The sequence below is a fragment of the Ruegeria sp. BC8 genome (assembly GCF_056535705.1).
Genome location: NZ_JBQFIV010000001.1, coordinates 2,988,465 through 3,046,135 on the forward strand (window position 1 = coordinate 2,988,465; position 57,671 = coordinate 3,046,135).

Sequence of the window (57,671 nt, forward strand, 5' to 3'; positions counted from 1 at the left end):
ATCGCCAAGGTTCTACGCCACGAGGACACGCGGATACTCAACCATGGCGTCAACTGGTATTTTGCGAAGAATGCCGATGTTGAACTGGTGATCGACCTGCAACTCATGCCCGGCTTCAGCGTGGATGAAGCCAAGGATCTGCTGACCGAAACCTTGGCTGGCTTGCTGGACGAGCCGATCAGCAAATACGAAATTTATCAGCTCCGTCAAAAGGAGGTGGTCTGGTCCCAGAACATGGCCCGCCGTCCTTCGGCCTTTCTGTGGTTTCTGCAGAACGTCGCCGCCGACGGATTCCCGCCCATCAGCCCGTCGGTCTTTGCCGAAACGCTGAGCAACACCACAGATCAGGAAGTTATCGATTTTGCGGAAAAAGTCTTGCAGCCCTCGGCGACATCTTTCGTTCTTGCAGAGAAAGCCGACTGACATGCGCGTTTTCAAGGGCCGGCTTCTCACAGTTCTCTTTGCGGCGCTTACCTTGCTGCCGGGTGAGCGGGCACAGGCGGAACTGATTGCGACTGCAGGCGAAACGAAACTGGTCGAGCTCTCTCCGCTTGAGAACGGCACGTCCGCGCTGACCCTGGTTTGGACGATTGACCACCCGACGCTGGACCGCACTGCCGCCATGTCCGCCGCCATTGCGAGCGTGGTGACAGGCGGGACCTCGACCCGCTCATCCTACGAAGTCAGTTCGTTCCTGAAGCTGAAAGGTGTCGAACAGAAAATCGGCAGAAGCGGCAAGAACCTGACGCTCACCGTCTCGGCGCCAAGCGACGTCTTCCCGGAAGTCCTGGTGCACCTCGAGAACGTATTGCTCGAACCCCGATACAAACCAGACTGGTACGCACGAGAGCTTGAGGCGTTTCGCCCAGTTATCTCGACCAGAACCAGACGGCCGTCGGATGTGTTGAACGAAATTACCAATTATCTGGAATTCGACCCTGCCGCCACGGACGAAGAAACCCTTGAAACCGACTTTCAGTTCGGACGACCTGCTCAGGTCATCCTCAGATCAGAGGAAGAAGAGGTAACGCGCCGCACCGTCCGATTGATCAATTCGCTGCCGGGCGCGCGGTTCCGGCTGGGGCGCGCCCTGAGCAAATGGGCCGAAGGGTGGACCGGCGCGAACGGGGCGCCCTTTGCCCTGCCCAAAGGTATCGTGCATCTCGCCGATCCCGACGCATCCGAAATGTTGATCCTGTTTACCAATGCAAAGGCGTTTTCGAACGCACAGGACCAGCTTGGCTCGAACCTTCTTGTTGACTACATCGGCGCCAATCAGGGCTCGGAGATGTTTCGGGTCATCCGCCAGTCCATGCGTGCATCCTACGATCCACGTTCGGACTTTGTGGTCGTGGGCAAGAACAAGGCCGTGATCGCGCTGAGCGCGACCGTCGAAGCCAGCGCATGGTCCGAGGTCCACGGCAAGATCATGGAAATCTATCAGGGCGTCCGCGACGGAGGCGTTGTCCCGGAAAGTCTGGAAATCCAGAAAGATCGGTTGGACCGCACCTACTATCACAGATTCTTCACAGACCCTGACTGGGGCGCGCGCCAGTTTCTGGACGAACATCCTGACGGCGTAGAAGGCGAAATCACCCTTCCACTGTTTGAGGCATTCCGGGCAGTCTCGACCGAAGAGACGATTGAGAACGCCGATACGCTGTTGCCCCCGGTTGAGGAGTTCCTGGTGATCTTGATTGGAGGAGGTGTATCCCCGTCGGCCGACATGCGGTCGGACGGGTACTGTGCCCTGCCCAAAGGCGCACCGATCAGCCGTTGCCTTAACAAGCTGTCAAACGCGGAATACTGACTGTCCGCGGGCCAATGCTGCGGTGCTTCAAAGAGCAGATGATCCCCGCGATACATCGTCTCGAAGGTACCGTGGGATTGACCCTTTGGGATTGTCTGTCGGTCACGTAAGCTTGGACTTGCCTGTCGCGCAGCAAGGAGAACGCTATGCGTGTTCTTGAGATACTATCTTTGGTTGGTCTGTGTTTGGTGTTGGTATCGCCACTTCCCGGAAGTGCGGCCCCAACGGCAGCAGAGTGCGATAGTGCGGGAGGAAAAACCGTCAAGATCAAGGGAAAGACCGCTTGCGCGTTCGCGGGCGGAGCATGCCCAGAGGGGTGGCGCTCATACGATTCCTACCGAAAATGGCAGCCGAAAACCTGCGGTGGAGCGCAATGCACTGGGAATACCAAATGCACGACGAGCCGAGGCTGGTCCAAAACCGCACCAGAATGCAGATTTGAGAGAGGCAGAAACTCTCAGGGCGACTGCACCAAAAGAAGTGTATGCACGGCAAACAGGATCGCCAGGACTGCATGTACGAAGTAAGCGCGCCATCGCGGTTGAGCGGTGAAACCGAACCCGAAATCCGACTCGCGCTGAGTTGCTGGCGACCCCGGCAGGAGGGAGTGCGCCATTGTTGTTAGTCAATTTAAGTAACTGAAACATATATAAAATAATCTGTGTTTAGTGGTGTCCCTAAAAGGTGGTGTAAAGGTCACCACTCTGGAAAACTGTCGGTTTACCCATAGTTGCTAACAGCCTACGACTTCGCGCAGTGTAGACAATGCCAGAACTGGCAAGTTTTCCTAAATATATGGCGCGAAATCAAAAGCGTGTGTGAGGCACCGTTCATATGTCGTTATTGGAGGTAGTCCTTGCCTCAAAATTTGCACTCCAATCATCTATCAGTAACTCGAAACTATGAAATCCGGTTCAGTTTATGCCCAAAGACAGTCTTGCCTCTAACCTTCAGACGTCAAAGAGCCTTCTCAAGTATTGGAGGGCAAGTGTCTCCGACAGCATGTTTGGAAAGGGGCGTTTCCGGGTAAATGAACTACGGCGAAATATGCGGCTCAGCATCCAGTCGCTGGAAGCTGGTCGACTGCCCCCACGGCAAACGCAAGAGCTTTTCGATGATCGAAACGAAAACGAAGGTTCGGTGCCTATCCGGCTTTGGCCACGGGTCTACGCACGAGAGCTTAGCCATGGCACAGCGCGGCAAGACGGCTTGCCAGATGTCATTGCGCCTATTGTTACCGAAGCGAACGTGACGCGAGCGGGTTATATTCTACCGGGGCGAACACTTATCCCACGCGATCTTCTCGAACCTTTGACTACTGGGGCGCTGTCAATCGGCACCGTGGAACAACAGGATACTTTTTTGGCGGATGGTGGATTTGGAGAAGAACATTCAATTGAAGCACATGCTGAAGGCTGGACCCGTTATCTGACATTTATCGAACAGCTGCTCGAAGAAGTTTCCGGTGATTGGTTTGATAAAACCGCAGAATTCACTGAGCGCAGCCCGGGATTTTTCGAAGTTGCAGATGACGCTTCAGCGATGGTTCGGGGTATCCTGTCACTTTACGATGACCTTGTAGACAACGACGAAATCCCACCTCTAATGCGAAATTATGCGCGTGTTTCTCCATGTCCATTGTCGCCTTCGCTCCCAAAACCTTATGCCTTGTCAGAGCGTTTGGGGCACTCAAACGACAGGTTCCCAACAGCACGAAACCAACGGGACGTGCTGGCTCACCTAGCCAAGGCGGAGCATGGCGAAATTACCGCAGTGAATGGTCCTCCGGGGACGGGCAAAACAACGTTGCTTCTTTCGGCTATCGCTAGTGCTTGGGTCAAGGCGGCTTTGGAGAAGAGCGAGCCACCAGTGATCATCGCTGCTTCCGCCAACAATCAAGCGGTCACAAACATTATCGACGCATTCGGAAAAGACTACGCAATTGGGACTGGCCCATTTGCTGGACGTTGGTTGCCGGAAATTCGGAGTTTCGGTCTGTTTTTGTCTTCAGCCGCTCGCGAAGAAGAAGCATCAAAGACTTACCAGACAGAGACATTTATTAAAACGCTGGAAACTCACGCGTTCGTCTCGAATGCGAAAGAGGCTTTCCTTTCAAAAGCACGCGAAGCATTCAACGAGGAAGAAATACAAGACATCGAAGATGTAAATGAGCGATTGCACGAACGCATTAAATCGCTGGCAGCCAAGGTGGCCAAGCTCGATGAAACTTATGCGCGGTGGGAGAAAGCGCGAGAAACGGTAGCAAAAGAACTAGGCGACGAACCGAAAGTGACGCTGGCGGAGTTGGAGAAACACTTAAATGGGAAGCAAGACGATTTAACAAAAGTTCAAGAGTTGCTTAATCGATGGGACAGCCACGTCGCGAATGAACCGGCTCTGCTGGCGATATTCTCGTTCTTGCCACCTGTGAGACGGAAACGCTTGGCGGCAGCAAGAGCCGTTATCCGAGGCGCGGGGTTCGAGGTTTTCGCCGATCAGCTGTCGAGCCTGCCAAACGCTGGAAGCAGCATCCAGAAAATGAAAACTGACGCTCAATCAGGTGTCAGTGACGCTTCAAACTCTCTCAAACGGGCAATATCGATCACCGAAGATGCAAAGGCTGCTTCCAAGGAATTTCAGTCAGCAGCAATGTTGCTATCCGCAGAGCTGAAAGACGCGGATATTGACGAAATTGATAGCTTTGTTGACTGTAATATCCGATTTCCTTTGTTTCTTCTCGCAACACATTATTGGGAAGGCCGTTGGCTTCTCGAAATGGAGGAAGTCCTCCCAGACATCGACAAGGAACAAAAGCGCACTGGAAAGAAAACCGTCGTTCCTCGCTGGCGACGCCGTATGATGTTGACACCATGTGCAGTGGCGACTTTCGCAACTCTGCCAAGCAAAATGACCTGTCGCGCTAGGCGAGGCAACGCGTTCGTTGACGACTACCTGTATGATTTTGTCGACTTACTGATCATCGATGAAGCAGGACAGGTGTTGCCTGAGATAGCTGCGCCGTCTCTTGCGTTGGCAAAGCAAGCATTGGTCGTCGGCGACACAAGGCAAATTGAACCAATTTCAAGTATTCCCAAAGCAATCGACCAAGGGAACCTCGCAAAATATGACGTAATTTCAGAAGACTTGGATGAAACTGCTTTGTCGGATGTTTTAGCATCTGGGTTTCTTTCCAGCTCTGGTAGTGTGATGGCGTGCGCTCAAAACGCCTCCCGTTATCAGCCCTACCCGGACTTAGATCGAGGTCTATACCTTTTCGAGCATCGACGGTGTTACGATGAAATTATCGAATTCAGTAATGCCTTGTGCTATCGCGGACACTTGCAGCCAAAGCGAGGCCCAGCCACGGAACTAGCCTTCCCTCCAATGGGCTACCTGCATATCGATGGAGCTACGTTCTTCGCGGGTGGCAGTAGGTTCAATCCCACAGAAGCGAAAACCATTGCTGCATGGCTGAATGAAAACCGCACCAAGCTCGAAAACCAATATCAAAAGCGGCTCGAAGACATTGCAGCTATCGTCACACCCTTCGGGAAACAAGCTCAAGAGTTGCGTCAGGCATGCAACACTGTTGGCATCCGCACGATAGGTGCAGGAGCCATGACAATCGGCACTGTGCATTCACTGCAAGGAGCAGAACGACCCATAGTCCTGTTTTCTCCGACATATACAAAAGGCATGGACGGTGCCTTTATCGACGCTACCACCTCGATGCTGAACGTTGCTGTGTCACGCGCTAAGGACAACTTCTTGGTCTTTGGAGATATGGACCTTTTTTCGTCTGCTCTTAGTAGTAGCCCACGCGGGTTGCTCAGCAAATTCTTGTTTGCACGACCAGAAAATGCCCTGGAGTTCGATGTTCAACCTCGTGAAGACCTGAAGATAAAAGCCACGGGCATCCGAATGCTGCGTGATGCCGATGATCATGACGTATTCCTCCGCGACGTTCTCACATCTGCGAAAAAGACGGTAGAGATTGTCAGCCCTTGGATTATCAACAGCACCATGGAAAAGAACGGGTTGTTGTCGCTAATGCGAGAAGCTTCTGAACGTGATGTAAAGATCGATGTTTATGCTGACCCGATATTAAATGAGAAAACCAACAACGACGGCGTAAGCCAATTTGATGAAGCTAAAGCCAGCCTTTCATCCATTGGCGTTACCGTCCACCCAGTCCAACAGTTGCATAGCAAGATCGTCGCCGCCGATGAGGATATTTTTTGCATCGGTTCATTCAATTGGTTGAGCGCAGATCGTATCGGAAAATATGCCAGACATGAGACATCTCTGGTATACAGTGGAGCTCAAATGGCCAGCGAGATCGAACGGTTCCGCGAGAACCTCGGATTACGTCGCGGTGGTTAACTGTGCTTGCTTTGTGTTTAAGGTGGTCAAATCGAGCATACAACTTGACCATCTAAGTGCCCATTCAAGGTGCAATTGCTGGTTCCTGTTGAGGTTCCCCGAGAGGCAGGGTGGTCAATATGACCCCCCCCAGCAGTTTCCATGACGGTGTGCAGAGAGGGGCTTGTTTGGGTGCCTTTAAAAGTCGGTGTTCGCCATCGCATCTTCGAAATCGTCAATGTATCTGATGACCTCTCTAAGCTCTTCAATTGAAAATGCACCAACAAGAGCCGTCGCGAACAAGTCGAAATTGTATCGTTGCGCCTTTCCGGCGGCCTGTCTGAATTTACGTTTCATCGCAGTAGCTCTTCTCTTGAACTCTTCTTGTGACATATCTTCAGGTTCCCAACTCTGGTTGCCGTTATCACTCATCCAGTTGCCCGAAACATCCACTGTTCCGGCTTCGTGAAGTTCCCTCCAACGTGCTCTCATGGTGCCCACTGTGGTGCGTGAAACACCCGTTGCCTCCACGGTTTCTTTTTTCGATACCTCAGGGAACAACCTGACGATCTTCCATGCAGCGTTCACACGTTCCATGGCGGTTAGGCTTCGTGTTACTTTACGGTTCGCCATAACGGCGGCCATGAAAGCGTCCTTTCGGCTTCCCTCGATGATATTGCAAAGGATGCCCTCGTTGGAGTTCGGGAAGGCTTCGCCGAAAGCAGCTAGGCGGTGCAAACCATCAACCAGAACATACTCGCAGGGCGCATCACGTGTTGCCCTGTAGACTGTGATGGGGTCCACCATGACACCATTGCGATAGAGGGTCTTAAGGGTGCGGACGTGCACTGCATCAATGCCAGTGGACCGAATGCTCAGCTCGTCACTGAAGCAGATTTCTCTTGAGAGAAGACGTGATTGGTTATGCATGATTGTTTCCTTTCTACATGCGCATGATTTTTGAGATTGTCGATTGAAGACCGAATGGCGGGGTCGCTTCATAGGCAAAGCAACTGCCTTCAAAAGAACTGATACACCCCTGCTGAATGGTGCGGCCAAACACTATCGTGGTGTTCTGTTTGGGGCGCCGCACAGGTCTTAGTTGCGGGTTAATCGCTATGGTCTCGGTGTATAAGGCTAGGGTGGGGGTTAATTGGCTCACAGCGACAAAGCGAGTGCTACGGCTATAGTGGGGCAAATACCAACGCTCCAAACGGCTCTTTGCGTCCAGTATGTGTGTGAATTGTCAGCCCCTCAGCATCACTGCAAAAGCGTCGTTTGGGGCTAAGATGTGGGTTATTTAAATTCCCAGCCGAAACAAGGGCTTGAGCCACCCCGCAAAAGGGGCTGTGATCGTAATCCGAAATGGGTCTGGTATGTGGGTTGCGGTGTCACAACCCCCACTTGGCCAGCGCCGCATCGGCCTTTGCTGGGTCTTGGGCAATCCTTATGACCGCATTACGGTTGACGCCTGTCGCTTTGGCGATTGCTGAATGCCCTTGGCCAGCATCTAGCATGGCCGTCACCTGCTCAAAACTCGTCCTGTCGAACGTCGGCTTGCGCCCTTTGAACTTCTCGGGAGAGTTCGCCTTGTGGTGCGCTATACCGGCCCTCTGAGCCTCTTTGGTGGCTTCCGCCTGTGCCTCTGCCATTGCCGCCATGAAGCCTATCAGTGCGTCTCTAATAGCCTTCTGAGTTGGGTCTTTAGTGGTCCCGTCGAAGACCATGCCATTGATCACAGTCTTGATTGTCACGCCTCTATTTATGAACTCACGAATGGTGTTGGTCACGTCCTGATAATTGCGCCCCAGACGGTCTACCCAGCGGACGACGAGAGTATCTCCTTCACGCAGCATGTCGAAGAGCCGCTTCCCGCCTTCCCTGTCGGCCAACTTAACAGTCACCCCAGAGGTGCCGTGGTCGGTCACCACTTCGTCAACCTGAAAGCCAGCCTGTTGAGTCTGTTCGAGTTGATGCGCACTGGTCTGTTCAGTGGTGGAGACGCGGGCATAAAGAATTGTTTTGGACATTGATCACCTGTTCACAAGAGTAGTGTTCATACAGATGGTATGTTCACAAATCAAAGTCAACCCTTATGAACACCTTTTGGACAACCCTTGGCGATGTTCATTGAGGTATACTCTAGTGAACTTACCGCCCGAACATGACTTGTCAGGCCGGACTAAGAGTGTCGCAGTCACTGCGTGTCAAAGCCTCGAAGTGCTTGCGAAATGGATTGTGGACAGGTGCGTTGTTAATTTGCCGCGAGCCACCCCGACGGGGGGGATACGCTCTCCGCTCTATCAATCTTGGCCTCTAAGACTTTTGCGGCGAAATAAAAACGAAGTCTTCGCTTCATCCGCTCTATTAATCCTGTTGTAGGTCTGGCACGAAAATTTGCTTAAGCGGTATCATGGCGCGATAGCGGGGCGATAAGCTGGCGTAATGCTCCATAATCAGTTCCACAAACTGTTCGCCATTTATCAATCGAAGCTTGGCCCGATTGCGCTCTAGTTCGACGGCACCTCGAGCAAAAGACCCCAAGTTTACAAACAGTCCATATTCACCGTCGCCGAGAGTGCCCAAAAGCTGGTCTACATCAGGACGTGGTGTCTGACCTGTCGTACGTTTGCATTGCACCTTCACAATAGGCGGTTGAAAGCCCAGTGGGTCCATATGTGCGATTACATCGACGCCACCATCCCCTGATTTTGGCGTAACGCGGGCCGTATACCCCATACACTCGAGAATGTGCGCCATGAACTCTTCGAATTGATGGCCAGTCAGTTCTGTCATGAGGCGCTTGATAACAAAATCGCCAGTGCTGGCTTCTGCCTGAATGGCAGCAGAAACCGTAGCAGTGTCGTCATCCGTGATTTCATCTTGCGCGTCATCTGCAGCTTCGACTTTTATGGTCCCATTTCCGGGCACCTCAAGGTTCACCTTTGCGAGGAATTCCTCAGCGTGACGTTGAACACGGAAGAGTGTGAGGAATGACCCGATTTCATTGAGCGCGGCCTGACTGAATTCATTTCTGGGGAAATGCCCTAACCATGTCACTTGCTGACGGGTTGCATAACCATCACGGTCTCCTTCGTGATAGCTCACGGCACCTATAAAACGACCAATGTTGATCATGCGGTCTGACTTTGAAGGGTATATGACCAGATCATCTGCTTTGATCACGTGAACGAATTTATACATGGTTCCAGCGTCAACAGGGACAGCGCCCGCTTTCTTGTCAGGATAGGCCGTTACCAAACGGGTTTTATAGGCTTCACGGTCTGGTGGGATTTTCGTCAGATCACCCATCTCGGGCCAACCGATAGCGACGTAGTTGCCCTCGGTCGGTCTATCAGAGACATGCGCGCCCATGTGAACGCCCCACACTGTTGGGTCATTTGGCATTAGCGCGTCCTTTCTGTTTCTTTTTGGATGTATTTTCGTTGTTGGCATTTTCTTCAGCTGCAGCACGTTCTTGGTTGAGCTTGAACAGACGGGCCAGGCTTTCATCTTCGGCCAGCTTGCCGTCGCGCCAATCATTGCCCCAGCCATAAGCCTCTGCCACCGCTTCGTCCAACGCCTTGTGGGCGTGGTCGAGCCATGCGGGGCGGGCATTGTAGAGGTTTGTCAGGGTTCGTTTCTTGAGTTCCTTGGCGGCGTCTTCATCCTTGGGAAGAATGCGGTCGGGGTAGCCGGGCACGACCTCTGGCACGCGGTCCACTAGATCGGCGGGGTTGAGCCAGTTTTCCCGCAACTCGTTCAGGCGCTGGGCAGCGGCGGCGATTTTGATGGCGCGCGGGTCATCGGCGTAGTCGGCGGCAGGGATGTCGGGGGTGAGACCTTCTGGGAAGGGGAAGGTTTCGAACGTTGTCGAGGGGGTATAGCGCGGGCGGTCTTCCAATGAGGTGCCCATGCGCAGCGCCCAGAGTTCATGAAAACTGGAATGCAGAATACCAAAAGTGGTGTCGTCTTCGCGGGCAATTGCGTAGATTGAACCAGTCGGAACGACTGTCTTCTCCAGAAAACTAAAGAACCTGTGTTTTGCGACTTCGGGCGTGGCGATGTATCTGTTCAATGGTGCAAGTTTGCTGCGCATTCCGGGTCTAGCTTCTCCATATCGCCACCAATACTTGCGATGATTTTCACGACGGACCGCGAAACTCCCATCTTCGTTCAAGCGAAGTCTGTTGGGGCGGACTGTAGCCAAAGCGCGTTGGAAAGGTGCTTCAAAAAAAGCGGCTTCCTGCTCAGTAAATTCGTTGCCAAAGTCTATGACCCAACGCTCTTCTTTCCTTCGGGTCAGGTCGATACCGGTTTCCCATCTTTTGACTACCTGTGAGTTTCTAGTGCCATTGGGATTGCTTGGCAGGACAAGCCAGTCTCTTGCAGTTTGTGCTTCAATTTCGAATGGGCCAACGAACTTCATTCCTTGAAACGCCAGAGATTGGTTAGCGTAGAGTTGCTTAGCCTCTGTGATGTCAAAGTCATCAAGGCTTGCGGTAAGGTCAGAAAATATTTTTTTGACCGGGGAGCCGTTCAACTCAGGGCTTTCGCTTGTCCCATGGATGAAGCAAATCAAAGAAACCCTGACAGCGGCCCCTTCAACAGTCCAAGCTTCATCCCCCCAAGCGGCGAATATATCACCGCCTTCGACTATAGGCTTAATCACCTCGCGGTTTGCGCCACCTCGAATTGAGTTTGTTGAGACAAGGCCAGCGCGCTTCAGTTTTCCGGTCTGCATCTGCGTCCAAGCCTTAACGAACCAATATGCAACCAGATCAATGCCGCCCGGTGAATTTTTGTATGCCTTGCGTAATGCGACTGTATAGTCCTCGCCTAGTTCTGAAATCATCTTCTTGTTCCCCAAAAACGGAGGGTTGCCCACAACGACATCCGCTTTTGGCCATTCCGCCCGCGTCCCGTCTGGGTTCAACACCGCGTCCCGGTTCTCAATCGTCTTGAGGGACCGCAAGATGGGGTTTTTTGCCGCCTCGAAGCCGTTGCGGCGCATCCACTGGATTTCCCCAATCCAGACCGATACGCGGGCCAGTTCCGCCGCATAGGCGCTTAGTTCAATGCCCAAAACCACCTCGGGACCCATCTGCGGGAACCCACGGGGCAGGCCCAATGCCTCGGCCTCAAGGTTGACCCGGTGTTCGATGTTCTTGAGCTCCAGAAGCGCGATGTAGAGGAAGTTGCCAGACCCACAGGCCGGGTCCAGCACCCGGAATGCCTTCAGCCGATCAAGAAACGCTTGGTGCAGCGCCTCGGCCTTATCCAGAGCGCGGGTCACGGCGGCCTTTTGCGCCGTGCTGAGAAGCTTGTCCTTGGTTGCTTTGGGCGCTTTGTCGATCAGGTCTTCAATCTGCGCTTTCACCTCGGCCCATTCCGCCAAGAGCGGCTCGACAATGACCGGGTTCACAATCTGCATAATCTTGTCGCGGTCGGTGTAATGCGCGCCCAACTGGCTGCGCTTGGCAGGGTCCAGACCACGTTCGAAAAGGGTGCCAAGAATGGAGGGGTCAATGTCGGACCAGTCCAGATGCGCGGCGCGAATGAGGTCGTCCAAATCTTCCCATTCGAGCGGCAACACGTCGTCATTGTCGAACAGGCCACCGTTGAACCAGTCGACCTTCTCGAACCCGACTAGCCCACCATCCTTCATCGCGGCAAACAGCGCCTTGGCGTGCGTGGCAAAGCTGGCCGGGTCAGGGCGTGCGGCCTTTATCATCCGTTCGAACATTTTGCTCGGCAAAAGCTCCACATCTTCGGCGAACATGCAGAACACAAGACGGTTGACGAAATGCGCCACCTGTTGCGGGTCGTGACCGCGTTCCCGAAGGCGCTGGGCGAGATTGGCGAAATTCTGGGCGGCTTGTTCGGTGACCAGTTGGCGGGTCTTGGTAGGTTTGAAGGTCTCAGGGTTAAGGAAGGCGTTGCGCAGCTTTTCACGGTTGGCGGCGTCCTTGAGGTCGTCCAGTGTCAGAGTGTGAACCTGCTGCACCGTATTGGTCCAGTTGGTGTGGATGCGTATCACATCCATGTCCGACACGATTAGAAGCGGCGGGTTTTCCAGCGCGATGGCGTATTGCAATAGCTGGTCAAACGCGTTGTCCAGATTGGCGCGCTTGCCTTTGTATTCCCAAGCAAAGCAGTCCTTGCGCCAGACATCAGCCCATCCCTCACCTCCGCTTGTCTTCGATGCGCCCTTTTCAAAAGTGAACCACTCACCCTTTGGGTCGGCTGCTACCGGCTCATCAATCTCCAATAACCGGCACAGGTCATTAAAATGCGATTGCGACGCTGTTCGCTCTTTAAGCTCGACATTTCGCCACTTAGTGATGAATTCTTGTGGCGTCATGCATCTTCCTTTGGTGTTAAACCTGCCTCACTACACGTTTTTGTAGGTATTCGGTCAACTGTAACGCTACCAAAGTGCCAACAATTCCTTGGAAAGTTCATTGCGCAAGCAGAACACAGAAGATGGAGTGTCGCGAATTCAAAGTGAAATGCTACGTTTCGAGGTAGCGGAAACCTTGAAAACTGATTGGGAGATTGCTTTGGTGCCGAAAGTGTTGATCTTGATTTCACACTGATTTTCAGCTGAGCGCCGAGACTGCTTTGATATAGACGAGCACAGAAAACCAAACCGCACCCTATCAAATTAACAGCTTAGTATGGTCGCTCGTTGTAGATCGTTTGCCCGGTTCGCACGCCAGAGGCAGCAAGAAATTCTTTAAGAGCCATGTATTTGGCGTGATACTGCGGCGCGCGCACGGTCATAGGGCTAAACGTGAAACCTATGTCAGGAATTTGCTCCCCGTCGTTCTCACGCCAAAACATGGGGGCTAAAATACCGAGTATGTTCCCTGCCGATGCCAGATATTGTTGCTGACTTCTCGTATGGGCGTTGATGGCAAACCTCAATGAACCGACGGCAACATCTACGAGGCCGGGTAGATGGCTTTGTCCGACTGCGGAGTAGTGAAAACCGATTATGTTTTCCAATCGCGTTGGTCCTGAACTACGTGGAAGTCCTTCAATTCCGACTGAAAATTTTTTGCGAAGGTGAGCATCAATTCTATTCCCTTCATCGTTGAAACGGTCGATCAAGACAAGCCCCGGTCCTCCAACACGGTTCAAGACGCAATGAAAATGGTAGCAAAGGGTGTTTATACCGTTTCGTCTAGCAACATCTGGACCACTGGAAACATCATGTAAAATGACGTAAACGAGCAATTTCGCACCGTGAGCAATTGCCAATTCCAGAGCCTGCTGTTTCAAGTCAATGAACTGCTGATGGGAAAACCCGTCTGGGCCGGGATTAAATTTGAGCCGGTAGTCATTCGGCACACTCAACCGCGAGCGCAAGTCTTCCATAGCTGCCGTCAGAGCGTGCGCCTGCGATGAGCTGACCATCAACCCCCCGTAGATCAAGAAGTCGCCTGCATTCTCCTCGATATTTGTTTCGTCACAGTAGATGAGATGCATAATTAAGTGTCCGGTCTTTTTTCACTCAGCCTAAGAACGCAAGGGTGAGTAATTGGTGTGTCTCAATATGTTTCGAATTTCGTAGCGTGTGGTTTGTATTTTCGGAGCTAGCTCAGAAGTATTTCAGGTATCCTTCTTTGTTCAACAACGAAGCTACCTTTTCCTGTGCCGCCGCAAGCTCCTCGTCATTCAAACCATGGTTGTAAGGTGTAGAGGACCGCTTCACGCCAGACCAACCGCCGAGATTGTGTGCGTCATCAATCGACACTCCCGCTCGATGTGACACGGTCATCCAAGTGTGCCTGAGGGAATGGAAGGCTAGACGCTCGTCGGTTTCTCTTCCGAGAACTTTCCGTCTCAAGTAGGTGAAAGCCTTGGATGCAGAACTCGCGTTGCCCTTAGAGGGACTGAGCGGAAATTCGTGGAAGAGACGGTTGTGTCCTCCCTCAACGGCGATCTTACGCAGGCGTTGAATGATTGGCTGTGCGACCACTGGAACCGGCACAACGCGTTTTGCATTTTCGGTTTTGCCGCCAGCGATCAAAAATACGGAGCCGTCCTCTTTTGCGTCATCTACTGTAACCTTTGCAATTTCCGATACTCTTGCTCCAGTAACCAACCCAACTCGAAATAGGTCACCCATACGTTCACCTTGAGGTGCCGCCTTAAGGATTTTCTGCGTTTCTGTAGGTTTGAATTGGTCCCGCTTTGGTTCAGTGAATTTGGTTTCTCTCGGAACATCATCTTCTGGTGGCTTGAACGGGTTGCCATCCAAGTGGACTTTGCGCCTAGCTATCGCCCAGCGCCAGAGACCTCGGAGCAGGGTTACGAGTTTGTCGGCGGTTCCTGCTGTGAGGCCCTTACCTGACCTTTTGGAAGTTTGTTTAGGCAAAAACTCATAGCGAAATTCAGAGGCTAACTCAGGCGTCACCTCATCAAGAAAAAGCGCTTCTGGCTTTCTGTCTAAAAAGGCACACAGGTAGTTTACGGCTGTGTGAGTTTCTTCCCCTGACGATGCACTCAGAGGTTTATTTCCATACGGATTGTCAGGTGCTCGAGCTTGCAGGTATTTTTCCACTGCTATCGACAGTGGCAGTGTCGTTGCGGTTGCCACTTTTGCAAAGGCCATTCGGTCGCCTTCCGGTGCCCGTTCAACTTCATCATTGATAAGGTCCCGAACGAATGTGCTATCCACTTCGTATATTTCCATGACCTCTTCGTCGTTGGGAATGATACCGGGTTCATGCCTTTCCGGTATTGCGGCCTTCCGTGCAGTATCTAGCGCCTCAGCCCAAAGTTCAGCTTTTTCTAAGCTAAATCTTTTTCTTGCCCGGTAATCAATTTCCAGCGCCCGAACTTCTGCCAAATAAATGTCACGCAGCTTCTTGGCGCTCGGAAGGTGGCGCTCTCCCCCCATTGATCTGATGATCCACGTTCCAAAGGGCTTGTCATCGGACCATGGGTTAGGGGTGCCTTGGAGGCTTTTCGGTGTTTTCATCCTAAAACGATAGGCTGTTCCAGCGCCTTTTGGCTGTTCGATATATGACAACTCTTAACTCCAGTGGTGTCCCAAAGTGGTGTCCTTTCCACCACGACACGGTGACGCCTACCTCTTAAACTATTTTAATTGCAAGATAAAAAAGTAATGGCGACCCCGGCAGGATTCGAACCTGCAACCTGCCCCTTAGGAGGGGGCTGCTCTATCCAGTTGAGCCACGGGGCCGCGCGGCGCCTTCTGTAGCCGGGTTTTTTCGGCTTGTCATGACCTTTGCACAACAGTTGAACAGATTGCCCTGTTCGCGCTAGCATCGGGGAAACAACAATGCAGGTATCCCCGGTGACAACAGAAACGAAACGCCCGCTTACCCTCCGTGATGTCTCAGAAGCGTCCGGTGTGTCGGAAATGACGGTCAGCCGGGTCCTGCGCAATCGGGGCGATGTGTCGGACGCGACCCGCACCCGGGTTCTGGCCGCCGCGAAAGAGCTGGGATATGTGCCCAACAAGATCGCCGGCGCACTGGCCTCGAGCCGGGTGAACCTGGTGGCGGTGATCATCCCGTCGCTGTCGAACATGGTCTTCCCAGAGGTGCTGACCGGCATCAACCAGGTGCTTGAGGATACCGAGCTGCAGCCCGTGGTCGGCGTCACCGACTATCTGCCGGAAAAAGAGGAAAAGGTCCTGTACGAGATGCTGTCGTGGCGGCCTTCCGGCGTGATCATCGCCGGGCTGGAACACACCGAGGCCGCGCGGGCCATGCTGGATTCGGCGGGCATTCCGGTGGTCGAGATCATGGATACGGACGGCAAGCCTGTGGACGCGATGGTGGGCATTTCGCACCGCCGGGCCGGGCGCGAGATGGCGCAGGCGATCCTGAAGGCCGGGTATCAGCATATCGGCTTCATGGGCACCAAGATGCCGCTGGACCACCGCGCGCGCAAACGGTTCGAGGGCTTCACCGAAGTTTTAGGCAAGCACGGGATCGAGATCGAGGACCGAGAGTTCTATTCCGGCGGTTCGGCCCTGGCCAAGGGGCGCGAGATGACCAAAGCCATGCTAGAACGCTCCCCAGAGTTGGATTTCCTGTATTATTCCAACGACATGATCGGCGCGGGCGGGCTGCTGTACCTGCTTGAGCAGGGTATCGACGTGCCCGGGCAGATCGGCCTTGCGGGATTCAACAACGTCGAACTGCTGCAGGGTCTGCCGCGCAAGCTGGCCACCATGGACGCCTGCCGGCTTGAAATCGGTCGCAAGGCGGCGGAAATCATCGCCGCCCAACTGGCCGACCCGAATACCGAGATCGAAACACGCATAACCTTGACCCCCAAGATCAGCTATGGCGACACGCTCAAGCGGCGCTGAACGGGGCAAGCTGCAACAACTCGACAACCGAACCGCCCGTGCGTTGTTCATGGATCGTCATGCGCTGGCGGAACAGCCCGCAGGTCCGGCCAAAGGGCCCGATCTGCTGCATCTGATCCACCGGCTGGGTTTCGTGCAGCTCGACAGCATCAACACCGTGGCGCGCGCCCATGACATGATCCTGTTCTCGCGCCGCCCATCCTATCGGCCGAACGACCTCAAGCGCCTGTACGAGCGCGACCGCAGCCTGTTCGAACACTGGACCCACGACGCCGCCGTGATCCCGATGGGGTTCTACCCGCATTGGCACCTGCGCTTCCAGCGCGACGCCGAGATGCTGCGGGCCCGCTGGCGCAACTGGCGACGCGACGGGTTCGAGCAGCAGTTCGAAACCGTGCTGCGACACATCCGCGACCACGGCCCGGTGTGCTCGGCCGATCTGGGACAGGATGAGAAAAAGGGCTCGGGCGGCTGGTGGGATTGGCACCCCTCGAAAACGGCGTTGGAATACCTGTGGCGCTCGGGGGCGCTGACGGTGGTGGGGCGCCGAGGGTTTCAAAAGCAATACGACCTGACCGAGCGCGTGATCGATACCCATCTGTGCCCCGGCGTGATGGAGTGTGACCACCAGGCGACGGTGGACTGGCTGTGCCACGCGGCGCTCGACCGGCTGGGCTTTGCCACCTCGGGCGAACTGGCCGCGTTTTGGGACACGGTCACCGCTGCCGAGGCGAAAGAGTGGTGCAAACAGGCTCTGACACGGGGGGATTTGCAGGAAATCGAAGTGGAATGCGCTGATGGTCGAATGCGCCGCGTGTTTGCGTGGCCCGGCTTGGCGGACCAGGCTGCCGACCCTGCCCCCGCCCCGGGGCGGATCCGTGTGCTCAGCCCGTTCGACCCGATGCTGCGCGACCGCAACCGCGCCCAGCGCCTGTTCGGCTTCCACTATCGGATCGAGGTCTTCGTGCCCGAGGCCAAGCGCACCTATGGGTACTACGTCTTTCCGCTCCTCGAAAAAGACCGTCTGATTGGACGGATCGACATGAAGGCCCATCGCGACGAAGGTATCTTGCGGGTCCGCGCCCTGTGGCCCGAGCGTGGGGTCAGATGGTCGGACGCCCGTACCCGGCGGCTCGAGGCCGAGTTGGACCGGGTGCGCCGTTTTGCCGGGCTGGATCGGGTCACCTTTAACGCAGACTGGCTGCGCGCGCCTGTTTGAGCGGCCGACAATCCCTTTTTAGGGTCTATTCCGCCGGCCCGAGGGTCAGGCGGATGGGCTCCAACCCGTCGATGCCGCCGGTCAGCACGTCTCCGGCCTCGACCGGGCCGACGCCGGCGGGCGTTCCGGTCAGGATCAGGTCGCCGGGCCGCAGGTGATAGAACCGGGACAGGTGCATGACGATCTCGTCGATCTTCCAAATCAGTTCGGACAGGGTGGCGTCCTGCCGGACCTCACCGTTCACGCTCAGATGGATGCGGATGTCATCGGTCGGCGCCCAATCGGCGGCGCGGGTCAGCGGCGCGAACACCGCGCCGTTTTCCACATCCTTGCCCAGATCCCAGGGGCGCTGCTTGTTGCGCTCGCGGATCTGCAGGTCGCGCCGGGTCATGTCCAGCGCGCAGCAATATCCGAACACGGCATCCCAAGCCTGCTGCGACGTCGCCTGAAACACCGGGCGGCCGATGGCCAGGGCCAGTTCCATTTCGTGGTGATAATTCTCGGTGCCCGGCGGGTAAGGCACGGTCTGGCCGGTCAGAATGGCATTCTGCGGGGACTTCGTGAAATAGAACGGCGCCTCGCGGTCGACCTCGTTTCCCATCTCGGCCGCATGGGCGGCATAGTTCCGTCCGACGCAAAAGATGCGCCCCACCGGATAGGTGTTGGCCTCTCCAACTACTGGTATCTGCACCACATCCGGCAGGGAAAACAGAGATTTGGCCATGTTGCATCCTTTCCTTCACGTTGCCGCGCAGACTAAAGGAGACACACCGCTGTTCAACCCGGCAAACACGCCGATTATTGCCGCCCCGTCTGTAAGTTTCGGCGCGAAGTTGCCAAGGCCGCGGACCTGGGCGCAAGCCAGTTTCATCCGCACAGACTATCCGGCTTTAATCTAGGGAAACTTGGAACCACCCTCTTTGAAAAACCGCACAGGCCGCGCATCATGAACGGAAATATCGGGCAGATATTCGAAGGCAGCGCAACAGGCCCACTGGCCGCGTCACTTTATTGCGACTTGGTTTCGCGGTCAGGTGCGCTAGGTTTTCTTTCAGGCGGTCGGCGCGCCCAGCCAATCAAGCTTTGTTCATCGGCGTGCCACCGTCACGAATACCAAGGAAAAATTACGGTTTCGGAGAACCGCCGCTCTGGCCTCATCCCCCTGGGTGCTTGGGCTGCGCTGTCGGGGTGCAATTTGGGCACCTCACATTCTCCGATTCAGGGCCGGAGCCCTTCAACACAGGGATTCTTCGGCCCCGGGCCAGGCAAATAACTTCAGACACCGTCTGGCCACCCCGCCGGAGTCGACCCCTAGTTTCTCCGGCGGGGTTCTCCGATCCGCACAGCCGGTGCGATTTTCTTTATTAGAGCCTGATTTTGGCCCGAACGGCCGCCACGGTCCCACCTCACAGCGCCATCGTCGTCCGGAATTTGATTGACCTGCCCGCCTGCATCGCCATCACTTGCCCGCGAAAGATGCGAAGGCGGAAGGCAGGGCAGATGAGATGGGATGAATTCTCGGAATGGGGCAAACGCATATCCGAGTGGACGCAGCATTATCACCAAACCGTCGGCCAGCACCCGGTGCGCGCCCGGACCGAGCCCGGCGAGGTGCTGAACGCGCTTCCCGCGACGGCGCCGGAGCAAGGCGAACCGATAGAAGGGATTTTTCAAGACTTCGAACGGATCGTGATGCCGGGCATCACCCACTGGCAGCATCCGCGCTTCTTCGCCTATTTCAACTCGAACGCCTCGGCGCCCTCGGTGCTGGCCGAGTTTCTGGCCAGCGCGATCGCGCCGCAATGCATGCTGTGGCAGACCTCGCCCGCGGCGACCGAGATGGAAACCCGGATGATGGACTGGCTGCGGCAGGCGCTGGACCTGCCCGAAGGCTTTGCCGGTGTGATCCAGGATTCAGCCTCATCGGCCACGCTGGCCGCCGTTCTGACCATGCGGGAAAAGGCGCTGAACTGGCAGGGCAACCGTCAGGGCCTGTTTGGGCAGACACCCTTGCGCGTCTATTGCTCGTCCGAGGTGCACACATCAATCGACCGCGCTATCTGGGTCGCCGGGATCGGGCAGGACAATCTGGTGCGCGTCCCGATCAAGGGTGACTGGCGCGGGATGGACCCCGCAGCGCTCGAGGCCGCGATCCAAGCCGATCTGGACGCCGGCCTTCACCCCGCGGGGGTGATCCTGTGCGTCGGCGGCACCGGGACCGGCGCGACCGATCCGGTGGATGAGTGTCTGAAAGTCGCGCAGAAATATGGGCTGTACACGCATGTGGATGCGGCCTGGGCCGGGTCGGCGATGATCTGCCCCGAATACCGCCACTATTGGCCGGGGATCGACCAGGCCGACAGCATCGTGTTCAACCCGCACAAATGGTTGGGGGTTCAGTTCGACTGCTGCGCGCATTTCCTGAAGAACCCCGACGATCTGGTGCAGACGCTGGCGATCAGCCCCGAATATCTGAAAACCCATGGTCAGGACGGGATCATCAACTACTCGGAATGGTCGGTGCCGCTGGGCCGCCGGTTCCGGGCGCTGAAACTGTGGTTCGTGATCCGCGCCTACGGGCTGGAAGGCTTGCGCGCGCGGCTGCGCAACCACGTCAACTGGTCGCGCGACCTGCATGATCGGCTGGCGGCCGAGCCGGATTTCCGGATCGCCACCCCGCCCATGTGGTCCCTGTGGACCTTCCGATATGAGCCACCCGGAGCCGCGGATCTGGACCACCTGAATCTGCGGCTGGTGAACGCCATCAACGATGACGGGCGCATCTATCTGACCCAGACCCGAGTCGATGGCGACATCGTCATCCGCTTTCAGGCTGGCCAGTTCGAAACCACCGAGGAGGACGTCCGGATGGCCTTTGACGTGATCACCGAAATCGCCCGCACCTTGCCCACACCCCCGCAGGAGGACCGCTGATGCCCGCCCCCAAAAACCCGTTCAAACAGGCTCTGACACAGGGCGAAATGCAGATCGGCTGCTGGATGAGCTTTGCCGAAGCCATCACCGCTGAAATCATGGGAACCGCCGGTTTCGACTGGCTGGTGATCGATGGCGAACATGCGCCGAATGACATCCGTTCGATCCGCGATCAGCTGATTGCGCTGGCCAACAGCCCCTCGCACCCGGTGGTGCGGCTGCCCATCGGCGAGACCTGGATGATCAAGACCGTGCTGGACGCCGGCGCCCAGACCATTCTGGTACCGATGGTCGAAAGCGCGGATCAGGCGCGCGAGCTGGTTCGGGCCTGCCAGTACCCGCCCAAAGGTGTGCGGGGTGTCGGGGCCGCCGCAACACGGGCGACAATGTACGGCACCACCCCCGATTACGTGGCCACGGCCGACCCCGAAATCTGTTTGCTGGTTCAGGTGGAAAACCTTGCGGGCATGGCCGCGCTGGACGACATCCTTCAGGTCGAGGGCGTGGATGGCGTTTTCATCGGCCCGGCCGATCTGTCCACCGACATGGGTTACAAAGGCGACAGCACGGTGCCGGAGGTGCGCACCGCCATCGCCGATGCTTTGAAGCGGATCCGGGCGGCAGGCAAGGCGCCGGGTATTCTGGGCACCAATGATGAAGCGGTTCAAGCGTATCGGGACATGGGCGCGCAGTTCCTGGCGGTCGGTATCGACGTCATGCTGCTGGCTCAGGCCGCCCGCGGGCTGGCCGCGAAATGGCGTTCCTGAGGGCGGCTCACCCCTGCATTGCGGCGGCGGCCTGCGCATAGCCGCCCGATGCACCATCGACGAAATGTACGTGATCGTCGCGCGTGGCGGCGGGCACGAAGCAGGTCATCATCGCCTCTTGCTGGGAATGGATGCCATATCTGATTTTGCCGCGTCCGCGCGCATCCTCAAGGGTCCGGGCGATGCGCGACAGGGTCTCGTCGTCGCAATCCAGCGTCATCTTCAACCCGTCATCAAATTTGCGGAAATCCGCATTTCGGCTGACCATGTTCTTGTAGTGGCCCGGCTCAAACTCGCCCAGTCGCTTGCCCGATTTGAACAGCAGCCAGATCAGCAAGTTCTGCACAAGCAACGCGGCCTTGCGCACGGCCAGATTGCGCCCAGCGCGCGAAACATGGGCATCCAGTGCAAGCCCCGGAGGTGGCCACTTGATCGGAGGGCCGCCGGCCGGCACGGGATGACCCGCGCGCTCCAGAGCCTCGGATGCGGACAGGACTGATTGCGCCAGATCAGCAAAGTCGCGTTCTGTCGCCTGCGCAGTGGGCTGGATGACAAGTGAAACGATCTGCCCATGCCGCGCAGGGCTGTTGGACCAGCGGCAGGACAGTCCCGTCAGGTCAGGCTTTGCGTCGGACCCGGCGGGCGGAACCTTGTACCGGCCAGCTTTCATCTGCGCCTCGGCCCAGGCCAGTCCGCCACCCGTGAACATAGCGTAATCCACCCCCGAGGACGGCGCATAGCGCGCCACCCGCAAGTCGAGCCCCTCCGCGCGCAGGTCGGACACAGGAACTAAAGCCGCACGCAGCGCGATGCCGAACTCGGTTTCCGCCCAACTGCGCAGCGCAGCCAAGGTGTCGCGCGCCACGTCGGCATCCTCCTTCGGGATGGCAAATCCGGCGCCGTCGCCACCAAAAACATAGGGAAAAACCCGCCCGCTCAGCGCGTTGATCATGCCTGAGATCACCGCCGCGCCCACCATGTTCACCGTCTTGTAGCGTCCACGCGCGATTTCGCCGGTCGAGTCCACGATATCGGCGACGCCCACGATCCAGTCATCCGGGACCGGGGTGAATTGTTCCGGATCCGACAGGGCAAGAAAGTCGCGTGCAATGGGTACGCGGTCATAGAATCCGATATCGGCGGTCTTCATTGTCCCTCCCGTTTGCTTGCCGCAATGATAGCGTAGTGCGGGGGCGTTTCCCGATACTGCAACATATCACACGCGCTTGTGCATGGCATCGGGACGTGCCAAGCATCCCACCAAGGCGGACGGCAGGGAGACCGACATGCAGGCAGGTTTGGTGATCTTGTGTCTGGCCTATGTCCTCAGCCAGTTCTTCCGCGCGTTCCTTGCGGTTCTGACCGCCGATCTGGCGCGAGACATCGGCGCCACGCCCGAGGATCTGGCCTGGGCCTCGGGTCTGTGGTTTCTGGTCTTTGCGGCGATGCAGATCCCGGTGGGCTGGGCGTTGGACCGGGTTGGCCCGCGGCAGACGGCGGCGGTTCTGCTGCTGATCGGCGGCGCGGGTGGGGCCGCGGTGTTCGCGCTGGCCGCGACGCCCCTGCATGTGGCGGTGGCGATGGCGTTGATCGGGGTCGGGTGTTCGCCGGTTCTGATGGCCTCGTATTTCATCTTTGCCCGCGAATACCCGCCCGCGAAGTTCGCTACCCTGGCCGCTGTTATGCTGGGCGTGGGGTCGGTCGGCAACCTCGTGGCCTCGTACCCCACGGCGCTGGCGGTCGAGCTGATGGGCTGGCGCGCGACTCTGGCTGGGCTGGCCGCGATCTCAGGCGCCGTGGCAGTGGGCATCTGGGTCACGGTCAAAGACCCCGCGCGGGTGGTGTCCGAGCAGAAAGGGTCGGTTCTGGACCTGCTGCGCGAACCTGCGCTGTGGGCGATTTTGCCGTTGATGCTGGTGGCCTATGCACCCTCGGCCGCGCTGCGTGGGTTGTGGGCCGGCCCCTATCTGCTGGACGTGTTCGGGCTGAGCGCCACCCAGATCGGGCAGGCTACGCTGGTCATGGGCGCCGCGATGATCGCGGGCACCTTTGCCTATGGCCCGCTGGACCGGCTGCTGAACACCCGCAAATGGGTGATCTTCGGCGGCAACGCGTCGGCGGTGCTGGCGCTGGGGCTGCTGGGGCTGTGGGTCGCCGATGCCGTCTGGCTGTCGGTTCTGCTGATGGCGCTGATCGGATTTCTGGGGGCCTCCTTCCCGGTGATCATGGCGCATGGGCGCGCCTTCATCCCGGCGCATCTGGTGGGGCGCGGCGTGACCCTACTGAACCTGTTCGGGATCGGCGGCGTGGGGCTGGCGCAGTTCGCCACCGGCCGCATCCATGCGGCGACGGTGGACATGGGGCCAACCGCACCCTACACAGCGATATTCGCCTTCTTTGCCGTCACGCTGACGATCGGCTGCGTGATCTACCTGTTCAGCCGTGACAGCATGGAGTGAGACCCGCAGGAGCGCGCGCCTTGAACGACCCCGTTGTTATTGCCCCAAACCTCAAACGCCGCCTGTCCGGCGTGACCGCCACGATCGCGCGGCTGGTGCCGTTGCAGGCGCAGTGGATCGACATCGCCGCCACCGGCCCGGGCCTGCCTTCGGACATCCCGCACATCCCGCTGGGCCGCCTGCCCTTTCTGTCGCGCAAGACGCTGCGGGTCTGGCACGCCCGCCGAAATACCGAGATGCTGCTGGGCCTGATCCTGCGCGACCTGTTGCGGCTGCGGCTGAAACTGCTGTTCACCAGCGCCTCGCAGCGGGCGCATACGGGCTATACCAAGTGGCTGATCGGCAAGATGGACGCGGTGGTGGCGACCTCGCGCAAGACAGCCGGATACCTCGAGCGCGACGCGCAGGTGATCATGCACGGCATCAACCTGCAAGATTTTACGCCACCCGCCGACAAGGCGGCGCTGCGGGCGCAGATGGGCCTGCCCGACGGGCTGCTGCTGGGCTGCTATGGCCGCATCCGCCACCAGAAAGGCACCGACGCCTTCGTCGATGCGATGATCGACCTGTGCGGGCAGGTCCCCGACGTACGTGGCATCGTCATGGGCCGCGCAACCGAGAAACACAGCGCTTTCCTGACCGAACTAAAGGACAAGGTGGCCCAAGCCGGCCTTTCCGACCGCATCCTGTTCAAGCCCGAGGTCACCGTGGACAAGATTGCCCAATGGTACCAGGTGCTGGATATGTTCATCGCCCCCCAACGCTGGGAGGGGTTCGGACTGACCCCCCTCGAAGCGATGGCCTGCGGTGTGCCGGTCGTGGCCACCGATGTGGGCGCATTCTCCGAGATCGTGACCGACCCGACGCTGGGTCGGGTGGTGCCTCCAGGCGACATTCCGGCGCTGGCCGCGGCCGCGGCCGAGATGCTGGCGGACCGTGATTCCCTGGCCCGCGCAGGCCGGGCCGCCCGCGCCCATGTGGAACGGAATTTCGACATCAACGGCGAGGCGCAGGCGCTTGTTGCGCTCTATCAGCAGCTGCTGAAGGCCTGAGTCGCCGCAAAACTGCGTCATTCGGTCAATTCCGCCGCGAAGACCCTTTTTTATTTTCTGCAACGCGGCTATGAACGCGCGTCCTTAATTCAGGAGACTAGACATGGGCTATCGCGTCGTTGTCGTCGGCGCCACAGGTAACGTGGGCCGCGAAATGCTGAACATCCTGGCTGAACGCCAGTTCCCCGTGGACGAAATTGCCGTTCTGGCAAGCCGTCGTTCGCTGGGCACCGAAGTCAGCTTTGGCGACAAGACACTCAAGACCCAGGATCTGGACACTTTCGATTTCACCGGCTGGGACATGGCGCTGTTCGCCGTGGGGTCCGCCGCGACCAAGGATTACGCCCCCAAAGCGGCAGCGGCCGGCTGCGTGGTGATCGACAACTCGTCGCTTTATCGCTACGACCCCGAGATCCCGCTGATCGTGCCCGAGTGCAACCCGCAGGCGATCCACGACTACAAGAACAAAAACATCATCGCCAACCCCAACTGCTCGACCGCGCAGATGGTAGTGGCGCTGAAGCCGCTGCATGACCGCGCCAAGATCAAGCGCGTCGTGGTCTCGACCTATCAGTCGGTGTCGGGCGCCGGCAAGGAAGGCATGGACGAGCTGTGGGATCAGACCAAGGCCGTCTACAACCCGATCAACGAGGTCGCCCCGAAGAAATTCCAGAAGCAGATCGCCTTCAACGTCATTCCGCATATCGACGTCTTCATGGAAGACGGCTCGACCAAGGAAGAGTGGAAGATGGTCGTCGAGACCAAGAAGATCGTCGACCCGTCGATCAAGGTCACCGCGACCTGTGTGCGGGTGCCGGTTTTTGTCGGACATTCGGAGTCGGTGAACATCGAGTTCGAGGAATTCCTGGACGAGGACGAGGCCCGCGACATCCTGCGCGAAGCTCCGGGCGTGATGGTGATCGACAAGCGCGAGGCCGGTGGCTATGTCACGCCGGTTGAATGCGTCGGCGATTTCGCCACCTTCATCAGCCGGATCCGTCAGGACTCAACCGTAGAAAACGGCCTGAACCTGTGGTGTGTCTCGGACAACCTGCGCAAAGGCGCGGCCCTGAATGCAGTGCAAATCGCCGAGCTGCTGGGCCGCGAGGTCCTGAAGAAGGGCTGATAGCCGGACCAGACTGAAATCTTAAAACCCCGCGGCATGGGCTGCGGGGTTTTCATTTTTTGGCAATGCGAGAAGGAAGGCGCGCCAGGCATCACCGCAGGTTCTGCCCAAGCAAAAGTAAATTCGCCAGGTGAATATCTATTATTCACATAATCAATTTTTCATATTTCACAGCTGCTGGTATTTTTCCGCCCATTGAAGGCGCCTTCGTTTCAATCTCAGCCGAGGGGAAACGAGCCATGATTGACCAAACAGAGCCTGACTTGTCGCAGGAACCGGGGTTCGACACCGCGCGATCCCACGTGCTCTGGAACCGCTGACTAGGCCCATGTTTTTCTGGCCTTCGGTGCTCGACGCCGCACTGCCAGACGGTTCGGGCCGGGTTGGGCAGCGTGGTTTGGATGCCCGCGTCAGAACACACCTTTTTTCGGCAAACCCAGTTTTCAGCGCCCCGTGCGGCTCATCGAATATTCAAAGGAGACCGTTATGACCAGATTGCCCATCTTTTTTCTGACCACCGCAGCCATATTTGCCGTTTTGGGCATGTTGTGGGGAATCCAGATGTCGGCCAGCCATGATCACACGCTGTCGCCAGCACATGGCCACCTGAACCTGATCGGGTTCGTTGCGCTGGCAGTGTTCGGATTCTACTACGCTCTGACCCCCGAGGCGGCGCGCAGCGGTCTGGCGAAACTCCACTATGGGCTGTCCGTGGCAACGGTTCTGGTGCTCGTTCCCGGGATCGTGCTGGCAATTACCGAAAGGGGCGAAACCCTTGCCCAGATCGGATCGCTTCTGGCGGTTCTGACCATGGTCCTGTTCGTGTTCATCCTGCTGCGTCACGGTTTCGGAGCGATAGACGCGGACAACCGCAGGCCGGTGGCCGGCAACCCCAACCCAGCCGAATGAACAAGACCGCCCCGCCTGCGCGAGGCGGGGCTTCGCTTCACGGAACGATCGTTTATCCCGGGGTGTACCAGATCGGCGATGTATAGGCCCGTTCGGTCGTGATCATCGGAACATAGTCCGGCATCTCGATCCCGAACCGTTTGGCCTCGTAGGCGGTCCAGCGGGGGGTCGGGATCTCGATCACACGGGCATAGTAGAACGCAGACAGGTTGGGATCGAAATCTGGATCCTGCCACGTGGTGATCAACTCACTTGCTCCGATGGTGTTGGTCCACGTGGCGTTCTCGACATCGACGGTGTTGCCGACTTCGGGCAGCTTGCCGTTCTCGTCCAGCTGGCGATCGCCGGCCCAGACGACGTTGTAGACTTTCTCCTGCAAGGCCCCGTCAGCATCGACCCAGCCCTTGACGATCTGAATGCGATCCAGGTTGCCGGAAATCGGGTCCTTCAATGCAAAAACAAGAAAGTTCGGAGCCCGCCCATCGGGAGACGCCTGCAGGTTGCCCCCCATCGGTACGCCTTTTTTGTAGCCGGCATCCGCAGGAACACGGCTTGCGGCATCCTCATCGTTGAAGTCATAGCCGCCGAAAAACCGAACCCCCATACGCGACCCCGTGGTCGCGTAGGTCTCCCTACGTTGCATCGCGTCAAAGATCGCCTCGCGGGTGTTTTCCGTCGCCCAGACCGCACCCAGTCCACCAGCGGCCTGTTTCCAGCCATAGATCGACAGCTCTGGATCGGGTGCTTCGATTACTAGGTGTTCCCAACGGTTCGGGCCGGGCTCGACCCCGGAGTGTTTGCCGAAAAAGTTGTCTTCCTGGGCCGTTGCCATACCGGTATGCGAATCCGTCGCGCCGACCATCCCGAACTTGAACGGGTTCACACCCAGCTCCTGTTCGATCTTGAGCCCACGCTTCAACGCCTCGCGCGCGTATTCACCGGCCAGCATCTCGGGTTGCTTCAACTCGGTTCCGTTCAGATTGGCCGCGTCCCATGTGTCGAAATCTGCGAACTCGTCATCGGGGCTGAGGAACGGATGCGCCTCACCGTCGCCCTTGATCTGCGTCGGTTCGTACAGCGGCTCGAACCGGGCGCGCAGGCTTGCGATCTCCTGGGTCAGTGCGGATCCATCATAGGCGTTCAGAGAGAACATCCGCCCGTTCGACAGGTTGCCGTTATGCGCGATGGCCAGGACCTCGCCGCCTGTCCTTTCCTCGTATTCGGCCAGAAAGGCCCACAGGTCCTCGGGGTTCTTGCTGTCATATTGCGAGAACGGGCGGGTCTGGTTAGCCCGGTCGCGCCCATCGCGGAACAGCACGTTCCGGTGCAGGTTGTTGGCGCCCTCGGTGGTGTATTCATAGCCGATGATGGCTGAAAAGACTCCCGGCTCGTTGAAGCTGTCGGCGAGGGCCGTGTACGCCTCCCACGCATGCTTGATGGCCTTCGGGTTGTCGATGGGCGGGACGTCATCCGACAACGAGGCGACGATCTCCATTGCCGTGTCAAACGCAAGCTGGCTGTCACCCGCCGTCAGCGCCTCGTACCAGGCCTTGCCCTGGGGTGTCGCCAGAACCTCGGCGTCTCCGGCCAGCAGTTGCGGCATCAGCCCGTACATCTCGGCATGGTCCGAGACGACCAGCCAATCGAGCGGACGGGACAGCTTGGCCCGAAGGCCGTGGGTTGTCGTGACCTCTTCGCCGCGGGCAAAGCGAAACGCCTGTTCCTGGGTCAGCCGGGTCATCGTGCCGGCATCAACCGAAACCGAAGTATGCAGATGCGAGTCTCCCCACAGCGGCCGTTGGGGAAAGTTCCGCCCCGCATAGGGAGAGAAATCATCAGGCGCCAACACGACGTCCGTGCTGTCCTGCTCGGTCTGGAACTCCTGCGCGGACACGGATGTGGCGGTCAGCGCGGCCAGACAGGCCAACGTCCACAAAGGACGTTGTGAAACGATTGCGAAAGACTTGGTCATGAAATCCCTCCCAGGTGTGTCATTTCCATTCGGTTGGTTCCGGAAATGACGGCAGCCTATCACGGATTTGGATATTCGAATAAAATTTACTATCGACACAACCCGGACCTCGCACTGCAGTAGTTCAGCGCGCAGGCGGCAGACCAATGCAGGGCTGAGGAATCACTCTCCGGTCGGGGCGCTCTGGGCCAGGTCGGCGTTCTGTTGAAACTGGCTGCAGGTACGGTCATTAGCAGGACCCACAGCACCAGTGTCGGCTGGCCCATTAGGTTCGTCCCCGAACAGGAACCATCCACCGGTGCGGCACCCAAGTTCGCGCGAACCTTCTTTCGAGAGATGGCGACCATCCCGATAGTATGCCGTCGAGCCGTAGCTGGCGCGGCACATGCCGTCAGCATCGCACAGTATCCGATCCAGCCAGACGACTTTGTGGCGGCCCTCGAGCTGGTGCAGCATCTCAGCAACCTCAAGAAGCTCCGGCTGTATGTCCGCGAACGAATAGTCGCACAGATCCGGGTCAGAAACGCTCGGCCCGCAGAACCTGGCAATCAGTGACGCTTACAACCCCGATATGGCGATCAAGTACGGGAAGGATCGCGCTCAGCAGCCCGTCCAAGCGATCGGGGCGAATGATGCAGATGACCTGGACCATCCCGCTGGCGCGGCTGACCTGGCCAGAACGGCTCCATTCACCCGATCGTCCCGATCCGCCGAGCACCGGCAGGATCGTGAACCCGGTCACACCTTGATCGACCAGAGCATCCGTCAGACGGGACTTCACGATGGCTTCGATGGTGATCTCGACCCGTTTGGCATCATGTGTCTGCATCGCTTTATCCTCCGGTAACGGCCCGGGCGACCGAGACGTAGATCGGCAGGCCCAGCGCCAGGTTGAATGGGAACGTGACGCCCAAAGACAGGGTCAGATAGATGGACGGGTTCGCCTCGGGCACGGCCACGCGCATCGCCGCCGGAACCGCGATGTACGAGGCGGAGGCGCCCAACACCATCAGCAACACCGCTCCGCCGGTGGACAGACCCAACAGGAGCGCGGCCACCAACCCGGCACCGGCCCCGATCAGGGGCATCAGCACGCCGAAGCCAAGCAGACCCATCGTGATCAGCCCGCGCCCGGCACGCAATCCGCGCCCGGCGACTATACCCATGTCCAGCAGGAACAGGCACAGAACCCCCTTGAACGGTGCGACCACGAAGCTGCTGATCTCGGCCAGACCGTCCTCGCCCGTGATCCAGCCGATTGCAAACGACCCGACCAGCAGAACGATCGAACCATTGAGGGCAATCTCGCGCCATAGATCCGAGTCCATCCGGCGGGCTCCGCCGCCGCGGGAGATCAGCCACAGAGCGGACAGGATCGCCGGCGCTTCCATCGCCGCCGCAACAGCCACCATGTAGCCCTCGTACACCAGGCCCTGACTTTCCAGAACCGACGTACCGGCCACGAATGTGACGATCGAGATTGAGCCGTAATGCGCTGCAACCGCGCCTGCGTTGACATGGTCAAGGTTGGTCAGCACGCGCAACAGGCCGAACGCCACCAGGGGCAGCAATGCGGACAGAATGACACCTGCAATGAGGGACAAGCCAAGCGTGGCGTCGATCCCGTGTGCGGCAACACTGACACCACCCTTGAAGCCGATCGCAAACAGCAGATAGATCGACATCGCCTTGGCGATGGCCTCGGGAATAGTCAGGTCAGATCGGGCCAATGCGGCTGACAGACCAAGCACAAAACTGAGAATGATCGGCGAGACCAGATTGTCGGCCGCCAAAGACAACAGGTTTTCCATACAGTCAACGCACCCTAATTGAACTATCGTTCAATTAGGGTGCGTTTCTCCGATTTAAAGACTAAACCGGCAGGAATTTTTTTCCTGACGGATCATAATACTCCAGACCGCCTTCGCCGATGTCGGTCCACAAGCCGTGCAGCGATATCGAGCCGTTCTGTACGGCCTCGGCCACGAACGGGAAGGTCATCAGGTTTTCGAGCGACGCGACAACCGCCTGACGCTCGAACTGGCGCGCTTGTTCGGCGGGGTCCTCGACATCGGAGACCAGATCGAATTTCGGCTTGAGGATGTCCATCCAGCGTCCGACAAAACTCTCTTTGGCTTCCAGTTGCGGCGCTTCGCCTTTGCACATGTCGATACAGCCCTGCACCCCGCCGCATTGCGAATGTCCCAGCACGATCAGATGCGCCACTTTCAATGCCGTCACCGCATATTCGATGGTTGCACTGGTGCCGTGGCGCTCGCCGTCCGGTTCGTAGGGCGGCACCAGGTTGGCAATATTGCGGTGGATAAAAAACTCGCCCTGGTCGGCCCCGAAAATCGAGGTGACATGGACCCGGCTGTCACAGCAGGAAATCACCATCGCACGCGGACGCTGACCCTCGGTCGCCAGCCGGCGATACCAGGCCTGGTTCTCGGAATAGGACGTGGCTTTCCAACCGTGGTACCGTTTGACCAGATAGCTCGGCAGAGGTTTGGCGTGGTGCATCGCGTTTTCCCAAATTTGCGGTTCGACCGCCGATCTAACGCAAGTTCGAACAAAATTCGAGACATTATCCCGATTGGCCGAAAGGAATTGCAAAGGTCTTTTGTGACAGGTTCGCAGATGCCGTGGGGGCAGAAAGATTGGGGTGAATGAGGTGGACAAGATCGTCTCGCTTGAACAGAAGGAGTCCGTGAGCCTGGATCCGGACCGGTTGAACGGGCTGTATCGGCAATTGGGTGACACGAACGCGGTCGACGTTCTGTGCCGAACGGTCGAGGAGCTGGCAGTACGCCTGTCGAATTGTGAACGGCTCTGGCGTCAACGTGACTGGGCGGGGCTTCGCAAATGCGCCAAGTCTCTGGTCGCAATATCCGAACAGGTCGGCATGACGGCGCTGGCCCGGGTCGCCGGCGACGTGGCCCGGACGGTAGATGCCGGCGATGCGGTGGCGACCGGAGCCACGCTCAGCCGACTGATCCGGGTGGGCGAGCGGTCGCTGACCGCCGTTTGGGATCAACAGGATCTTTCGATATGACGGGTTGCGGGCGAACAACAGGCGGCTAGTGTAGGCGGCACCAGAACAGTCCGAGGCGCCCATGTCCCTGTCTTTTGCACCTTCCGATGCCCCTGCCATTGATCTGCATGTTCTTGCGCAGGACGGGCTCGAGCCTTGGCTGAAGTCTCAGCCCGATGAGACACAGGCCTGGGTAGCCGCGAGCGGATTCAGCGGCGCAATCGGGCAGGTTCTGCTGGTTCCCGGACCGACGGGTGCGCCGCAATTCGCGCTGGCAGGCTATGGAACAGACACCCGGCGCGCTCGGGTACGCTTTCCGCTTGCCGCCGCCGCCGAGGTTCTGCCCGAAGGCACTTACCGGATTGCGTCCGGTTTGTCGGCAGACAGAGCCGAAATCGAAGCCTTGGGCTGGTTGCTGACCGGGTACAGTTTCGACCGATATGCCGAACAGTCCGGCGCAAAGGCCCGATTGGTCGCGCCGGACGGTGTGAATGCTCCACGGGTTGAGATCATGGCCAATGCCGAAGCTCTCACCCGTGACCTGGTCAACACTCCGACGGCCGACATGGGACCTCAGGCCCTGCAAAACGCCGTTGAAACGCTGGCGCAGGAGTACGGGGCTCGTTGTGCCGTCACCATTGGCGACAGCTTGCTGGAACAGAACTTTCCCATGATCCACGCGGTGGGTCGGGCCGCCGAACAGGCTCCGCGCCTGATCGAGATGACCTGGGGCACAAGCGGCCCGAAGCTGACCTTGGTCGGCAAGGGCGTCTGCTTTGACACCGGCGGACTGAACCTGAAGCCCGGTGCCTCGATGGGGTTGATGAAAAAGGACATGGGCGGCGCGGCGAACGTGCTGGGACTGGCGCGCATGATCATGGCGCTGGATCTGCCGCTGCAGTTGCGCGTGCTGATCCCGGCGGTGGAAAACGCGGTGGCGGGCAACGCGTTCCGGCCGGGCGACATCCTGACCTCACGCAAGGGCCTGACGGTCGAGATCAACAACACCGATGCCGAGGGGCGGCTGGTTCTGGCCGACGCGCTGGCGCTGGCGGATGAGGGTGCGCCGGATCTGGTGGTCTCGATGGCGACGCTGACCGGCGCGGCGCGGGTGGCGGTGGGGGCGGATCTGGCCCCGTTCTACACCGATGACGATGCCGCCGCGCAGGCCCTGACGCAGGCCGCCGTTCAGGCGGCTGACCCGGTCTGGCGGATGCCGTTCCACACGCCCTATGAGACGTTGATCGAGCCGGGCATCGCCGATCTCGACAACGCGCCGGCGGGCGGGTTCGCGGGGTCGATCACTGCGGCGCTGTTCCTGCGGCGGTTCGTGGAAAACAGCCGGTACATGCATTTCGACATCTACTCCTGGCAAAAGGCCAAGGAGCCCGGCCGCAGCAAAGGCGGGCTGGGACAAGGGCCGCGCGCCCTGCTGACCGCCCTGCCCGGGATGTTGGGCCTGTGAACCGCGCTCGCGTCATCCGCCCCGTCGTGGACCTGCTGCGCAACCCCAAGGGCCCGCGCGACCGGCAGCTGCTGTGTGGCGACGGCCTTGACGTCACCGAACAGTCCGGCGGCTGGTGCCGGGTGACTTCCGACAAGGATGGGTATCAAGGCTGGCTCCGCGCCGACCAGCTGGGCCCTGACGCCCCGGCCACGCATTGGATCTGGGCCCCGGCGACCCATGCCTATTCGGAACCCGACATAAAAAGCCCGGACCGGGTCAGCCTGAGCTTTGGCAGCCGGATCGTGGTGCTGTCGCAGCAGGACCGCTTCGTCGAGACCGAGCTTGGGTTCATCCCCGCAGTGCATGTCAAACCGGTCGGAACCCTGCTGAACGACCCGGTCGCGGTGGCCGAACTGTTTCTGGGCACCCCCTACCTGTGGGGCGGCAACAGCCGGTGGGGGCTCGATTGTTCAGGCCTGATTCAGGCCGGGCTGCTGGCCTGCGGCGTTGCCTGCCCCGGCGACAGCGGCGACCAGGAGCGGGAGCTTGGCACCCCACTGCCCGAAGGCACCCTGGCGCAGCGCGGCGATCTGTTGTTCTGGAAAGGCCATGTGGCTTGGGTGTCCGGCGACAACATGCTGCTGCATGCCAATGCCCATCACATGGCGGTGGTATTTGAACCGATGGATCAGGCCATTTCCCGGATCGAAGCCCAAGGCGACGGGCCGGTCACGGCGCACAAGCGGCTCTAATCCGGGTCGACCGAGCGGATCAGCTTGCGCTCCAGCACCCGCAGAACGGCGCGCAGGTCGTGCCCGCGTTTCAGGATGCGCCCGTCCATACCCATCACCGAATACATCCCCTGCTTTGAACGCAGCCGGGGGTGTTTTTCAACACGATAGATCGGGTGCTCGGCGGTACGCCGGAAGATCGAGAATATGGCAACGTCGCGCAGATTTGATATTCCGTAGTCACGCCATTCTCCGGCGGCGACCATCCGTCCATAGACGGAGAGAATCTGTGACATCTCTTGCCGGTTGAAGGCCACCGGCATCTGGACCGGACTTGCAGGGTTCCGGCTGGGAGGCTGCATGTTCATGTCTTCAGCCTTGCCGGAAAATGCGATCAGATCAAGCCTGTCACGACATGGTGTGGTATTTTTGAACCGCCCGTCAGGGCCGGCGCCCGACCTGTCGGCAGATCAGGATCACCGGCAGCAGCCCCACGGCCAGGATCACCAGAGACGGAACGGCCGCGCCCTCCAACCGTTCGTCCGAGGCCAGCCGATAGGCCTGAACCGCGAGCGTGTCAAAGTTGAAGGGCCGCATGATCAGCGTGGCCGGCAGTTCCTTCATCACGTCCACGAACACGATCAGCAGCGCCGTCAGCAGCGAGGGCGTGAGGATCGGCAGATGCACCCGCCGCAACGTGCCCAATGGCGTCTGCCCCAGCGAGCGGGCAGCGGCATCCATGTTGGCATGCACCGTGCTCTGCCCACTTTCATAGGCACTCAGCGCGGCGGCCAAAAAACGCACCATGTAGGCCGCCACCAACAGCCAGATCGAGCCCGTGACCAGCAACCCGGTCGACACGCCGAAGGTCTGCCGCATCCAGGCATCCAGCGCGTTGTCGAACCCGGCAAAGGGCACGATCAACCCCACCGCGATCACGCCGCCCGGCACGGCATAGCCCAACCGCGCCACATAAGCCGCCATGGCCGAACCGCGCCCGGGTCTCAGCCGTTGGAAGAAACCGACGCAGACCGCGGCGCAGACGGTGATCACCGCCGCCGTTCCAGCCAGCGTCAGAGAGTTCCGAATGAACCCGAGATAGCGGACCGAAAGCAGGTTCTGCTCGGACTCCAATCCCATCTGAGTCAGCACGATCACCGGCAGCAGAAAGCCGAACAAAACCGGAATGGCGCACAAAATCCATGCCGCCACAGCCTGCCAACCGCTCAGCTGTGCAGCGGGCAATGCCGCGTGGCGTTTGCCGGGTTGGTAGTATTTGGCCTTGCCACGCTGGGTGCGCTCGGTCACGGCCATGACCAGCGCAAAGGCCAGAAGGCACAGCGCCAGCTGCGCCGCCGCCGCGCGGTCGGCCATCGAAAACCAGCTTGTGTAGATGCCGGTGGCAAAGGTCTGAACCCCGAAATAGGCGACGGTGCCGAAATCAGCGATGGTCTCCATCACTGCCAGCAGCACGCCACCGGCAATCGCGGGCCGCGCCATCGGCAGCGAGACCCGCCAAAAGGCCGACCACGGGCTGCTGCCCAGCGCCCGCGCCGCCAGAAAGGCGGTGGCACTTTGCTGCAGAAAGGCGGCGCGCGCCAACAGATAGACATAGGGGTACAACACCAGGATCAGCATCACTGCCGCGCCCTCGGTCGAGCGGATCTCGGGGAACCAATAGTCGCGCGGACCCCAGCCGGTCACCTGGCGCAGCGTGGTCTGAACGATGCCGGGATGATCGAGGATGAAGGTATAGGCATAGGCCAGCACATAGGCTGGAAAGGCCAGCGGCAGCACCAATGCCACCTCGAACAGGCGTACGCCGGGAAAACGGGTCATGGTGACCAGCCACGCGGCTCCGACCCCGATGGCGAATGTTCCCACCGAAACCAATGAGACCAGGATCAGCGTGGTGGCCGCATAGCCGGGCAGGACCGTGTCCAGCAGATGCCGGATCGTGTCAGTGCCGCCGGTGACGGCCGCCAGCACCACGGCGACCATCGGTAACAGGCAGGCCGCCGCCACCAGATAGGCCAAGGCCCCGACGAACCGGGTACCCAAAGCCCCGCGGTTGCGCGATCCATGTTCTGAGAATTCGATCTGGGCCATGGCCTCGGGTCGGCAAAGGTTGCGGTTCCCCTTTAATCGACCAAAAAACTCGGAAACGCCAGTGGGCAGGCACAGGTTTCTGCGGCGCATTTGGCCGCAGAACCCCGGGCCGGATCAGTCGTAGACGCGCTGATCCTCGATCACCAGCCCGTCCTTGGGCAGCGAACCGGGCGGCACCACCTGAACCGTGCCCTTCAGCTTGAGCACCTCGACCACCGACTTGGCATAGGTGCCATCATCGCCGCCGGGGCTTTCGATCTGCACGGTCATCGTGTCCATCTCGCCCTGCCGGGCGGCGATGACGCGGGCCTTGACGATCTCGTCATGCTTGGCGACCAGCGCGGCCACCTGTTCGGGGCGCACGAACATGCCTTTGATCTTGGTGGTCTGGTCGGCACGCCCCATCCAGCCCTTGATGCGCAGGTTGGTACGGCCGCAGGGCGACTGCCCGGGCAGCACCGCCGACAGATCACCGGTGGCAAAGCGGATCAGCGGGTAGTCGGGGTTGAGGGAGGTCACCACGACCTCGCCGACCTCGCCTTCCGCCACCGGTGTTCCGGTGCCGGGGGTCACGATTTCCACGATGACATGCTCGTCGATGATCATGCCCTCCATTGCGGCGCTTTCATAGGCGATGTTGCCCAGATCGGCCGTGGCATAGCATTGCAGGCAGGAAATGCCCCGATCGGCATAGGCCTGGCGCAGGCTGGGGAACAATGCCCCGCCGCCCACGACCGCCTTCGAGAAGTTCAAAGCGACGCCCATCTCGTCGGCCTTGTCCAGGATCACCTTCAGGTAATCGGGCGTGCCGGCATAGGCGGTGCAACCCACGTCGCGCGCGGCAGTCACCTGAAGTTCGGTCTGGCCGGTGCCCGCGGGCAGCACGGCGGCGCCCACGGCACGCGCGCCGTTTTCAAAGATCATGCCCGCCGGTGTCAGGTGATAGCCAAAGCAGTTCTGCACGATATCGCCCCGGCCCACGCCCGCCGCATGCAGGAACCGGCCCATGCGCCACCAGTCGTGATCGACCCCGCCGGGTTCATAGATCGGCCCCGGCGACTGGAACACATGGGCAAAGCCATGCGCAGGTTTGACGGTAAAGCCACCAAAGGGCGGGTGCTGACCCTGAGCCTTGGTCAGGTCGGACTTGCGCAGAACCGGCAGCTTGGGCAGATCCGCGATGGTCTGGACCGCATCCAGATCGACATCGGCGAAATGGGCCGCGAAACCGGGCGCGGATTTCGCCCGCGCCAGCTGTTCGCGCAGACTAGCCGATTGCTCGGCGGCGCGCTGATCGGCCGAACGGGTTTCCAGAGCGTCGTAGAATGTCATCGCCAGATCCTCCATCCGCTCACAGCCACCTCTTGCGGCGACGATAGGACCGCACGTCGCGGAAGCTCTTGCGGCCTTCGTCGGACATGCCGAGGTAGAATTCCTTGACGTCCGGGTTCTCGCGTAGTTCGGCGGCAGGGCCGTCCATCACCACGCGCCCCGATTCCAGGATATATCCGTAATGGGCAAAGCGCAGCGCCACGTTGGTGTTCTGCTCGGCCAGCAGGAAGGACACGCCTTCCTGTTCGTTCAGGTCCTTCACGATGGTGAAGATCTCCTCGACCAGCTGCGGCGCAAGGCCCATCGAGGGCTCATCCAGCAGGATCGTCTCGGGGCGGCTCATCAGCGCGCGGCCCATGGCGACCATCTGCTGTTCCCCGCCCGAGGTATAGCCTGCCTGTGACCGACGCCGCTCTTTCAAGCGGGGGAAGTAGTTGTAGACCAGTTCGAGGTCCTGCTGGATGGCGGCCTTGCCGTCCTTGCGGGTATAGGCCCCGGTCAGCAGGTTTTCCTCGACGGTCAGATGTTCGAAACAGTGGCGGCCTTCCATCACCTGGATGACGCCCTTCTGCACCAGATCGGCCGGATCGCTCTCGTGCACGTTCTGGCCGCGATACTTGATCGAGCCCTTGGTGACCTCGCCGCGTTCGGAATGCAGCAGGTTCGACACCGCCTTGAGCGTCGTCGTCTTGCCGGCCCCGTTGCCGCCCAGCAGCGCGGTGATCCCGCCCTTGGGCACGGTCAGGCTGACGCCTTTCAGCACGAGGATCACATGGTTGTAGATCACCTCGATATTGTTGACCTCAAGCAGGGTTTCCGCCTGCACGTCAGTGGTTTGTGCCGCATCCAGCATCAGCGCGTGTCCTCATGCCTGCCCCGTTCGGGGCTTGTCCGGTTCGGGACGGCGGTCAGCCGCCGCCCCGGTGTTCGTGCCGCTTAGTTGCAGCCCGGTTCGATGTTGTTCTCAGCCGCGTATGCGCTCGAGTCTTCCTCGATCAGCGGGCCGATCACGTCCGTATCGGTAGCCTTGAACTCCGAAATCAGAGTCCAGGTCTTGCTGTCTGCATCCCACTGGGTCACGCCCACAAGGGCATCCCCGCCGTGGTTTTCACAGCTGACCGAGAAGGTCGGACCAAAGTTCGGCAGGCCCAGTTCGGCCATCTTCGCTTCGGTCATCTCAAGTGCTTCCATACCGTCGCGCATGTCGCCCGAGGTGATGTCAGCCTTGCCCGAGATTTCCTGTGCCTTCTTGGCGGCTTCGGCGGCCAGCATCGCAGCATAGAGACCACGGTTGTACAGGACCGTACCGACCTGATCGCCGGCGCCGGCGGCCTTGCCCGCGTCGATGACGTATTTCTGCAGGTCGTCATACAGCGGATAGTCCGAGCCGACGTTGTGGAAGGTCAGCGCCTTGTAGCCATTCGCGGCCGCACCGGCGGGCATCACGTCATGTTCAGCGCCCGACCACCAGATACCGATGAAGTTCTCCATCGGGAACCGGATGTTCGCGGCTTCCTGGATGGCCACCTGGTTCATCACGCCCCAGCCCCACATCAGGACATAATCGGGACGATCGCGGCGGATCTGCAGCCACTGCGATTTCTGCTCCTGGCCAGGGTGATCAACCGGCAGGGCCACCAGCTCGAAGCCATGCTTCTTGGACAGCTCTTCCAGCGTGCGGATCGGCTCCTTGCCATAGGCCGAGTTGTGATAGACCAGCGCGATCTTCTTGCCGCTCAGATCACCGCCGTTTTCCTCGAGCAGATAGTTGATCGCACCCGAGGCACCGTCCCAGTAGTTGGCCGGGTAGTTGAACGTGTGGCTGAACACCTTGCCGTTCTTGGCCGAGGTGCGGCCATATCCCATGGTGTGCATCGGGATGTCGTCAGCGGTGGTTTTCGGGATCAGCTGATAGGTGATGCCGGTCGACAGCGGCTGATACACAAGCGCACCTTCGCCTTTGGTCGATTCATAGCATTCCACACCCTTCTCGGTGTTGTAGCCGGTTTCGCACTCGATGACTTTGGCCGGAACACCACCGATGCCGCCGTCCCGCTCGTTGAGCAGAGTGAAATAGTCCGCGTAGCCATCCGCGAAGGGGATGCCGCCCGCGGCGTAAGGCCCGGTGCGGTAGCTGAGCGACGGGAACACGAGGTCGGCCATTGCCGGACCTGCGGCCATCAGCGCACCCAGCGCCATTGTTGCCAGTTTCTTGTTCATCGGGTGTCTCCTCCCTTGGTTTGTCCGATGTTGGTTCGGGCTTTGCGCCCCTTTCTTGATTGGGCCGGTCCCTAGTGCGGGAAAGGCCAGAGTCTCAGTTTCTCCTTGGCGACGCGCCACAGCTGCGCCAGACCGTGCGGTTCGAGGATCAGGAACAGGATGATCAGCCCGCCCACGATCACCAGCTGCAGATGCGCGACGATGTCGGTAGGCCAGCCCAGCATGTCCGCGCCCACGACCTTGAGCACCACCGGCAGCAGGACCAGGAAGGCCGCGCCGGCAAAGGATCCGAAGATCGAGCCCAGCCCGCCGATGATGACCATGAACAGCACCAGGAAGGATTTCTGGATGCCGAAGGCCTCGCCCACCTCGACCGCGCCCAGGTAGATGGCGAAGAAGAGCGCGCCCGACACGCCCACGAAGAACGAGCTGACGGCAAAGGCGCTGAGCTTGGCGCGCAGCGGGTTCACACCGATGATTTCGGCGGCGATGTCCATGTCGCGGATCGCCATCCAGGTGCGCCCGGTGGTGCCGCGGGTCAGGTTGCGGGCGATGATCGCGCAGGCGGTCAGGAAGATCAGGCAGAACAGATAGGTCGCCCAGGCCGGCGCGTTGGGGCCGGTGATGATGATGCCGAACACGTCACGCTCGGGCGCGTTGATCTGCCCCGAGGCCGAATAGTTGTAGAACCACGGCACCCGGTTGAACAGCCACACCAGGAAGAACTGCGCCGCCAGCGTCGCCACCGCCAGGTAGAACCCCTTGATCCGCAGGCTGGGCAGGCCGAACAGCACGCCCACGATGGCGGTGATGCCGCCGGCAAGGATCACATGGATGAACATCGACACGTCGGGAAAGGCGGTCATCAGCTTGTAGCAGGCATAGGCGCCCACGGCCATGAATCCCCCGGTACCCAGCGAAACCTGCCCGCAATACCCCACCAGGATGTTCAGCCCGATCGCCGCGATCGCATAGATCAGGAAGGGCAGTAGCAGCGCGTTGGCCCAATAGTCGTTGATGATGAACGGGATGATCCCGAACGCCACCGCCAGCACCACATAGTACCGATACCGGTCGAACTTGATCGGGAAAGTCTGGTTGTCGTCCCTGTAGGAGGTCTTGAAGTCTCCGGCCTCACGATAGAACATGTCTTACTTTCCCCATTGTTCCTGCGCCCGGTTGCGGGCTTCGGCGTCCAGTTGGCTGGACCGTTTGGCATATCCGCTCGCCTCCGAGGCGCGCACCAGTTTCATGTAGGCCAGAACGCCCATCACCAGCCCGGCAAAGGCCAAAAGCGCGGCCACGGTCAGCTGATTGGCGGTCAGATCGTTCGAGGTCAGGGCGATGTACCCAAAGGCCCAGAACCCCGCCCACGCAATCACGTTGATGATGGCGATCAGCTTGGTCATGGCCTACACCCTCTCGATGATCTTCTCGCCGAACAGGCCCTGCGGCCGGAACACAAGGAAGATCAGCGCCAGCACATAGGCAAACCAGTTCTCGGTCGCGCCGCCCACCAGCGGACCCACAGCGAACTCGAACAGCTTTTCGCCCACACCGATGATCAGCCCGCCGACGATGGCGCCGGGGATCGAGGTGAACCCGCCCAGCATCAGAACCGGCAACGCCTTGAGCGCGATCAGCGACAGCGAGAACTGCACGCCCGACTTGGTGCCCCACATGATGCCCGCGACCAGCGCCACGAACCCGGCCACCGACCAGACCATGATCCAGATGAAGTTCAGCGAGATCCCCACCGACAGCGCGGCCTGGTGGTCGTCGGCCACGGCCCGCATGGCGCGGCCCTGCTTGGTGTACTGGCTGAACGCGACCAATGCCGCCACAAGAAGCGCCGCGATGACCGTCGCCACGATGTCCAGGTTGTCGATGAAGAAGCCGTAGCCGAAGATGTTGTAGGTGGTCTCGTCGATCCACAGGTTGATGCCCTGCGGCAGACCCACGTCCAGTGTCTTGATCTCGGATCCCCACATCAGGTCAGCCACGCCTTCCAGGAAATAGGCCAGGCCGATCGTGGCCATGAACAGGATGATCGGCTCCTGCCCCACAAGGTGGCGCATGACAAAGCGCTGCACCGCCCAGGCCAGCAGGACCATAACGCCCATCGTCAGCAGAATGGCCAGCAGCGCCGGCACGTTCCAGCCGAAGTAATGAATATGCGTGCCGAAGATCGCGTTGATCAGATGCGAGAACGGAACTTGCCCGTTCATGATCCCCACCAGGGTCATCGCCGCAAACAGGGCCATAACCCCCTGAGCATAATTGAAGATCCCCGACGCCTTGTAGATCAGCACAAAGCCCAGCGCGACCAACGCATACAGCACCCCGGCCATGAGGCCGTTCAGAAAGACCTCCATCGCGAAAATCAACTGATCAGGCATCTGCGCCTCCCCTCAATTCTGTGCGGTGCTCAGTCATGGCTGACCCCCAGATAGGCGTCGATGACTTCCTGGTTGTTGCGCACCTCGTCGGGCGTGCCGTCCCCGATCTTCTTGCCGTAATCCATCACGACCACGCGGTCGCTCAGGTCCATCACCACGCCCATGTCATGCTCGATCAGGGCGATGGTCGTGCCGAATTCGTCGTTCACATCCAGGATAAAGCGGCTCATGTCCTCTTTTTCTTCGACGTTCATGCCGGCCATCGGCTCGTCCAGCAGCAGCAGCTTGGGTTCGGCGGCCAGCGCGCGGGCCAGTTCGACGCGTTTCTTCAGGCCATAGGGCAGCCGCGCCACCGGCGTCTTGCGGATGTGCTGGATTTCCAGAAAGTCGATGATCTTCTCGACCGCCTCGCGGTTTTCCACCTCTTCCGCCTCGGCCTTGCCGCGCCAGATCGCCTGCTGCAGAATGTTTGTCCTCATGAAGTTCAGGCGGCCGGTCATCACGTTGTCCAGAACGCTCATGCCTTCGAACAGGGCGATGTTCTGAAAGGTCCGCGCGATGCCCTGTCGGGCCACCTCATAGGGTTTCATCTGCGGGCGTTTCGCCCCGTGGAACCAGACCTCGCCCTCCTGCGGAATGTAGAAGCCGGAAATCACATTCAGCATCGAGGACTTGCCCGCGCCGTTGGGCCCGATGATCGCGCGGATCTCGCCCTGGCGGATGTCGAACGAGATGTCCTTGATCGCCACCACGCCGCCGAACCGCAGGGTGATGTTCTTCATCTCCATCACCACGCCGCCGATCTTGCGGCCATCCTCGGTGACATATCCGTCGTCGGATGCATCCAGCATCGTCTACTCCTCAAACTGCGGGTGAACGGGACGGCGGGCGGGGCGATGGCCGCAGGCCGAGCGGCGCACGACCGGCCTCATTCCGCGGCCACCTTCTGATGCGACACCGGCACGACCGGCACGTCGACGATCTGCAGCGTGGCGCTGATCGACCCCTTGCGTCCGTCCTCATAGGTCACCTCGGTCGTGGTCGAGACCGTCTCGGACCCGTCATAGAGCGCGGCGATGATGTCGGCGTATTTGTCCTCGACGAACTTGCGGCGCACCTTTCGGGTGCGGGTGATCTCGCCATCGTCGGGGTCCAGCTCCTTGTGCAGCACCACGAACCGGTGCACTTGGCAGCCCGAAAGCATCTCGTCGGCGGCAACCGATTTGTTGACCTCTTCCACATGGCTGCGGATCGTCTCCAGCACCCGCGGATGGCCCGCGAGTTCCTGGTACGAAGCATAGGCGATGTTGTTGCGCTCAGCCCAGTTGCCCACCGCCGTCAGGTCGATGTTGATGAAGGCCACGCAGCGGTCGCGTCCATTGCCGAACAGCACCGCCTCCAGGATGTCGGGATAAAACTTCAGCTTGTTCTCGACATATTTCGGCGCGAACATCGAACCGTCGGCCATCTTGCCCACGTCCTTGGCGCGGTCGATGATCCGCAGATGGCCGCTGCTTTCCTCGATGAATCCCGCGTCGCCCGTGGCCACCCAGCCCTCGGGGTCTTTGGTCGAGGCGGTGGATTCGGGGTTCTTGAAGTATTCAACGAACACGCCGGGCGAGCGATAGAAGATCTCGCCATTCTCAGCGATCTTCAGCTCGACGTCGGGGGCGGGCACGCCCACCGTGTCGGCGCGCACCTCGCCGTCGGGCTGGACGGTGATGAACACCGTCGCCTCGGTCTGACCATAAAGCTGCTTCAGGTTGATCCCCAGCGAACGGTAGAAATCGAAAATTTCGGGCCCGATCGCCTCGCCCGCGGTGTATCCGACACGGAAACGGCCATAGCCCAGCGTGTCTTTGAGCGGTCCGTAAACCAGCACATTTCCGATCGCGTATTTCAGGCGATCCATTAGTCCGACCGGGTGGCCGTCCAGGATGCGCCCGCCGACCTTTTTGGCGTGATCCATGAAATAGCGGAACATCCGCTGCTTCATCGGGCTGGCATCCTCCATGCGGATCATCACGTTGGTCAGCTGGGTCTCGAACACGCGCGGCGGCGCGAAGAAGTAGGTCGGGCCGATCTCGCGCAGGTCGGTCATCATCGTGTCGGCGCTTTCGGGGCAGTTCACGCAGAATCCGCACCAATAGGCCTGACCGACCGAAAAGATGAAATCGCCCACCCAGGCCATCGGCAGATAGGACAGGATATCCTCGTTCCGGGTCAGGTGGTCGAACTCGGCCGAGTTCTTTGCGCTCTCGATCACGTTGCGGTTCGACAGAACCACGCCCTTGGGCTTGCCCGTGGTGCCCGAGGTGTAGAGCATCACGCAGGTGTCGTCATAGGTGATCTCGGCGATGCGGCGGTCCAGTTCGGCATCGAACCGGTGATGCCCGGCGCGCCCCTCGGCCATGATGTCGCTCAGCGCGTTCATCTGGCTGTGGTCGTATTTCCGCATGCCGCGCTTGTCGGTGTACAGAATGTGCTTGACCTGGTGCAGGTCCTGCTGGATCTCGATGACCTTGTCGACCTGCTCCTGGTCGCCGCAGACCACGTATTTCGCGCCGCAGTGTTCCAGCACATAGGCCATCTCTTCTGCGACCGAGTCCTGATACAGCGGCACCGGCACCGCGCCCACCATCTGGGCCGCGACCATCGACCAGTAATGCGCCGGGCGGTTGCGCCCGATCACGGCGATATGGTCGCCCTTTTCAACGCCAAGCTCCAGGAACCCCAGCGCCAGCGCGCGGATCTCGGCGGCCGTTTCCGCCCAGGTCCAGCACTGCCAGATCCCGAATTCCTTTTCGCGGTAGGCCGGGGCATCCCCGAACTGCGTCGTATTGCGGTGTAGCAGCGCCGGAAGGGAGTGCATCCCCTCGGCGCCCGACTGCGTCTGAGCCAATTCTATCTCTCCTCCCCATCCGGCCCCGGTTTGGGCCGGAACGGCGTTACCGGGTCAGACCCGCGCGCCGCTGCCCCGATTAAGGACAAGGAGGACGATCAGCGTCAACTTTTTCGTGATGTTTTCTCAATTCTTACGAATTGTAACAGGGATGCCGGGGTGATGTTCCGATTTGTACGTCTTGTACAAATCGGAACATCACGCTTCAAAAAAGAGCGGCGTGGGTTTGCATTCTGCTTCTACGCCGAAACGCTAAAGAGAATATGATAACGGTCGTATATGCAGAGCGTGATAAATGGCAGCTTCGAGCTCGAAGCTGACGTTTGTCCTCGGCGACCCAAAGTAGCAGTGTTTGCGATCGTACGTTTCCAATATAAAGTTGCTGGATGCTCATTCAAAAGTGGGTGTTGAGCGGCGAAAAAGTGATCGAAAGGTACGGACCTTGGCCTTTTCTAATGATCTGATACCCGTATTCTTGCTGTGTGTCGCATGCTTCACCCTCGTCACAACTTTGCTGTACCGCCTGATGTACGCCGTGATACACAACCGAATTGCCGACGAACACATCAAGATTCTTGATTGGGGCGCATTCAGAATATCAGTGATACACTCGCTGTTGCTGACACTTGGCTTTAGCGTAACTCGAGACGACTTCACCGAATTGAGATCTGTTGCCAACCAGCAGGCCATAGAAATAGAGCGAATTTATAAAGGCTTGGGTTGGTCGAGCGACCCGGAAGCTGCGATCATAAGAGCCAAAGTGGCGGAACTGGCAAACGTCTTAGTCAATGAGGAATGGCCCCTTCTCAGGAAAGGCGAGCTTTCGTTGGCAGCAGACGCGCTAATGCGTGAGATCGGTACTGGCTTGATACATCTGCGGTCAAACGCAAACGAACCGATTGCAGAAGACCTTCTTACCAGTCATCTGGTTGTGCAAGAGACCCGTGCCACTCTCAGTTTGAATGTCCTGTCTGGCCCAACCCGGCTATTCTGGACGATCGCTTCAGTCGGTTTTGTTTTTACTGCGATTTGTTTGCTAGCATACCCCTTGAGTAGTGCTTCTGCGGCGGTGATGGCGATGTTTGCGGCATTGAACGGAGCAGTGCTTTTTGGAATCGTCGTTATGGGGAATCCATTCGAGCGGATTGTTAAAGTCACACCAGTTTCACTTGAAAAGGTGATCGAAAGATCATTTTGAGGGTTAGCCTGAACACACAGCTTAGATAACCGCGTAGGGCGGTTTCGTTTGTTGTTTTTGGGCGGCTCAAGCCGCTTGCCGCGAATGTCGAGTTCGTCCCGCATACAAGACATCCAGACCTATCAACTCGAACGTCCTTGGCTTTGCGCCCTACAACCAATCCCGCAAAATCGGGATCAGTGGAACATCTGCCGCCGGCATCGGATAGTTGCGCAGATCGTTCGCGCGCACCCATTTCAGCGCCTGACCTTCTTTCGACTGCGGAATGCCCTGCCATTTGCGACAGGCAAACAGCGGCATCAGCAGATGGAAATCGTCATAGCTGTGGCTGGCAAAGGTCAGCGGCGCCAGGCACGAGGCCCAGGTGTCGATGCCAAGTTCCTCGTGCAATTCGCGGATCAGGGCGGCCTCGGGGGTTTCGCCCGGCTCGATCTTGCCGCCGGGAAATTCCCACAAGCCAGCCATGGCCTTGCCCTCCGGGCGCTGCGCCAGCAGCACCCGCCCATCCACGTCGATCAAGGCGACGGCAGAGACGAGAACCGTTTTCATGGTCGCAATCCCGGACGCAAAATCGGGCTCCACTTCTGCTCGAATAGCTCTGATGTCACGACCGGTAATCCGCGTTGATCTCGATGTATCGGTGGGTCAGATCGCAGGTCCAGACAGTGGCCTTGCCCTCGCCCAGCCCCAGATCGACCGCGATCACCAGTTCCTGGCCCTTCATGTAGGCGGCGGCGTCTTCCTCGCGATAGGTCGGGCTGACCCAGCCTTTTTCGGCCACGAGGATATCGCCGAAGGAAATGCTGAGCGTGTCGCGATCGGCCGCCGCGCCGGATTTGCCGATAGCCATGACGACCCGGCCCCAGTTCGGATCCTCGCCCGCGATGGCGGTCTTGACCAGCGGTGAATTGGCGATGGCTATGCCGTGGACCTTGGCATCCGCATCCGAGGCGGTGCCGGTCACGCGGATCTCGACGAATTTGGTGGCGCCTTCGCCGTCCTTCACCACCTGATGCGCCAGATCCAGCATCACCGATTCCAGCGCCCGCGCGAAATCGGCATTGCCGGTGGCATCCGCGCCCGACGCGCCGGTCGCGCACAGCAGCAGGCTGTCCGAGGTCGAGGTGTCGCTGTCCACGGTGATGCAGTTGAAGGTCCGGTCGGTCTGCTCGGACAGCATCCGTTGCAGCGCTGATTGGTCAACCTTCGCATCGGTGAAGATATAGACCAGCATCGTCGCCATGTCGGGTGCGATCATGCCCGACCCTTTGGCAATCCCCGCAATAGAGACTGTTTTGCCGTCAATCTCAACCTGCGCACTGGCGCCTTTGGGGAAGGTGTCGGTGGTCATGATCGCCCGCGCCGCCTCTTCCAACGCGTCGGCGCGCAGGCCGGCGGTCAGTTCGTCCAGCCGGGCCACGATCCGGTCATGCGGCAGCGGCTCGCCGATCACCCCGGTGGACGAGGTGAACACGCGGTTCTGCGCCACGCCGGTGACCTGCGACACGGCAGCGGTAATCTGCTCGACTGAGGCCTGCCCGTACTGCCCGGTAAAGGCGTTGGCATTGCCCGAGTTCACCAGGATCGCCGCCGGCCCGTCGCTGGGCCCGCCGATCTTGTCCTGGCAATCCAGCACCGGCGCCGCACGGGTGGCCGAGCGGGTGAACACCCCCGCCACCGCGGTGCCCGGATCGAGCACCGCCAGCATCACGTCGGTGCGGCCCTGATACCGCACCCCGGCGGCGACTGTGGCGAACCGCACACCGCCGATGACCGGCAGATCAGGAAAGGCCGCGGGGGCCAGCGGAGACACCTTGGTGATCTGGGCCACTGGGGTTTACTCCTGAACCAGGTCCAGCTTGCGGACCACATCCGGGGTCAGGCCCTCGACCTCGGGGCGCTCGACGTTGCCGGCTTGGGTCAGTTCGTCGATCTTGGCCTGAATGGCCTCCTGACGAACGGACTGGGCCAGTTCATCCCGCACCGCCGCGAACTCGGGCGCTTCGGATTTGCGTTTGTCGTTCAGGATCACGACATGCCACCCGAACTGGGTCTGTACCGGGTCCGAGACCTGACCTTTTTCCAGCCCGATCACGGCCTGTTCGAATTCGGGCACCATCTGGCCCTTGCCAAACCAGCCCAGCGCACCGCCATTGGGACCGGACGGGCCGGTTGATTTCTCTTTGGCCAGCTCGGCAAAATCGGCGCCGTCATCCAGTTGCGCCTTGATCTCTTTGGCCTCCTCCTCGGTCGCGACAAGGATGTGGCTGGCGTTGAACTCGTCCTCGCCCTGGAAGTCCGCGAACTGCGCGTCATAGGCGGCCTGGATCGCGTCGTCGGTCACCTCGGCATCGGTGATCTGGTTCACCGTCTGCACCGCCTTCAGCGAGCGCTCTTCGTTGGTCAGCATCAGCGCGTTCAGGCGGGTCAAGTCTTCCTGCTCCTGGCTGAGCAATTGTTGCTGGATCAGCTGCTCGACGATGAACTGGTACAGGACCTCGTCTTCCAACTGCTGATATTGCGGCGGCAGGCCAGCCGCAGTGGCAATCACGTGACCCAAAGTGATCTCGTCGCCGTTGACGCGCGCCACAACCGTATCGGCAGAGTGTTCGGTTTCAGCGGCGACAGGCAGGGCCATCATGGCCGCAAGAGCCAGCGATGGCAGAAAAGTGAGACCTTTGGGCATGAATTCATCCTATATTCTGGCCGCGACAGGGCGTGGCGTTGACACTCTGGAACCTGCCGCTTACATCGCTTGCAGCCTTTGACAGGACCATCTTTTCCTCCCAGCTATCTATGGGTTGCGCGCAAGGTGGGCAAGCCTGTCGCAACCAAGACAAGAAAAGATCCGCTGGAGTGAACATGCTGGGACTCGGTACGCTTGCCAAAAAGGTGTTCGGAACACCGAACGACCGCAAGATCAAGGCAACCCGCCCGCTGGTCGAAAAGATCAACGCGCTGGAGCCGGAGTTCGAAAAACTCTCGGATGACGATCTGAAAGCCAAGACCGAAGAGCTGCGCAAGCGGGCCAACGAGGGTGAGAGCCTGAACGACCTGCTGCCCGAGGCATTCGCCAACGTGCGCGAAGGCGCCAAGCGCGCGCTGGGTTTGCGGGCCTTTGACGTGCAGCTCATGGGCGGCATCTTCCTGCATCAGGGCAACATTGCCGAGATGAAGACCGGCGAAGGCAAGACCCTGGTCGCCACCTTCCCCGCCTATCTGAACGCACTGACCGGAAAGGGCGTGCATGTCGTCACAGTCAACGAATATCTGGCAAAGCGTGACGCCGAATGGATGAGCAACGTGTTCGGCGCGTTGGGTATGACCACCGGCGTGATCTGGTCGGGCCAGCCCGATGCCGAGAAAAAAGCGGCCTATGCCTGTGACATCACCTACGCCACCAACAATGAGCTGGGCTTCGACTATCTGCGCGACAACATGAAGGCGGATCTGAACGAGGTCTACCAGAAGCACCACAATTTCGCGATCGTGGACGAGGTCGACTCGATTCTGATCGACGAGGCACGGACCCCGCTGATCATCTCGGGTCCATCTCAGGACCGGTCCGATCTTTACACGGCCATCGACGGCCTGATTCCGTCCCTGCAGGACGATCACTATACGATCGACGAGAAGTCCCGCAGCGTGACCTTCACCGATGAAGGCAACGAGTTCCTTGAAGAGCAGCTGCACGCCAGTGGCCTGCTGCCCGAGGGCCAGTCGCTGTACGACCCTGAAAGCACCACGGTGGTGCACCACGTCAACCAGGGCCTGCGCGCGCACAAACTGTTCCAGCGGGACAAGGACTACATCGTGCGCGACGGCAACGTGGTTCTGATCGACGAATTCACCGGGCGCATGATGCCGGGCCGCCGTCTGTCCGAAGGCCTGCATCAGGCGATCGAAGCAAAGGAAGGCGCCCCCATCCAGCCCGAAAACGTGACTTTGGCCAGCGTGACTTTCCAGAACTATTTCCGCCTCTATGACAAGCTGGCCGGCATGACCGGTACCGCCCTGACCGAGGCCGAGGAATTCGCCGAAATCTATGGCCTGGGCGTGGTTGAAGTGCCGACCAACAAGCCGATCGCCCGTGTCGACGAGGATGATCAGGTCTATCGCACCGCGGCCGAGAAATACGCGGCCATGATCGAAGAGATCAAGAAGGCCAACGCCAAGGGCCAGCCGGTTCTGGTGGGCACCACCTCGATCGAGAAGTCCGAGATGCTCAGCGAGATGCTGACCAAGGAAGGCATCAAGCACAACGTCCTGAACGCCCGCCAGCACGAGCAGGAGGCCCAGATCGTGGCCGAGGCCGGACGTCTGGGCGCGGTAACCATCGCCACCAACATGGCCGGCCGCGGCACCGACATCCAGCTGGGCGGCAACGTTGAAATGAGCGTCATGCAGGCGCTGGCCGAAAACCCCGACGCCGACCCGGCAGAACTGCGCGCCCGGGAAGAGGCGCGTCATGCCGAAGAAAAGCAAAAGGTGCTGGAGGCCGGCGGTCTGTTCGTTCTGGCCTCGGAACGCCACGAAAGCCGCCGCATCGACAACCAGCTGCGCGGCCGCTCGGGCCGTCAGGGCGACCCGGGCCGCACCGTGTTCTTCCTCAGCCTGGAAGACGACCTGATGCGCATCTTCGGCTCGGAACGGCTGGACAAGGTTCTGACCACCCTGGGCATGAAAGAAGGCGAAGCGATCGTCCACCCTTGGGTGAACAAATCGCTCGAACGCGCGCAGGCCAAGGTCGAAGGCCGCAACTTCGACATGCGCAAGAACGTTCTCAAGTTCGACGACGTGATGAACGATCAGCGCAAGGTGATCTTCAACCAGCGACGCGAAATCATGTCGACCGACGATCTGTCCGAAATCGTTTCGGACATGCGCGAACAGGTCATCGACGATCTGATCGACCAGTACATGCCGCCCAAAACCTACGCCGACCAGTGGGACACCGACGGGCTGCACGCGACCCTCAAGGAAAAGCTGAACATTGATGTTCCGGTGCAAGAGTGGGCAGCCGAGGATGGGGTCGACGACGACGTGGTTCGCGAGCGCCTGATCAAGGCCACCGACGAGATGATGGCCCAGAAGGCCGCCGCCTTCGGCCCCGAGAACATGCGCAACATCGAAAAGCAGGTGCTGCTGCAGACCATCGACAGCAAGTGGCGCGAGCACTTGCTGACCCTGGAACATCTGCGCTCGGTCGTGGGCTTCCGCGGCTACGCCCAGCGCGATCCGCTGAACGAATACAAGACCGAAAGCTTCCAGCTGTTCGAGAACATGCTCGACAGCCTGCGCGAAACGGTTACCCAGCAACTGGCCCGCGTCCGCCCGCTGACTGAAGAAGAGCAGCGCGAGATGCTGGCGCAGATGCAGGCGCAGCAGGCCCAGATCAAGAAAGCCGCCGAACAGGCCGAAGCGGTGGCCGAGGCGCAGGCCTCAGGCGATGCGCGGCCCGGATTTGTCGAGGACGACCCGTCAACCTGGGGTAATCCGTCGCGCAACGATCCCTGCCCCTGCGGGTCCGGCAAGAAGTTCAAGCACTGCCATGGTCGGCTTGCCTGATCCGGTCAGATTCCCGACATAATGAGTCCCCGTCGCGGCCACATATTGGCCGCGATTGTTAAGCACTCTCCGACTCGCTCCTTCAACTGGGGAGGGTGTCTTGTTTGTAATTCGGAACTACGTGACCACAGGTGGCACGGTCGCATGCGCCTTGGCCATCGGCTACCTGATGCAGAACGGACCGGCCTCGCAGCCGGACGTGCAGGAAACACGTCAAGCGATGATCCAGCCGTCTGGAGAAGGCACCGTGATTGCCGGGTTGGAAGGTATCGTTCTGACTTCGGCGTCGCCGAATGCGTCCACGGCCCCCGAACCCTCGGCCAAGGCTCCGCCCCGGGCTGAGCCTGCCGTTCCTCAGGCGCAGGTCAACTGCGATCTCCGGGCCCGCGCAATGGCGGCCCCCAACGCGACAGCACGTTTGACCCTGAAGGCCCCCTGCAACCCCGATGAAACCGTCGAGCTGCACCACAGCGGCATGACGTTCAGCGCCCGAACCGACAAGGACGGCCGTCTGGACCTGTCCATTCCCGCCCTGTCGGAATATGCCATTTTCCTGATCTCGTTCAAAAACCAGCGCGGCACTGTCGCCACCACTCACATTCCTGATTTTTCAGACTATGACCGGGTTGCGCTGCAATGGACGGGGGACACCGATTTGCAACTGCACGCGTTGGAGTTCGGTGCATCCTACGGCGAGGCCGGGCATGTCTGGTCGAACGCCAGCGGTTCCGGCACCGGGCAGGTTGTCCACTTTGGCATGGCCGGCGAGCGCAATGTCGAGATCTATTCGATCCCCCGCAACGCAGCCGACGCAAATGGCACCGTCGCCCTGAGCGTCGAGGCCGAAGTGACTCCCCGGAATTGTGGGCAGGACCTGGATCTGCAAGCGCTCGAGTTGCTGGACGATCAAGGGCTGCGGTCGCGAGAGTTGTCGATCACCCTCCCGGCCTGCGACAGCGGACAGGACTTTCTGGTGTTGAATAATCTGTTCCAAAACCTGACAATCGCCGCAAAGTAACGGCAGGCAGGTCAACAGGTCTCTATGAAGTATCTTCGCGCGACGATGACGGTGTTGTCGTTGATGGCTGGCGCTTCAGGCGCCCTCGCTCAGGACATCACGCTGACCTCGCATGACGGCAAGGTCGAGATCACCGGGAACCTGTTGGGGTTTGATGGTGAGTTCTACCGTGTGGACACCCAGTTCGGCGAATTGACGGTGGATGGATCCGGCGTCACCTGCGACGGTCCGGCTTGCCCCAACCTGATCGACTTTGTGGCCGAAGTGAACTTCTCTGGCGCATCGGTGATGGCCGAATCCCTACTTCCGGCCTTGATCGAAGGCTTTGCGCAACGAGAAAACCTGAACGTGTTAAGCGAAGGCACGGACCCTGCGCAGCTTGTCTTTGCCCTGACGCAGCCGGATCGGACCGCCCCTTTGGCGCGGTTTTTCCTGCTCGTTTCGGACACCGACCGCGGTTTTGCCGATCTGACCGCCGATCAGGCAGACATCGCTTTGGCGATGCGCGAAATCCGCCCGCAGGAGGCCGCGGCGGCGCAGGAAAACGGTCTGGGCGACCTGTCCCGACCGCGCCGCTCGCGGGTGGTGGCCCTTGGGGCACTGGTGCCGGTGGTCTCATTGGACAATCCGATCCAGCAGATCTCGGTTTCGGACTTGGCGCGGGTCATAAATGGCGAGGTCGCCAACTGGGCACAGCTCGGTGGCCCGGATGCCCCCATCGCCGTTCATCTGCCGGATGTGACAACCGGCGTTGGTCAGGCCGTGCAAGACCAGGTGATGCAGCCAGCCGGTGTGAAGGCGCATGAGGCCGTGATCCGCCACACCCGCAGCGCGGAACTGGCAGCAGCGGTTGCGCGCGATCCGTTCGCACTTGGTATCGCCAGCCACGCTGACCCGCAAAACGTGCGCAGTCTGCCACTGGCCGGCGGATGCGGTCACGCATTGCGCGCCACGCGCGCCGCCATCAAGACCGAGGACTATCCGCTGACCCTGCCGATGTTCCTGTATCTGCCGCAGCGGCGCCTCCCGAAGATCGCCCGCCAGTTTCTGGCCTATGTCCAAAGCCCCGAGGCTCAGATGGTCATCCGGCAAGCCGGTTTCGTCGACCAGTCCCACGAACTGGTACGTCTTGGGCTTCAGGGTGACCGGTTGGCCAACGCCATCACCTCGGGTGGGTCCGAGGTGGGTCTGGAAGAACTGCAACGGATGATCGAAACTCTGCGCCCGCTGTCGCGCCTGTCAGTGTCTTTCCGGTTCGAGCCCGGATCGTCGCGGCCAGACGCGCAGTCTCGGTCGAACATCCTGCAAATGGCGCAGGCGCTTGAATCGGGCCAGTATGACGGGCGCGAACTGGTCTTCGTTGGTTTCAGTGACGGAGACGGTGCCGCGGAAACCAATGCCCGCATCGCCTTGCGGCGCGCACAGACCGTGCGCAACGCGATCCTGGCCGCGATCGAGACCGCAGTACCAGAAACCGTCGAGATCGCCGTTGAAGGTTTTGGTGAAGCCATGCCCATGGCCTGCGACGACACGGAATGGGGCCGCAAGGCCAACCGTCGTGTCGAAGTCTGGGTGCGCTAGCGGTCAGAGATAACCTTCCGAGCGGAAGCTCAGCTCGGTCGATTTGCCGATGATCAGGTGGTCGTGCAAGGTCAGCCCCAGTGCGGCGCAGGCATCGTTGATGCGGTTGGTCATGTCGATATCCGACTGCGACGGGGTTGGATCACCCGACGGATGATTGTGCACCAGGATCAGCGCCGAGGCGTTCAGTTCCAGCGCGCGTTTGGCGACCTCGCGCGGGTAGACGGGTACGTGATCGACGGTGCCCTTGGCCTGCTCCTCATCCGCGATGAGCACGTTCTTGCGGTCCAGGAAGAACACGCGGAACTGCTCGATCTCGCGATGCGCCATGGTGGTGTGGCAATAATCCAGCAACGCGTCCCAGCTGGAAATCACATGCCGCTGCATCACCCGGGCGCGGGCCATGCGATGGGCGCAGGCCTCGAGGATCTTGAGGTCGGTGATGACCGTATCGCCCACGCCCTTGATCTGACGCAGGCGTTCCACAGGGGCGGTCAGCACCCGGTTGAAATCGCCGAATGTATCCAGCAGTAGCCGCGCCAGCGGTTTCACGTCCTGCCGGGGGATCGAGCGGAACAGGACCAGTTCCAGCAACTCGTAATCCGGCATCGCCCCGGCGCCGCCCGACATGAACCGTTCACGCAGGCGCTTGCGGTGGTCCTTGATATACGAGGGCAGCCGACCCGTGGGCAGCGGCGTCACCGGCGCTTCGTCAGTTTCGAACAGCGATGGGGCTTCGGCAAAGGCGTCCTTGGTCATGCGCCCATGATTGCCTCAGAATCGGTTTCCGAATGGTTAACGCGCCTCACCGGCCATGCGGGCCGTGGCGCGGCGCACTGCCAGGTGCAGCAGGATCGAAAAAACCCCCAGCGTCAGCATCGCGGCGAACATTAGGTCGGTCTTGGCGCGGCCATTGGCCAGCAGCATCAGGTATCCCAGTCCCTGCGACGAGCCGACCCATTCGCCGATCACGGCCCCGATCGGGGCATAGACCGCCGCCAGCCGCATCCCCGAAGCCAGCGAGGGTAGCGCCGCCGGGATGCGGATATGCCACAACACGCTGCGCGGGCTCGCCTGCATGGTGCGGGCCAAGTCCAGATAGCCGGACGGCGTGCGCATCAGCCCGTCGAAAAACGACGAGGTGATGGGGAAATAGATGATCAGCACCGCCATCGCGACCTTGGACCACAGCCCATAGCCCAGCCACAGGGTCAGCAACGGTGCCAACGCAAAGACCGGCAGCGCCTGGGTGAACACCAGCATCGGCTGCACCAGCACTCGCGCAGCGCGGGAATTGGCTAGCTGCAGCGCGGTGACGACGCCCAGCACGGTGCCGCAGGCCAATCCGATCAGCACCTCGATGGCGGTGATCCAGGTGTGTTCGGCGATCAGCCAGCGGTTCTGCCACCAGGTCTCAGCCACCAATGCCGGGCCGGGCAGGATGAATTTCGGCAGGCCGGTCAGGGTGACGATCGCTTGCCAGAGGACCAGCGCAAACAGCGTCGCGGCAAGGGCCGAGAGCGTCTTCATGCCACCTCCTCGCGCAGCAGTTTCAGCAGCGCGCCCTGCGTCTCCAGCGTTTCCAGATCGTCCACCTTCCGCGGCACCGGCGCGTGAGGCGGTTGGCATGGGGTCAGGCCGTGTCGCGCCATCACCATGATCGACTGGCCCAGACGCGCGGCCTCGGCCGGGTCATGGGTAACCAGCAGGACGGTCCGTCCCTGCAACGCCTCGGCAGCCAGATCCTGCATGTCGGCGCGGGTGCGCGCATCCAGCGCCGAGAACGGCTCGTCCAGCAGGATGATCGGCTTGTCTTCCATCAGGGTCCGGGCCAATGCCACCCGCTGACGCTGCCCGCCCGACAGTTCCGAGGGCTTCTTGGCCATGTGATCCTGCAGCCGCATCCGTTCGATCAACCGGGCGCGGCGGTCCTGATCGACCCGTTCGCCGCGCAGGCGCGCGCCCAGCGCCACGTTCTGCGCGACCGTGGCCCAGGGCAGCAGCAGATCGTCCTGCGCCATGTAGGCCACGCGCTCGGCCACCGGCAGCCCGTCGCTGGCGCGGATCTCGCCGGTGAACTCGGCCCCCGTCGCCAACCCGGCGATCAGGCGCAGAACCGTGGTCTTGCCGACCCCCGATCCGCCCAGCAGACAGGTCCACTGCCCGGCCTTCAGCGACAGGGTCAGCGGCGCGAACAGAGGCGCGCCGTCGATACTAGCCTGTCCGCTGATGGTCAGATCGGGGGGCGGGGTCATGGGGTCAGGCCCATCTGCCAGAAATTCACCTCGAGCTCGGTCGCGGTGCGGAAGGTCCGGCACAGACGATCCCAACGCGGTGTGGTACGGAAATCCGCCCCAAGTCGCCTTATTAGAGCCGAATCCAGCAGTTCACCCACAGCCTGACAGGCTTCCTGATATTCACTGCTGGAATAGGCGTCGATCCAATCGCGGTGGGTGTCCGAGGCGGCCTCGGCCGCCAGCCGTGTGCCGATTTCCCCGTATCCCATTACGCAGGGCGCCAGCGCCGCCAGCAGATCCAGCAGATCACCGCTGTAGCCGGCCTCGAGTACATAGCGTGTATAGGCCAGGTTCTCGGGGCGTTCGGGCGTGGCGAACAGCTCGTCCTGGCTGATGCCCTCGGCCTCGCAAATGCCGATATGCAACTTCATCTCTTCGCTGATCAGACCGCTCACCGTGCGCGACGCGGCCAGCATCTCGGCATGGGTTTCCGATTTCACCACCGCCAGCGCCCAGGCGCGCGAGAAATGGATCAGGAACACGTAATCCTGCCGCAAATAATGCAGAAACGCCTCGCGCGGCAGGGTGCCGTCCTTCAGCCCCTCGACAAAGGCGTGGCGGGTATAGTCCCGCCACGGCCCCTGCGCCGCATCGCGCATCAGTGCGAAGGCTTTGCCATAGTCGCTCATTGCGCGGTCACGTCGATGGTGATGTCGCTGACCGGGTTGATGCTGTCGATCATGCCGGAGTCTTTCAGAAAGGCCTCGAACCGGGCATAGCGGCCGGCATCAAAGCCCGCCGGGCGCAGCGCGAAACGCGGCAGCGTGTCGACCCAGGCGCGGGCGTTCAGCTCGTCCTGCAGCTCGGGCGAGGTGGCGGCGAAGATCTCCCAGCTTTTTTCCGGGTTGTTCACGATATACTGCGTGGC

Annotated in this window: 49 protein-coding genes and 1 tRNA gene (2 of these 50 cut by a window edge); 18 read left to right on the forward strand and 32 right to left on the reverse strand. The window is 59.9% G+C overall.

The genetic code is table 11. The features are described from left to right. The 3 genes from ACR3EK_RS15105 to ACR3EK_RS15115 all read left to right on the forward strand — a co-directional run. A protein-coding gene (locus ACR3EK_RS15105) for a M16 family metallopeptidase (protein ID WP_480633798.1) crosses the window boundary here: on the forward strand, positions 1–423 show its 3' portion. It extends 867 nt beyond the left edge of the window; only the last 423 of its 1,290 coding nucleotides appear in the window; its start codon lies off the left edge, out of view; its stop codon occupies positions 421–423. A 1-nt stretch (position 424) separates the two neighbouring features. Next, positions 425–1,810 carry a peptidase M16 family protein gene (locus tag ACR3EK_RS15110; protein ID WP_480633799.1) on the forward strand — a complete coding sequence of 462 codons (1,386 nt, stop codon included), beginning with the start codon at positions 425–427 and terminating at the stop codon, positions 1,808–1,810. A gap of 1,047 nt (positions 1,811–2,857) precedes the next feature. Further along, on the forward strand, positions 2,858–6,193 hold the full coding sequence (locus tag ACR3EK_RS15115) for an AAA domain-containing protein (RefSeq protein ID WP_480633800.1): 3,336 nt from the start codon (positions 2,858–2,860) through the stop codon (positions 6,191–6,193). A 177-nt stretch (positions 6,194–6,370) separates the two neighbouring features. On the opposite strand, the gene ACR3EK_RS15120 is transcribed toward ACR3EK_RS15115, so the two are convergent. The 7 genes from ACR3EK_RS15120 to ACR3EK_RS15150 form a co-directional block, all read right to left on the reverse strand. Next, positions 6,371–7,102 carry a hypothetical protein gene (locus tag ACR3EK_RS15120; protein WP_480633801.1) on the reverse strand — a complete coding sequence of 244 codons (732 nt, stop codon included), beginning with the start codon at positions 7,100–7,102 and terminating at the stop codon, positions 6,371–6,373. A gap of 461 nt (positions 7,103–7,563) precedes the next feature. Further along, positions 7,564–8,202 (reverse strand): recombinase family protein, encoded by a 639-nt coding sequence (locus ACR3EK_RS15125; protein ID WP_480633802.1) that lies wholly within the window; start codon positions 8,200–8,202, stop codon positions 7,564–7,566. Between the two features lie 337 nt (positions 8,203–8,539). Beyond that, on the reverse strand, positions 8,540–9,580 hold the full coding sequence (locus tag ACR3EK_RS15130) for a restriction endonuclease (protein ID WP_480633803.1): 1,041 nt from the start codon (positions 9,578–9,580) through the stop codon (positions 8,540–8,542). Continuing rightward, complete coding sequence (locus ACR3EK_RS15135; RefSeq protein ID WP_480633804.1) at positions 9,570–12,536, reverse strand: class I SAM-dependent DNA methyltransferase; 2,967 nt, start codon at positions 12,534–12,536, stop codon at positions 9,570–9,572. The genes ACR3EK_RS15130 and ACR3EK_RS15135 overlap by 11 nt, the downstream gene beginning before the upstream one ends. A gap of 311 nt (positions 12,537–12,847) precedes the next feature. Next, a complete protein-coding gene (locus ACR3EK_RS15140; RefSeq protein ID WP_480633805.1) occupies positions 12,848–13,666 on the reverse strand; it encodes a hypothetical protein in 819 nt (272 codons plus the stop codon). Positions 13,667–13,778: 112 nt separating this feature from the next. Further along, the gene (locus ACR3EK_RS15145) at positions 13,779–15,215 is read right to left on the reverse strand and encodes a tyrosine-type recombinase/integrase (RefSeq protein WP_480633806.1); all 1,437 of its coding nucleotides are present in this window, start codon (positions 15,213–15,215) and stop codon (positions 13,779–13,781) included. A 97-nt stretch (positions 15,216–15,312) separates the two neighbouring features. Continuing rightward, positions 15,313–15,389: transfer RNA gene (locus tag ACR3EK_RS15150), tRNA-Arg, on the reverse strand. Positions 15,390–15,503: 114 nt separating this feature from the next. Between ACR3EK_RS15150 and ACR3EK_RS15155 the strand changes: the two genes are divergently transcribed. Continuing rightward, the gene (locus ACR3EK_RS15155; protein ID WP_170342776.1) at positions 15,504–16,529 is read left to right on the forward strand and encodes a LacI family DNA-binding transcriptional regulator; all 1,026 of its coding nucleotides are present in this window, start codon (positions 15,504–15,506) and stop codon (positions 16,527–16,529) included. Next, positions 16,504–17,748, forward strand: coding sequence for a winged helix-turn-helix domain-containing protein (locus ACR3EK_RS15160; RefSeq protein WP_480633807.1), 1,245 nt, complete (start codon positions 16,504–16,506; stop codon positions 17,746–17,748). The genes ACR3EK_RS15155 and ACR3EK_RS15160 overlap by 26 nt, the downstream gene beginning before the upstream one ends. A 25-nt stretch (positions 17,749–17,773) precedes the next feature. Here ACR3EK_RS15160 and ACR3EK_RS15165 read toward each other — a convergent pair whose 3' ends face one another. Beyond that, a complete protein-coding gene (locus ACR3EK_RS15165) occupies positions 17,774–18,472 on the reverse strand; it encodes a fumarylacetoacetate hydrolase family protein (protein ID WP_170405702.1) in 699 nt (232 codons plus the stop codon). 776 nt (positions 18,473–19,248) lie between these two features. Here ACR3EK_RS15165 and ACR3EK_RS15170 point away from each other — a divergent pair. Continuing rightward, entirely contained in the window at positions 19,249–20,682 is a 1,434-nt protein-coding gene (locus tag ACR3EK_RS15170; protein WP_480633808.1) for a pyridoxal phosphate-dependent decarboxylase family protein, read from the forward strand. Then, a complete protein-coding gene (locus tag ACR3EK_RS15175; protein ID WP_480633809.1) occupies positions 20,682–21,449 on the forward strand; it encodes an HpcH/HpaI aldolase family protein in 768 nt (255 codons plus the stop codon). Before ACR3EK_RS15170 ends, ACR3EK_RS15175 begins: the two co-directional genes overlap by 1 nt. A gap of 7 nt (positions 21,450–21,456) precedes the next feature. Here the strand turns inward: ACR3EK_RS15175 and ACR3EK_RS15180 are convergent, their stop codons facing one another. Next, positions 21,457–22,599, reverse strand: coding sequence for a DUF3095 domain-containing protein (locus ACR3EK_RS15180; protein ID WP_480633810.1), 1,143 nt, complete (start codon positions 22,597–22,599; stop codon positions 21,457–21,459). A gap of 136 nt (positions 22,600–22,735) precedes the next feature. On the opposite strand from ACR3EK_RS15180, the gene ACR3EK_RS15185 reads away from it, so the two are divergent. The 4 genes from ACR3EK_RS15185 to ACR3EK_RS15200 all read left to right on the forward strand — a co-directional run bounded on the left by ACR3EK_RS15185 (position 22,736) and on the right by ACR3EK_RS15200 (position 26,995). After that, positions 22,736–23,908, forward strand: a complete 1,173-nt coding sequence (locus ACR3EK_RS15185; protein WP_480634029.1) for an MFS transporter — start codon at positions 22,736–22,738, stop codon at positions 23,906–23,908. 20 nt (positions 23,909–23,928) lie between these two features. After that, complete coding sequence (locus tag ACR3EK_RS15190; protein ID WP_480633811.1) at positions 23,929–24,960, forward strand: glycosyltransferase family 4 protein; 1,032 nt, start codon at positions 23,929–23,931, stop codon at positions 24,958–24,960. 103 nt (positions 24,961–25,063) lie between these two features. Continuing rightward, positions 25,064–26,086: an aspartate-semialdehyde dehydrogenase gene (locus ACR3EK_RS15195; RefSeq protein WP_170340798.1), complete on the forward strand. Its 1,023-nt coding sequence runs from the start codon at positions 25,064–25,066 to the stop codon at positions 26,084–26,086. A gap of 486 nt (positions 26,087–26,572) precedes the next feature. Then, complete coding sequence (locus tag ACR3EK_RS15200; protein WP_170440056.1) at positions 26,573–26,995, forward strand: hypothetical protein; 423 nt, start codon at positions 26,573–26,575, stop codon at positions 26,993–26,995. Between the two features lie 52 nt (positions 26,996–27,047). Here ACR3EK_RS15200 and ACR3EK_RS15205 read toward each other — a convergent pair whose 3' ends face one another. The 5 genes from ACR3EK_RS15205 to ACR3EK_RS15225 form a co-directional block, all read right to left on the reverse strand. Next, positions 27,048–28,967, reverse strand: a complete 1,920-nt coding sequence (locus ACR3EK_RS15205) for a DUF3604 domain-containing protein (RefSeq protein WP_170361200.1) — start codon at positions 28,965–28,967, stop codon at positions 27,048–27,050. A gap of 162 nt (positions 28,968–29,129) precedes the next feature. Then, on the reverse strand, positions 29,130–29,519 hold the full coding sequence (locus tag ACR3EK_RS15210) for an SGNH hydrolase domain-containing protein (protein ID WP_480634030.1): 390 nt from the start codon (positions 29,517–29,519) through the stop codon (positions 29,130–29,132). Beyond that, the gene (locus ACR3EK_RS15215; protein ID WP_093963956.1) at positions 29,485–29,796 is read right to left on the reverse strand and encodes a P-II family nitrogen regulator; all 312 of its coding nucleotides are present in this window, start codon (positions 29,794–29,796) and stop codon (positions 29,485–29,487) included. The genes ACR3EK_RS15210 and ACR3EK_RS15215 overlap by 35 nt, the downstream gene beginning before the upstream one ends. 4 nt (positions 29,797–29,800) lie before the next feature. Beyond that, complete coding sequence (locus tag ACR3EK_RS15220; RefSeq protein ID WP_170361196.1) at positions 29,801–30,778, reverse strand: sodium-dependent bicarbonate transport family permease; 978 nt, start codon at positions 30,776–30,778, stop codon at positions 29,801–29,803. A 61-nt stretch (positions 30,779–30,839) separates the two neighbouring features. Then, positions 30,840–31,490, reverse strand: coding sequence for a carbonic anhydrase (locus ACR3EK_RS15225; protein WP_093963954.1), 651 nt, complete (start codon positions 31,488–31,490; stop codon positions 30,840–30,842). Between the two features lie 142 nt (positions 31,491–31,632). Between ACR3EK_RS15225 and ACR3EK_RS15230 the strand changes: the two genes are divergently transcribed. From ACR3EK_RS15230 to ACR3EK_RS15240, 3 genes are all read left to right on the forward strand, one after another. Beyond that, on the forward strand, positions 31,633–32,022 hold the full coding sequence (locus ACR3EK_RS15230) for a hypothetical protein (RefSeq protein WP_480633812.1): 390 nt from the start codon (positions 31,633–31,635) through the stop codon (positions 32,020–32,022). A gap of 61 nt (positions 32,023–32,083) precedes the next feature. Continuing rightward, a complete protein-coding gene (locus ACR3EK_RS15235; protein ID WP_480633813.1) occupies positions 32,084–33,466 on the forward strand; it encodes a leucyl aminopeptidase family protein in 1,383 nt (460 codons plus the stop codon). After that, positions 33,463–34,200 (forward strand): C40 family peptidase, encoded by a 738-nt coding sequence (locus ACR3EK_RS15240; RefSeq protein WP_480633814.1) that lies wholly within the window; start codon positions 33,463–33,465, stop codon positions 34,198–34,200. The genes ACR3EK_RS15235 and ACR3EK_RS15240 overlap by 4 nt, the downstream gene beginning before the upstream one ends. Here ACR3EK_RS15240 and ACR3EK_RS15245 read toward each other — a convergent pair. The 10 genes from ACR3EK_RS15245 to ACR3EK_RS15290 all read right to left on the reverse strand — a co-directional run bounded on the left by ACR3EK_RS15245 (position 34,197) and on the right by ACR3EK_RS15290 (position 45,111). Further along, positions 34,197–34,547, reverse strand: coding sequence for a DUF2794 domain-containing protein (locus tag ACR3EK_RS15245; RefSeq protein WP_170342743.1), 351 nt, complete (start codon positions 34,545–34,547; stop codon positions 34,197–34,199). The genes ACR3EK_RS15240 and ACR3EK_RS15245 overlap by 4 nt on opposite strands. Before the next feature lie 73 nt (positions 34,548–34,620). Further along, positions 34,621–36,288 (reverse strand): ABC transporter permease, encoded by a 1,668-nt coding sequence (locus ACR3EK_RS15250; protein WP_170361188.1) that lies wholly within the window; start codon positions 36,286–36,288, stop codon positions 34,621–34,623. A 114-nt stretch (positions 36,289–36,402) separates the two neighbouring features. Continuing rightward, positions 36,403–37,620, reverse strand: a complete 1,218-nt coding sequence (locus tag ACR3EK_RS15255) for a phenylacetate--CoA ligase family protein (RefSeq protein ID WP_480633815.1) — start codon at positions 37,618–37,620, stop codon at positions 36,403–36,405. Positions 37,621–37,639: 19 nt separating this feature from the next. Then, positions 37,640–38,473 carry an ABC transporter ATP-binding protein gene (locus tag ACR3EK_RS15260; RefSeq protein WP_170342738.1) on the reverse strand — a complete coding sequence of 278 codons (834 nt, stop codon included), beginning with the start codon at positions 38,471–38,473 and terminating at the stop codon, positions 37,640–37,642. A gap of 83 nt (positions 38,474–38,556) precedes the next feature. Beyond that, complete coding sequence (locus ACR3EK_RS15265; RefSeq protein ID WP_170361184.1) at positions 38,557–39,840, reverse strand: ABC transporter substrate-binding protein; 1,284 nt, start codon at positions 39,838–39,840, stop codon at positions 38,557–38,559. Between the two features lie 71 nt (positions 39,841–39,911). Further along, a complete protein-coding gene (locus ACR3EK_RS15270) occupies positions 39,912–40,988 on the reverse strand; it encodes a branched-chain amino acid ABC transporter permease (protein WP_005979938.1) in 1,077 nt (358 codons plus the stop codon). 3 nt (positions 40,989–40,991) lie between these two features. After that, the gene (locus ACR3EK_RS15275) at positions 40,992–41,249 is read right to left on the reverse strand and encodes a hypothetical protein (protein WP_093963945.1); all 258 of its coding nucleotides are present in this window, start codon (positions 41,247–41,249) and stop codon (positions 40,992–40,994) included. A 3-nt stretch (positions 41,250–41,252) separates the two neighbouring features. Further along, the gene (locus ACR3EK_RS15280; protein ID WP_170340766.1) at positions 41,253–42,239 is read right to left on the reverse strand and encodes a branched-chain amino acid ABC transporter permease; all 987 of its coding nucleotides are present in this window, start codon (positions 42,237–42,239) and stop codon (positions 41,253–41,255) included. A gap of 29 nt (positions 42,240–42,268) precedes the next feature. Further along, positions 42,269–43,090, reverse strand: a complete 822-nt coding sequence (locus tag ACR3EK_RS15285) for an ABC transporter ATP-binding protein (RefSeq protein WP_170364002.1) — start codon at positions 43,088–43,090, stop codon at positions 42,269–42,271. Positions 43,091–43,167: 77 nt separating this feature from the next. Next, positions 43,168–45,111, reverse strand: a complete 1,944-nt coding sequence (locus ACR3EK_RS15290; protein WP_480634031.1) for an AMP-binding protein — start codon at positions 45,109–45,111, stop codon at positions 43,168–43,170. A 409-nt stretch (positions 45,112–45,520) separates the two neighbouring features. Between ACR3EK_RS15290 and ACR3EK_RS15295 the strand changes: the two genes are divergently transcribed. After that, positions 45,521–46,339: a bestrophin-like domain gene (locus tag ACR3EK_RS15295; protein WP_480633816.1), complete on the forward strand. Its 819-nt coding sequence runs from the start codon at positions 45,521–45,523 to the stop codon at positions 46,337–46,339. A 150-nt stretch (positions 46,340–46,489) separates the two neighbouring features. On the opposite strand, the gene mutT is transcribed toward ACR3EK_RS15295, so the two are convergent. Genes mutT through ACR3EK_RS15310 form a run of 3 tightly spaced genes read right to left on the reverse strand, consistent with a single transcriptional unit; the run spans position 46,490 to position 49,025 of the window. Continuing rightward, positions 46,490–46,888: an 8-oxo-dGTP diphosphatase MutT gene (mutT, locus tag ACR3EK_RS15300; protein WP_005979926.1), complete on the reverse strand. Its 399-nt coding sequence runs from the start codon at positions 46,886–46,888 to the stop codon at positions 46,490–46,492. Between the two features lie 55 nt (positions 46,889–46,943). Continuing rightward, entirely contained in the window at positions 46,944–48,170 is a 1,227-nt protein-coding gene (gene argJ, locus ACR3EK_RS15305; RefSeq protein ID WP_480633817.1) for a bifunctional glutamate N-acetyltransferase/amino-acid acetyltransferase ArgJ, read from the reverse strand. 6 nt (positions 48,171–48,176) lie between these two features. Then, a complete protein-coding gene (locus tag ACR3EK_RS15310; protein ID WP_480633818.1) occupies positions 48,177–49,025 on the reverse strand; it encodes a peptidylprolyl isomerase in 849 nt (282 codons plus the stop codon). Positions 49,026–49,201: 176 nt separating this feature from the next. Here ACR3EK_RS15310 and secA point away from each other — a divergent pair, with 176 nt between their 5' ends. The 3 genes from secA (at position 49,202) to ACR3EK_RS15325 (ending at position 54,506) form a co-directional block, all read left to right on the forward strand. After that, entirely contained in the window at positions 49,202–51,907 is a 2,706-nt protein-coding gene (secA, locus tag ACR3EK_RS15315; protein WP_480633819.1) for a preprotein translocase subunit SecA, read from the forward strand. Between the two features lie 100 nt (positions 51,908–52,007). Beyond that, complete coding sequence (locus ACR3EK_RS15320) at positions 52,008–52,925, forward strand: hypothetical protein (protein ID WP_480633820.1); 918 nt, start codon at positions 52,008–52,010, stop codon at positions 52,923–52,925. 24 nt (positions 52,926–52,949) lie between these two features. Next, positions 52,950–54,506 carry a phosphate ABC transporter substrate-binding/OmpA family protein gene (locus tag ACR3EK_RS15325; RefSeq protein WP_170391352.1) on the forward strand — a complete coding sequence of 519 codons (1,557 nt, stop codon included), beginning with the start codon at positions 52,950–52,952 and terminating at the stop codon, positions 54,504–54,506. A gap of 3 nt (positions 54,507–54,509) precedes the next feature. On the opposite strand, the gene radC is transcribed toward ACR3EK_RS15325, so the two are convergent. The 5 genes in view from radC to ACR3EK_RS15350 are tightly spaced (at most 36 nt apart) and all read right to left on the reverse strand, a layout consistent with a single transcriptional unit that may run on beyond the window. Further along, positions 54,510–55,265 carry a RadC family protein gene (gene radC / locus ACR3EK_RS15330; protein ID WP_170405652.1) on the reverse strand — a complete coding sequence of 252 codons (756 nt, stop codon included), beginning with the start codon at positions 55,263–55,265 and terminating at the stop codon, positions 54,510–54,512. A gap of 36 nt (positions 55,266–55,301) precedes the next feature. After that, on the reverse strand, positions 55,302–56,036 hold the full coding sequence (locus ACR3EK_RS15335) for an ABC transporter permease (protein WP_170363994.1): 735 nt from the start codon (positions 56,034–56,036) through the stop codon (positions 55,302–55,304). Continuing rightward, the gene (locus tag ACR3EK_RS15340; RefSeq protein WP_480633821.1) at positions 56,033–56,761 is read right to left on the reverse strand and encodes an ABC transporter ATP-binding protein; all 729 of its coding nucleotides are present in this window, start codon (positions 56,759–56,761) and stop codon (positions 56,033–56,035) included. The genes ACR3EK_RS15335 and ACR3EK_RS15340 overlap by 4 nt, the downstream gene beginning before the upstream one ends. Next, the gene (gene tenA, locus ACR3EK_RS15345; RefSeq protein ID WP_480633822.1) at positions 56,758–57,432 is read right to left on the reverse strand and encodes a thiaminase II; all 675 of its coding nucleotides are present in this window, start codon (positions 57,430–57,432) and stop codon (positions 56,758–56,760) included. The genes ACR3EK_RS15340 and tenA overlap by 4 nt, the downstream gene beginning before the upstream one ends. Continuing rightward, positions 57,429–57,671: the end of an ABC transporter substrate-binding protein gene (locus ACR3EK_RS15350; protein WP_480633823.1), read on the reverse strand. 693 nt of this gene lie beyond the right edge of the window; the window shows 243 of its 936 coding nt (coding positions 694–936); its start codon lies off the right edge, out of view — the gene reads right to left on this strand; it ends in the stop codon at positions 57,429–57,431. Before ACR3EK_RS15350 ends, tenA begins: the two co-directional genes overlap by 4 nt.

What these genes read in the sequence shown, in the direction of transcription:
- ACR3EK_RS15115 (WP_480633800.1), top strand. Translation starts at nt 2,858, where the DNA reads ATGCGGCTCAGCATCCAGTCGCTGGAAGCTGGTCGACTGCCCCCACGG.
- ACR3EK_RS15195 (WP_170340798.1), top strand. Translation starts at nt 25,064, where the DNA reads ATGGGCTATCGCGTCGTTGTCGTCGGCGCCACAGGTAACGTGGGCCGC.
- ACR3EK_RS15170 (WP_480633808.1), top strand. Translation starts at nt 19,249, where the DNA reads ATGAGATGGGATGAATTCTCGGAATGGGGCAAACGCATATCCGAGTGG.
- ACR3EK_RS15185 (WP_480634029.1), top strand. Translation starts at nt 22,736, where the DNA reads ATGCAGGCAGGTTTGGTGATCTTGTGTCTGGCCTATGTCCTCAGCCAG.
- ACR3EK_RS15280 (WP_170340766.1), bottom strand. Translation starts at nt 42,239, where the DNA reads ATGCCTGATCAGTTGATTTTCGCGATGGAGGTCTTTCTGAACGGCCTC.
- ACR3EK_RS15250 (WP_170361188.1), bottom strand. Translation starts at nt 36,288, where the DNA reads ATGGCCCAGATCGAATTCTCAGAACATGGATCGCGCAACCGCGGGGCT.
- ACR3EK_RS15335 (WP_170363994.1), bottom strand. Translation starts at nt 56,036, where the DNA reads ATGAAGACGCTCTCGGCCCTTGCCGCGACGCTGTTTGCGCTGGTCCTC.
- ACR3EK_RS15205 (WP_170361200.1), bottom strand. Translation starts at nt 28,967, where the DNA reads ATGACCAAGTCTTTCGCAATCGTTTCACAACGTCCTTTGTGGACGTTG.
- ACR3EK_RS15140 (WP_480633805.1), bottom strand. Translation starts at nt 13,666, where the DNA reads ATGCATCTCATCTACTGTGACGAAACAAATATCGAGGAGAATGCAGGC.
- ACR3EK_RS15225 (WP_093963954.1), bottom strand. Translation starts at nt 31,490, where the DNA reads ATGCACCACGCCAAACCTCTGCCGAGCTATCTGGTCAAACGGTACCAC.
- secA (WP_480633819.1), top strand. Translation starts at nt 49,202, where the DNA reads ATGCTGGGACTCGGTACGCTTGCCAAAAAGGTGTTCGGAACACCGAAC.
- ACR3EK_RS15215 (WP_093963956.1), bottom strand. Translation starts at nt 29,796, where the DNA reads ATGCAGACACATGATGCCAAACGGGTCGAGATCACCATCGAAGCCATC.
- ACR3EK_RS15120 (WP_480633801.1), bottom strand. Translation starts at nt 7,102, where the DNA reads ATGCATAACCAATCACGTCTTCTCTCAAGAGAAATCTGCTTCAGTGAC.
- ACR3EK_RS15290 (WP_480634031.1), bottom strand. Translation starts at nt 45,111, where the DNA reads ATGCACTCCCTTCCGGCGCTGCTACACCGCAATACGACGCAGTTCGGG.
- mutT (WP_005979926.1), bottom strand. Translation starts at nt 46,888, where the DNA reads ATGAAAACGGTTCTCGTCTCTGCCGTCGCCTTGATCGACGTGGATGGG.
- radC (WP_170405652.1), bottom strand. Translation starts at nt 55,265, where the DNA reads ATGACCAAGGACGCCTTTGCCGAAGCCCCATCGCTGTTCGAAACTGAC.
- ACR3EK_RS15255 (WP_480633815.1), bottom strand. Translation starts at nt 37,620, where the DNA reads ATGACATTCTACGACGCTCTGGAAACCCGTTCGGCCGATCAGCGCGCC.
- ACR3EK_RS15270 (WP_005979938.1), bottom strand. Translation starts at nt 40,988, where the DNA reads ATGTTCTATCGTGAGGCCGGAGACTTCAAGACCTCCTACAGGGACGAC.
- ACR3EK_RS15275 (WP_093963945.1), bottom strand. Translation starts at nt 41,249, where the DNA reads ATGACCAAGCTGATCGCCATCATCAACGTGATTGCGTGGGCGGGGTTC.
- ACR3EK_RS15180 (WP_480633810.1), bottom strand. Translation starts at nt 22,599, where the DNA reads ATGAAGACCGCCGATATCGGATTCTATGACCGCGTACCCATTGCACGC.
- ACR3EK_RS15130 (WP_480633803.1), bottom strand. Translation starts at nt 9,580, where the DNA reads ATGCCAAATGACCCAACAGTGTGGGGCGTTCACATGGGCGCGCATGTC.
- ACR3EK_RS15285 (WP_170364002.1), bottom strand. Translation starts at nt 43,090, where the DNA reads ATGCTGGATGCATCCGACGACGGATATGTCACCGAGGATGGCCGCAAG.
- ACR3EK_RS15135 (WP_480633804.1), bottom strand. Translation starts at nt 12,536, where the DNA reads ATGACGCCACAAGAATTCATCACTAAGTGGCGAAATGTCGAGCTTAAA.
- ACR3EK_RS15325 (WP_170391352.1), top strand. Translation starts at nt 52,950, where the DNA reads ATGAAGTATCTTCGCGCGACGATGACGGTGTTGTCGTTGATGGCTGGC.
- ACR3EK_RS15260 (WP_170342738.1), bottom strand. Translation starts at nt 38,473, where the DNA reads ATGCTGGATGCGGCACAAACCACTGACGTGCAGGCGGAAACCCTGCTT.
- ACR3EK_RS15200 (WP_170440056.1), top strand. Translation starts at nt 26,573, where the DNA reads ATGACCAGATTGCCCATCTTTTTTCTGACCACCGCAGCCATATTTGCC.
- ACR3EK_RS15160 (WP_480633807.1), top strand. Translation starts at nt 16,504, where the DNA reads ATGGCGACACGCTCAAGCGGCGCTGAACGGGGCAAGCTGCAACAACTC.
- tenA (WP_480633822.1), bottom strand. Translation starts at nt 57,432, where the DNA reads ATGAGCGACTATGGCAAAGCCTTCGCACTGATGCGCGATGCGGCGCAG.
- ACR3EK_RS15110 (WP_480633799.1), top strand. Translation starts at nt 425, where the DNA reads ATGCGCGTTTTCAAGGGCCGGCTTCTCACAGTTCTCTTTGCGGCGCTT.
- ACR3EK_RS15220 (WP_170361196.1), bottom strand. Translation starts at nt 30,778, where the DNA reads ATGGAAAACCTGTTGTCTTTGGCGGCCGACAATCTGGTCTCGCCGATC.
- ACR3EK_RS15125 (WP_480633802.1), bottom strand. Translation starts at nt 8,202, where the DNA reads ATGTCCAAAACAATTCTTTATGCCCGCGTCTCCACCACTGAACAGACC.
- ACR3EK_RS15245 (WP_170342743.1), bottom strand. Translation starts at nt 34,547, where the DNA reads ATGAACATGCAGCCTCCCAGCCGGAACCCTGCAAGTCCGGTCCAGATG.
- ACR3EK_RS15165 (WP_170405702.1), bottom strand. Translation starts at nt 18,472, where the DNA reads ATGGCCAAATCTCTGTTTTCCCTGCCGGATGTGGTGCAGATACCAGTA.
- ACR3EK_RS15235 (WP_480633813.1), top strand. Translation starts at nt 32,084, where the DNA reads ATGTCCCTGTCTTTTGCACCTTCCGATGCCCCTGCCATTGATCTGCAT.
- ACR3EK_RS15340 (WP_480633821.1), bottom strand. Translation starts at nt 56,761, where the DNA reads ATGACCCCGCCCCCCGATCTGACCATCAGCGGACAGGCTAGTATCGAC.
- ACR3EK_RS15175 (WP_480633809.1), top strand. Translation starts at nt 20,682, where the DNA reads ATGCCCGCCCCCAAAAACCCGTTCAAACAGGCTCTGACACAGGGCGAA.
- ACR3EK_RS15265 (WP_170361184.1), bottom strand. Translation starts at nt 39,840, where the DNA reads ATGAACAAGAAACTGGCAACAATGGCGCTGGGTGCGCTGATGGCCGCA.
- ACR3EK_RS15310 (WP_480633818.1), bottom strand. Translation starts at nt 49,025, where the DNA reads ATGCCCAAAGGTCTCACTTTTCTGCCATCGCTGGCTCTTGCGGCCATG.